Origin of the sequence: Nonomuraea sp. NPDC049750 (assembly GCF_040659625.1) — a bacterium.
Lineage (GTDB): Bacteria > Actinomycetota > Actinomycetes > Streptosporangiales > Streptosporangiaceae > Nonomuraea.
Genome location: NZ_JBFANB010000004.1, coordinates 1 through 57,671 on the forward strand (window position 1 = coordinate 1; position 57,671 = coordinate 57,671).

At 70.7% G+C, this 57,671-nt stretch carries 51 protein-coding genes (1 of these 51 running past the window's edge); 27 read left to right on the forward strand and 24 right to left on the reverse strand.

Annotation, left to right across the window (positions count from 1 at the left end):
- Window positions 1-46 precede the first annotated feature (46 nt).
- Window positions 47-1,405 (reverse strand): FAD-dependent oxidoreductase, encoded by a 1,359-nt coding sequence (locus AB0J16_RS11955; RefSeq protein WP_358537578.1) that lies wholly within the window; start codon window positions 1,403-1,405, stop codon window positions 47-49.
- A gap of 13 nt (window positions 1,406-1,418) precedes the next feature.
- Entirely contained in the window at window positions 1,419-1,928 is a 510-nt protein-coding gene (locus AB0J16_RS11960) for a helix-turn-helix domain-containing protein (RefSeq protein ID WP_357941113.1), read from the reverse strand.
- A 31-nt stretch (window positions 1,929-1,959) separates the two neighbouring features.
- On the opposite strand from AB0J16_RS11960, the gene AB0J16_RS11965 reads away from it, so the two are divergent.
- Window positions 1,960-3,552 carry an FAD-binding oxidoreductase gene (locus tag AB0J16_RS11965; RefSeq protein ID WP_358538826.1) on the forward strand — a complete coding sequence of 531 codons (1,593 nt, stop codon included), beginning with the start codon at window positions 1,960-1,962 and terminating at the stop codon, window positions 3,550-3,552.
- 6 nt (window positions 3,553-3,558) lie between these two features.
- Here AB0J16_RS11965 and AB0J16_RS11970 read toward each other — a convergent pair whose 3' ends face one another.
- Window positions 3,559-3,969 (reverse strand): hypothetical protein, encoded by a 411-nt coding sequence (locus AB0J16_RS11970; protein WP_358537581.1) that lies wholly within the window; start codon window positions 3,967-3,969, stop codon window positions 3,559-3,561.
- A 147-nt stretch (window positions 3,970-4,116) separates the two neighbouring features.
- On the opposite strand from AB0J16_RS11970, the gene AB0J16_RS11975 reads away from it, so the two are divergent.
- Window positions 4,117-5,604, forward strand: a complete 1,488-nt coding sequence (locus AB0J16_RS11975; RefSeq protein WP_358537583.1) for a metallophosphoesterase — start codon at window positions 4,117-4,119, stop codon at window positions 5,602-5,604.
- A 21-nt stretch (window positions 5,605-5,625) separates the two neighbouring features.
- Entirely contained in the window at window positions 5,626-7,191 is a 1,566-nt protein-coding gene (locus AB0J16_RS11980) for a bifunctional 3'-5' exonuclease/DNA polymerase (RefSeq protein ID WP_358537586.1), read from the forward strand.
- A gap of 11 nt (window positions 7,192-7,202) precedes the next feature.
- Here AB0J16_RS11980 and AB0J16_RS11985 read toward each other — a convergent pair whose 3' ends face one another.
- A complete protein-coding gene (locus AB0J16_RS11985) occupies window positions 7,203-8,492 on the reverse strand; it encodes an MFS transporter (protein WP_358537588.1) in 1,290 nt (429 codons plus the stop codon).
- A 161-nt stretch (window positions 8,493-8,653) separates the two neighbouring features.
- Window positions 8,654-9,469: an MOSC N-terminal beta barrel domain-containing protein gene (locus AB0J16_RS11990; protein ID WP_358537590.1), complete on the reverse strand. Its 816-nt coding sequence runs from the start codon at window positions 9,467-9,469 to the stop codon at window positions 8,654-8,656.
- Window positions 9,470-9,591: 122 nt separating this feature from the next.
- Between AB0J16_RS11990 and AB0J16_RS11995 the strand changes: the two genes are divergently transcribed.
- Window positions 9,592-10,374, forward strand: a complete 783-nt coding sequence (locus AB0J16_RS11995; protein WP_358537592.1) for an alpha/beta fold hydrolase — start codon at window positions 9,592-9,594, stop codon at window positions 10,372-10,374.
- 118 nt (window positions 10,375-10,492) lie between these two features.
- Here AB0J16_RS11995 and AB0J16_RS12000 read toward each other — a convergent pair whose 3' ends face one another.
- The 4 genes from AB0J16_RS12000 to AB0J16_RS12015 all read right to left on the reverse strand — a co-directional run bounded on the left by AB0J16_RS12000 (window position 10,493) and on the right by AB0J16_RS12015 (window position 16,716).
- On the reverse strand, window positions 10,493-12,823 hold the full coding sequence (locus tag AB0J16_RS12000; protein WP_358537595.1) for a protein kinase: 2,331 nt from the start codon (window positions 12,821-12,823) through the stop codon (window positions 10,493-10,495).
- Between the two features lie 250 nt (window positions 12,824-13,073).
- Entirely contained in the window at window positions 13,074-14,456 is a 1,383-nt protein-coding gene (locus AB0J16_RS12005) for a DUF1116 domain-containing protein (protein WP_358537597.1), read from the reverse strand.
- Window positions 14,453-15,802 carry an FdrA family protein gene (locus AB0J16_RS12010; RefSeq protein ID WP_358537599.1) on the reverse strand — a complete coding sequence of 450 codons (1,350 nt, stop codon included), beginning with the start codon at window positions 15,800-15,802 and terminating at the stop codon, window positions 14,453-14,455. The genes AB0J16_RS12005 and AB0J16_RS12010 overlap by 4 nt, the downstream gene beginning before the upstream one ends.
- Window positions 15,799-16,716, reverse strand: coding sequence for a DUF2877 domain-containing protein (locus AB0J16_RS12015; RefSeq protein ID WP_358537601.1), 918 nt, complete (start codon window positions 16,714-16,716; stop codon window positions 15,799-15,801). The genes AB0J16_RS12010 and AB0J16_RS12015 overlap by 4 nt, the downstream gene beginning before the upstream one ends.
- 131 nt (window positions 16,717-16,847) lie before the next feature.
- Between AB0J16_RS12015 and AB0J16_RS12020 the strand changes: the two genes are divergently transcribed.
- The 8 genes from AB0J16_RS12020 to AB0J16_RS12055 all read left to right on the forward strand — a co-directional run bounded on the left by AB0J16_RS12020 (window position 16,848) and on the right by AB0J16_RS12055 (window position 26,448).
- Entirely contained in the window at window positions 16,848-18,488 is a 1,641-nt protein-coding gene (locus AB0J16_RS12020; RefSeq protein ID WP_358537604.1) for a PucR family transcriptional regulator ligand-binding domain-containing protein, read from the forward strand.
- Window positions 18,489-18,499: 11 nt separating this feature from the next.
- The gene (locus AB0J16_RS12025; RefSeq protein ID WP_358537606.1) at window positions 18,500-18,703 is read left to right on the forward strand and encodes an RNA-binding S4 domain-containing protein; all 204 of its coding nucleotides are present in this window, start codon (window positions 18,500-18,502) and stop codon (window positions 18,701-18,703) included.
- Window positions 18,704-19,516: 813 nt separating this feature from the next.
- Window positions 19,517-20,881 (forward strand): solute carrier family 23 protein, encoded by a 1,365-nt coding sequence (locus AB0J16_RS12030; RefSeq protein WP_358537608.1) that lies wholly within the window; start codon window positions 19,517-19,519, stop codon window positions 20,879-20,881.
- Window positions 20,878-21,828, forward strand: coding sequence for an FAD binding domain-containing protein (locus AB0J16_RS12035; RefSeq protein ID WP_358537611.1), 951 nt, complete (start codon window positions 20,878-20,880; stop codon window positions 21,826-21,828). Before AB0J16_RS12030 ends, AB0J16_RS12035 begins: the two co-directional genes overlap by 4 nt.
- An 11-nt stretch (window positions 21,829-21,839) precedes the next feature.
- Window positions 21,840-22,322 (forward strand): (2Fe-2S)-binding protein, encoded by a 483-nt coding sequence (locus tag AB0J16_RS12040; RefSeq protein WP_357941142.1) that lies wholly within the window; start codon window positions 21,840-21,842, stop codon window positions 22,320-22,322.
- Window positions 22,323-22,324: 2 nt separating this feature from the next.
- Window positions 22,325-24,703, forward strand: coding sequence for an aerobic carbon-monoxide dehydrogenase large subunit (cutA, locus tag AB0J16_RS12045; protein ID WP_358537614.1), 2,379 nt, complete (start codon window positions 22,325-22,327; stop codon window positions 24,701-24,703).
- Between the two features lie 69 nt (window positions 24,704-24,772).
- A complete protein-coding gene (locus tag AB0J16_RS12050; protein WP_358537617.1) occupies window positions 24,773-25,825 on the forward strand; it encodes a leucine-rich repeat domain-containing protein in 1,053 nt (350 codons plus the stop codon).
- 167 nt (window positions 25,826-25,992) lie between these two features.
- Entirely contained in the window at window positions 25,993-26,448 is a 456-nt protein-coding gene (locus AB0J16_RS12055) for a hypothetical protein (protein ID WP_357941147.1), read from the forward strand.
- Window positions 26,449-26,492: 44 nt separating this feature from the next.
- Here the strand turns inward: AB0J16_RS12055 and AB0J16_RS12060 are convergent, their stop codons facing one another.
- The 6 genes from AB0J16_RS12060 to AB0J16_RS12085 all read right to left on the reverse strand — a co-directional run bounded on the left by AB0J16_RS12060 (window position 26,493) and on the right by AB0J16_RS12085 (window position 32,423).
- Window positions 26,493-27,431, reverse strand: a complete 939-nt coding sequence (locus AB0J16_RS12060) for a hypothetical protein (RefSeq protein WP_358537620.1) — start codon at window positions 27,429-27,431, stop codon at window positions 26,493-26,495.
- A complete protein-coding gene (locus AB0J16_RS12065) occupies window positions 27,428-28,882 on the reverse strand; it encodes a PQQ-dependent sugar dehydrogenase (RefSeq protein WP_358537622.1) in 1,455 nt (484 codons plus the stop codon). Before AB0J16_RS12065 ends, AB0J16_RS12060 begins: the two co-directional genes overlap by 4 nt.
- A 121-nt stretch (window positions 28,883-29,003) precedes the next feature.
- A complete protein-coding gene (locus tag AB0J16_RS12070; protein WP_358537625.1) occupies window positions 29,004-29,735 on the reverse strand; it encodes a hypothetical protein in 732 nt (243 codons plus the stop codon).
- A gap of 39 nt (window positions 29,736-29,774) precedes the next feature.
- Window positions 29,775-30,557 carry an ABC transporter ATP-binding protein gene (locus AB0J16_RS12075; RefSeq protein ID WP_358537627.1) on the reverse strand — a complete coding sequence of 261 codons (783 nt, stop codon included), beginning with the start codon at window positions 30,555-30,557 and terminating at the stop codon, window positions 29,775-29,777.
- Between the two features lie 2 nt (window positions 30,558-30,559).
- A complete protein-coding gene (locus tag AB0J16_RS12080) occupies window positions 30,560-31,582 on the reverse strand; it encodes an ABC transporter substrate-binding protein (RefSeq protein ID WP_358537629.1) in 1,023 nt (340 codons plus the stop codon).
- A 25-nt stretch (window positions 31,583-31,607) separates the two neighbouring features.
- Window positions 31,608-32,423 carry an ABC transporter permease gene (locus AB0J16_RS12085; protein ID WP_358537631.1) on the reverse strand — a complete coding sequence of 272 codons (816 nt, stop codon included), beginning with the start codon at window positions 32,421-32,423 and terminating at the stop codon, window positions 31,608-31,610.
- A 160-nt stretch (window positions 32,424-32,583) separates the two neighbouring features.
- Here AB0J16_RS12085 and AB0J16_RS12090 point away from each other — a divergent pair, with 160 nt between their 5' ends.
- Window positions 32,584-33,609 carry a LacI family DNA-binding transcriptional regulator gene (locus tag AB0J16_RS12090; protein ID WP_358537633.1) on the forward strand — a complete coding sequence of 342 codons (1,026 nt, stop codon included), beginning with the start codon at window positions 32,584-32,586 and terminating at the stop codon, window positions 33,607-33,609.
- Window positions 33,610-33,871: 262 nt separating this feature from the next.
- Here the strand turns inward: AB0J16_RS12090 and AB0J16_RS12095 are convergent, their stop codons facing one another.
- From AB0J16_RS12095 to AB0J16_RS12105, 3 genes are all read right to left on the reverse strand, one after another.
- Complete coding sequence (locus tag AB0J16_RS12095) at window positions 33,872-34,477, reverse strand: RloB family protein (RefSeq protein ID WP_358537636.1); 606 nt, start codon at window positions 34,475-34,477, stop codon at window positions 33,872-33,874.
- Between the two features lie 77 nt (window positions 34,478-34,554).
- The gene (locus AB0J16_RS12100) at window positions 34,555-35,799 is read right to left on the reverse strand and encodes an AAA family ATPase (protein WP_358537638.1); all 1,245 of its coding nucleotides are present in this window, start codon (window positions 35,797-35,799) and stop codon (window positions 34,555-34,557) included.
- Between the two features lie 128 nt (window positions 35,800-35,927).
- A complete protein-coding gene (locus AB0J16_RS12105) occupies window positions 35,928-36,962 on the reverse strand; it encodes a Gfo/Idh/MocA family oxidoreductase (RefSeq protein WP_358537640.1) in 1,035 nt (344 codons plus the stop codon).
- Between the two features lie 171 nt (window positions 36,963-37,133).
- Here AB0J16_RS12105 and AB0J16_RS12110 point away from each other — a divergent pair, with 171 nt between their 5' ends.
- Both AB0J16_RS12110 and AB0J16_RS12115 read left to right on the forward strand, forming a co-directional pair.
- Complete coding sequence (locus AB0J16_RS12110) at window positions 37,134-37,340, forward strand: hypothetical protein (RefSeq protein ID WP_358537643.1); 207 nt, start codon at window positions 37,134-37,136, stop codon at window positions 37,338-37,340.
- 226 nt (window positions 37,341-37,566) lie between these two features.
- The gene (locus AB0J16_RS12115) at window positions 37,567-38,475 is read left to right on the forward strand and encodes a MerR family transcriptional regulator (RefSeq protein ID WP_358537645.1); all 909 of its coding nucleotides are present in this window, start codon (window positions 37,567-37,569) and stop codon (window positions 38,473-38,475) included.
- A gap of 4 nt (window positions 38,476-38,479) precedes the next feature.
- Here the strand turns inward: AB0J16_RS12115 and cydB are convergent, their stop codons facing one another.
- The 3 genes from cydB to AB0J16_RS12130 form a co-directional block, all read right to left on the reverse strand.
- Entirely contained in the window at window positions 38,480-39,370 is an 891-nt protein-coding gene (gene cydB, locus AB0J16_RS12120) for a cytochrome d ubiquinol oxidase subunit II (RefSeq protein ID WP_358537647.1), read from the reverse strand.
- Window position 39,371: 1 nt separating this feature from the next.
- Entirely contained in the window at window positions 39,372-40,715 is a 1,344-nt protein-coding gene (locus AB0J16_RS12125; protein ID WP_358537650.1) for a cytochrome ubiquinol oxidase subunit I, read from the reverse strand.
- A gap of 144 nt (window positions 40,716-40,859) precedes the next feature.
- The gene (locus AB0J16_RS12130) at window positions 40,860-41,756 is read right to left on the reverse strand and encodes a polysaccharide deacetylase family protein (RefSeq protein WP_358537652.1); all 897 of its coding nucleotides are present in this window, start codon (window positions 41,754-41,756) and stop codon (window positions 40,860-40,862) included.
- A gap of 147 nt (window positions 41,757-41,903) precedes the next feature.
- On the opposite strand from AB0J16_RS12130, the gene AB0J16_RS12135 reads away from it, so the two are divergent.
- The 3 genes from AB0J16_RS12135 to AB0J16_RS12145 all read left to right on the forward strand — a co-directional run bounded on the left by AB0J16_RS12135 (window position 41,904) and on the right by AB0J16_RS12145 (window position 44,732).
- Window positions 41,904-42,617, forward strand: a complete 714-nt coding sequence (locus tag AB0J16_RS12135) for a carbon monoxide dehydrogenase subunit G (RefSeq protein WP_358537654.1) — start codon at window positions 41,904-41,906, stop codon at window positions 42,615-42,617.
- Window positions 42,618-43,015: 398 nt separating this feature from the next.
- Window positions 43,016-43,912 (forward strand): hypothetical protein, encoded by an 897-nt coding sequence (locus AB0J16_RS12140; RefSeq protein ID WP_358537657.1) that lies wholly within the window; start codon window positions 43,016-43,018, stop codon window positions 43,910-43,912.
- Between the two features lie 148 nt (window positions 43,913-44,060).
- Complete coding sequence (locus AB0J16_RS12145; RefSeq protein ID WP_358537659.1) at window positions 44,061-44,732, forward strand: DsbA family oxidoreductase; 672 nt, start codon at window positions 44,061-44,063, stop codon at window positions 44,730-44,732.
- Between the two features lie 71 nt (window positions 44,733-44,803).
- Here AB0J16_RS12145 and AB0J16_RS12150 read toward each other — a convergent pair whose 3' ends face one another.
- Entirely contained in the window at window positions 44,804-45,658 is an 855-nt protein-coding gene (locus AB0J16_RS12150; protein ID WP_358537661.1) for an LLM class flavin-dependent oxidoreductase, read from the reverse strand.
- Between the two features lie 74 nt (window positions 45,659-45,732).
- Between AB0J16_RS12150 and AB0J16_RS12155 the strand changes: the two genes are divergently transcribed.
- Window positions 45,733-46,137: a MarR family transcriptional regulator gene (locus tag AB0J16_RS12155; RefSeq protein ID WP_358537663.1), complete on the forward strand. Its 405-nt coding sequence runs from the start codon at window positions 45,733-45,735 to the stop codon at window positions 46,135-46,137.
- A gap of 116 nt (window positions 46,138-46,253) precedes the next feature.
- Here AB0J16_RS12155 and AB0J16_RS12160 read toward each other — a convergent pair whose 3' ends face one another.
- Entirely contained in the window at window positions 46,254-46,889 is a 636-nt protein-coding gene (locus AB0J16_RS12160) for a thymidine kinase (RefSeq protein WP_358537665.1), read from the reverse strand.
- A 76-nt stretch (window positions 46,890-46,965) separates the two neighbouring features.
- Here AB0J16_RS12160 and AB0J16_RS12165 point away from each other — a divergent pair, with 76 nt between their 5' ends.
- The 6 genes from AB0J16_RS12165 (at window position 46,966) to AB0J16_RS12190 (ending at window position 54,320) form a co-directional block, all read left to right on the forward strand.
- Window positions 46,966-47,337 (forward strand): hypothetical protein, encoded by a 372-nt coding sequence (locus AB0J16_RS12165; RefSeq protein ID WP_357642639.1) that lies wholly within the window; start codon window positions 46,966-46,968, stop codon window positions 47,335-47,337.
- 6 nt (window positions 47,338-47,343) lie between these two features.
- Complete coding sequence (locus tag AB0J16_RS12170) at window positions 47,344-49,350, forward strand: hydantoinase/oxoprolinase family protein (RefSeq protein ID WP_358537667.1); 2,007 nt, start codon at window positions 47,344-47,346, stop codon at window positions 49,348-49,350.
- Window positions 49,343-51,151, forward strand: coding sequence for a hydantoinase B/oxoprolinase family protein (locus AB0J16_RS12175; RefSeq protein ID WP_358537669.1), 1,809 nt, complete (start codon window positions 49,343-49,345; stop codon window positions 51,149-51,151). The genes AB0J16_RS12170 and AB0J16_RS12175 overlap by 8 nt, the downstream gene beginning before the upstream one ends.
- A 52-nt stretch (window positions 51,152-51,203) precedes the next feature.
- Window positions 51,204-52,091 carry a Gfo/Idh/MocA family oxidoreductase gene (locus AB0J16_RS12180; protein ID WP_358537671.1) on the forward strand — a complete coding sequence of 296 codons (888 nt, stop codon included), beginning with the start codon at window positions 51,204-51,206 and terminating at the stop codon, window positions 52,089-52,091.
- Window positions 52,092-52,222: 131 nt separating this feature from the next.
- Window positions 52,223-53,227, forward strand: a complete 1,005-nt coding sequence (locus AB0J16_RS12185) for an NAD(P)-dependent oxidoreductase (protein WP_358537673.1) — start codon at window positions 52,223-52,225, stop codon at window positions 53,225-53,227.
- A gap of 37 nt (window positions 53,228-53,264) precedes the next feature.
- The gene (locus tag AB0J16_RS12190) at window positions 53,265-54,320 is read left to right on the forward strand and encodes a dihydrodipicolinate synthase family protein (RefSeq protein WP_358537675.1); all 1,056 of its coding nucleotides are present in this window, start codon (window positions 53,265-53,267) and stop codon (window positions 54,318-54,320) included.
- A gap of 101 nt (window positions 54,321-54,421) precedes the next feature.
- On the opposite strand, the gene AB0J16_RS12195 is transcribed toward AB0J16_RS12190, so the two are convergent.
- Window positions 54,422-55,657, reverse strand: a complete 1,236-nt coding sequence (locus AB0J16_RS12195; protein WP_358537679.1) for a hypothetical protein — start codon at window positions 55,655-55,657, stop codon at window positions 54,422-54,424.
- Between the two features lie 30 nt (window positions 55,658-55,687).
- Between AB0J16_RS12195 and AB0J16_RS12200 the strand changes: the two genes are divergently transcribed.
- A complete protein-coding gene (locus AB0J16_RS12200) occupies window positions 55,688-56,836 on the forward strand; it encodes a DegT/DnrJ/EryC1/StrS family aminotransferase (RefSeq protein ID WP_358537681.1) in 1,149 nt (382 codons plus the stop codon).
- A gap of 102 nt (window positions 56,837-56,938) precedes the next feature.
- On the forward strand, window positions 56,939-57,671 hold the 5' portion of the coding sequence (locus AB0J16_RS12205; protein WP_358537683.1) for a sugar ABC transporter substrate-binding protein. The gene runs 509 nt beyond the window's last position; the window shows 733 of its 1,242 coding nt (coding positions 1-733); it begins with the start codon at window positions 56,939-56,941; its stop codon lies beyond the right edge, outside the window.

The window sequence follows — 57,671 nt, forward strand, 5'->3', positions numbered from 1 at the left end:
TTCATTATCTCTTTTTTTGCGTGGGGTGGTGGTGGTTTCCCCTTCGTTAGGCCCCCCGGGGGGGGGGGGCGCCCCCCCCCCCCCCGGGGGGGGGGGGCGCCCCCCCCCCCCCCCCCCCGACGGCTCCGACGAGCGGGATCGAGGCGGTACGACTCCGGCCCGCCGGGAGGTTCCCCACCGAGATCGCTCGATCCACCGCGTCCGCCGCCATCCGCCGGTATGTCGTGAGCTTGCCACCCACGACCGTGACGACCCCTCCGTCCACGGTCCCTCTGTGCGCGACCCCCTTCTTCGCGGTCTCTCCGTCCGTGAACACGGCGTGCCTGCGTGAGACGTCGGCCGTCCGCCCGTCCGCCGCCAGGAGCGGCCTGAGCCCCGCGTAGGCGCCCGCGACGGCCTCGCGGGCCACCGGTGCCGCCAGAACCGTGTTGAGCACGCTCAGGAGCGTCCTGATGTCCTCCTCAGGGGCCTCGGGTACGTCGGGGACGGGGCCGTCGAGGGGCTCGTCGGTCAGGCCCACGTGCACGCGGCCGTCGGCTTGGGGGAGTACGAGCGCGAATCGGTTGCTCTCTCCGGGAATCGGAATGTGCAGTCCGGACAGGAGACCCGGCAGGGTCCCGGGGCGGAGCACGAGGTGCGTGCCGCGTGACGGGCGCAGGCTCACCCGCGGGTCCAGCAGGCCCGCCCACACGCCCGCGGCGTTGATCACCGTCCTGGCCCGGACGGCGAACTCCGCGCCGGTCAGTTCGTCACGTACCTTGGCGCCCGCGCCGGTCAGCTCCAGGGCGCGGCACCGGGTCAGGATCCGGGCCCCGTACGCCGCCGCCGTCCTGGCTATGGCCACCACCAGCCGGGCGTCGTCGTACACGCGGCCGTCCCACGACAGCAGGCCGCCCCGCAGGCCGTCCTCGCTCAGCATGGGCGCGAGCGTGTGCGCCCGGGCGGCCGTCAGCCGGGACGGGCCGGGCAGCAGGCGGCGCGGCGTGCCGGCGGCGGCGCGCAGCCCGTCGCCGAGCCGGTAGCCGGTCATCAGCAGCTCCGCTCGTGACCTGGAGACCTCCGGCGTCAGCGGCAGCACGTACGGATGCGCCTTGACCAGGTGCGGAGCCGTCCGCCGCAGCAGGACGCCGCGCTCGACCGCGCTCTCGCGGGCGATGCCCACCTGCCCCTTGGCGAGGTAGCGGAGGCCGCCGTGGATGAGCTTGGAACTGAACCTCGACGTGCCGAAGGCCAGGTCGTGCGCGTCGATCGCCGCTACGCTGAGACCGCGCGAAGCGGCGTCGAGCGCCGCGCCCGCCCCTGTCGCGCCCAGGCCCACGACCAGCACGTCGACCGTCTCCTCCGCGACCACGGCCAGCTCGCGGGCCCGTCGCGCGGCGTTCAGCGAGCTGTCCATGGGTCGCATGGCGTTCGGCGGGCTATCCAAGGTAGGCCTCCAGCAGGGTGGCGAGTTCGGCGTCGAGTTCGTCGAGGGTCACGGGGTCGAGCATGGTGGGCGCCGACAGCAGGAACGACTGCGCCACGAGCAGCACCGCCCTGGCCTTGCGGCGGTCGCCGACGGCGGCTTCGAGCACGCCGAGCACCGCCTCGTGGGTGGCGCCGCGCCGATCCAGCAGGTACGGCAGCAGCAGCTCCGGGTCCGCTTCCACGATCTTGCGCCAGAGCGGATGGCCGCGCAGCCGCCGTACCCCTTCGACCACGGCGGCGACCGGGTCCGACAGGTCGAGCTCGGTGACGGCCAGCACCCACTCCCGCGTCATCAGGTCGGCGACCAGGCTCCGCACGTCGGGCCAGCGGCGATAGAGCGTCATCCGGGACACCCCCGCCCGCCGCGCCACGTCGGTGAGCGTGGTGCGCCGCACCCCGTAGGCGAGCACGCAGTCGCGGGCCGCGTCCAGCACGCCGTCATTGTGACGAATCGACGTCATATGTCACAGTGTAGACGTGCTGAACGAACCGATGCTGTGGTCGGGCTGGGGCGACCCCGCCAAGGCCCGCGAACTGCCCCCGCAGATCCGCGAGCTGCTCCACGACCTACTGGGCGTACGCGAGCCGGCCGCTCCCGCCGCCTCGTTCGAGTCCGTACGGCTGGCCCCCGTCGCGCTCTCGCCCGCGCACCTGGCCGCTCTGGCCGACGTCGTGGGCCACGAACAGGTGCGGACCTCGCGCGCGGCCCGGATCCGGCACACGCGCGGCAAGTCGACCCCCGACCTGCTGCGGATGCGCGCGGGAGACGGCTCGGCCGCGCCCGACGCCGTGCTGCTGCCCGGCTCGCACGACGAGGTCGCCGCGTTGCTGCGGTTGTGCGCGGCCGAGCGGATCGCGGTGGTGCCCTTCGGCGGCGGCACCTCCGTGGTGGGCGGGCTGGCGGCCTCCCGGTCCGGCTTCGCCGGGGTGGTGGCGCTGGACCTGGCCCGGCTCGACCGGCTCGTCTCGGTCGACACCGAGTCGATGGTCGTCACCGCCGAGCCGGGACTGCGGGCGCCCGAGGCCGAACGGCTGCTCGAACGGCACGGGCTGACGCTGGGGCATTTCCCGCAGTCGTACGAGTACGCCACGCTCGGCGGATTCGCGGCGGCCCGGTCCAGCGGCCAGGCTTCGGCCGGTTACGGGCGCTTCGACGACATGGTGGTGGGTCTGACCGTCGCCACTCCCTCCGGCGACCTGGACCTGGGGCGCGCGCCCAAGTCGGCGGCGGGGCCCGATCTGCGGCAGCTCCTGCTGGGGTCCGAGGGGGTGTTCGGGGTGATCACGGCGCTGCGGCTGCGGGTGCGGCGGGTGCCCGGGCGGCGGGTGTACGAAGGGTGGCGGTTCGGGTCGTTCCGGGAGGGGACGGCCGCGCTGCGGGTGCTGGCGCAGGAGGGGCCGCTGCCTACGGTGCTGCGGCTTTCGGACGAGACGGAGACCATGATCGGGCTGGCCCGGCCGGACGACATCGGGGGCGGCTCCAGCGGATGCCTGGTGATCGCGGGTTACGAGGGCCCGGCTGAAGAGGCTGAAGAGACCGAGAGTCCGGCGACGTCGGTCGAAGGGCGCAGGGCTGGGGCCGGGGCGGTGCTGGCGCGGATGGGCGGGGTGCCGCTCGGGACCGAGCCCGGACGGGCGTGGGAGCACGGCCGGTTCTCGGCTCCGTACCTGCGCGACTCGCTGCTGGCCGCCGGCGCGACGGTGGAGACCATCGAGACGGCCGGGTTCTGGTCCGCGCTGCCGCGCCTGTACGACGCGGTACGGCTGGCCCTGCTCGGGGCGCTGGAGTCGCCGCTGGTCATGTGCCACATCTCGCACGTGTACGAGACCGGGGCCTCGCTGTACTTCACCGTCGTCACCGCGCAGAAGGGGGACCCGGTGGCGCAGTGGGAGCGGGCCAAGGAGGCGGTCAACGCGGCCATCGTGGCGGCGGGCGGCACGATCTCGCACCATCACGGCGTGGGCCGCGACCATCGCGAGGCGTACGCGGCGGAGCTGGGACCCGTGGGCGTGGACATCCTGCGCGCCGTCAAGGCCCGCCTCGACCCCTCCGGCATCCTGAACCCGGGCATCCTGATCCCCTGACCGACCTCAGTCCGGTGGGTCGACCGACGCGGCCTCCGTCATGGCCGCCGCGGCTTCCCCAAAGCGTTGCTGGGCCTCGTACACGTCCGCCAGGCAGGCCAGCGCGAACACCAGCGGCGCGCCACCCGCCGGACGGCAGAGCTCGACGGCCTCCTCGGCGTGCGGCAGCGCCTCCGCGGCCCGGCCGCGCTTGAGCAGCAGCTTGGCGGCGGCCAGCAGGCAGCGGGCGAGCAGCACCGCGTGCCCGTCGGGGTCCGCGGCGGCCAGCTCCCGGCTGAGCCCGATCGCCTGGTGGACCCTGTCGAGCGCCCCACCACCCCAGCGCGACCGTCTGCCGGCGTACGCCAGCAGCCCCTCTACGGCGGCCACCCCCGCGGTGCCCCTCCGGGTGGCGTCGTCCGAACCGTTCCGGGCCATGGCAGCCCCCCATCGCGGCGACGAACCGCTTGCTTGGGGCGTGAGGCTACACCATCGCGAACCGATTGTGTTCCCAACGGCACGCTGCGTTCGGACGCGCTTCGGGAAGTGGGTGCGGCTTGGGGAAGATCGCGTAAAGATGGAGTCATGGTGGAAGTCGCGGCTGAGCGTGGAAAGCAGCTCTCCTCCCGGGTGTCGGAGGAAGGCGCGGGGTGGGCCTGTCAGCGGATCGGCACGTTCAACGACCTGAGACCCGACCACAAGGGGTTCACCTGGTTCAGCCCGCGCACGCTGTGGCACTCGCGCAACCAGATCGTCGCCGGGCTCTTCGGTGACCCGTCCGGGAAGGTGCGCCGCAGGTGGGTCGCCGAGCAGGAAGCCCGTGGCGCCGACCCGGACTTCCGCGTCAAGCCGGAGGTGGGGGAGAGCTTCAGCTTCCTGCTGCTCGGCGACACCGGCGAGGGCGACGCCTCCCAGTACGCGGTCGTGCCCGGCCTGCTCAAGGTGGGTGAAGGCACCTCCTTCGCGGTCATCGCCAGCGACGTGCTCTATCCGGCCGGGTCCGGCAACGAGTACGAGAACAAGTTCTTCCGCCCGTACAAGGACTATGACGCGCCGATCTACGCGATCCCCGGCAACCACGACTGGTACGACGGGCTCGGCGGTTTCATGCGCGTGTTCTGCGACGCCCCGGCGCTGCCGCCCAAGCGGGATTCCGGGTTACGCGGCCTGCTCTGGCGCCGGTCGGAGACGATCGACGAGCGGCTGCTGGCCGAGGCTCGCACGTTCAGGGACCGTCCGGCGCAGCGGGCCGCGCAGCCGGGACCATACTGGGCGATCGAGACCCCGAGCCTGCTCATCGTGGGCGTCGACACCGGCATCCAGGGAGAGATCGACGCCCAGCAGACCGAATGGCTGCGTCGCACCTCCCTGGACCCGCGCCCGAAGATCCTCGTCACCGGCAAGCCGATCTACACGCGCAACGACTACAAGCCGTCCCCGCTGGAGGGCGGCGGCACGATCGACGACATCATCCGCGCCCCCGAACACCGTTATGTGGCCGCCATCGGCGGCGACGTGCACAACTACCAGCGCTATCCCGTCAGGGTGGGCGACCGGGTGATCCAGTACATCGTCTCCGGGGGCGGGGGCGCGTTCATGCACGCCACCCACACCACCCGCCGGGTGGACGTGGCGGGCGTGCACGAGGACGACTTCAAGTGCTACCCCCTGCGCGGCGACTCGCTGTCCTTCTACAGCCAGCTGTACGCGAAACGGCTCCGGATGAAGTGGATCTACCTCACCCCGGCCGAGGCCGCCTGCATCATGGCGGACCAGATCAAGAACACCCCGGTGCGCCCCATCGAGAGCCCCGTCAAGATCACTCGGCGGATGAGGTGGGCGGCCCGGCTGCTCGGGGCCTGGCCGATGCCGCTCCGCCTGCCCGTGGGCACGGTCTTCCACCGCTACCTCTCCGAGCTGTCCGACTGGGACACACCACCGTTCTTCAAGCAGTTCCTGCACCTTTCGGTCACGCCCGACCTGCTCTCGGTGCGCTGCTTCGCCGCCACCGGCTGCCTGCCGCAAGAGGTGGATCCGCCGATGGAGGACGAGGTGCACATCAGTTTGTCGTAGTCACCTGGCACTCTGGACGGCGTGCACGTAGTGGTGACAGACGGGACGATCCTGCCGGTCGGTGGTCCGGCTCGCCGGGTCGACGACCTGCCGCGGGCCGTGCGTGAGCTCGAAGCCGAGCGGCCGCGCTGGGTCTGGGCGGACGCCCGCGAGATCTATCCGTCCCTGCTGGCCAAGGGTGTGCGGGTGGCACGCTGCCACGACCTGACGCTCACCGAGGGGCTGCTGCTCGCGTACGAGGGACGATACGGCCAGCCGCGCTCGGCCAAGGCCGCCCACGCCAGGCTGCACGGCCTGCCGGTGCCCGATGATCGGCCCAGTGTGCCCGACACGCTGTTCGCGCCCGAGCCGCTCGGCGCGGAGGCGGTGGCGGAGGTGCTGGCCGACCAGCTGCGCCGGATCGAGGCGCTGCCCGAGCCGGGCCGGTTCCGGCTGCTGGTGGCGGCCGAGTCGGCGGGCGCGCTGATCGCCGCCGAGATGGGCCACGACGGCATGCCGTGGCGCCGGGACGTACACGACGCCCTGCTCACCGAGCTGCTCGGCCCGCGCCCGGTGCACGGCATGCGGCCGGCCAAGCTCCAGGCGCTGGCCGACGAGGTGTCGGCGGCGTTCGGGCATCCGGTCAATCCCGACTCGGTGCAGCAGCTGGTCAAGGCGTTCAAGGGGGCGGGCGTCGCGCTCAAGACCACCCGGTCGTGGGAGCTCAAGCAGCTCGACCACCCGGCGGTCGCGCCGCTGCTCGCCTACAAGGAGCTGGCCAGGCTGTACAGCTTCCACGGGTGGGTCTGGGCCGACCAATGGGTGCGTGATGGGCGCTTCCGTGCCGAATACGTGGTCGCAGGGGTGGTGTCGGGGCGGTGGGCCACCGACGGCGGCGGCGCGCTGCAGATCCCCAAGGTGATGCGCCGCGTGGTGGTCGCCGACGACGGCTGGACGCTGATCGTGGCCGACGCCGCCCAGCTGGAGCCGCGGGTGCTGGCCGCGATGGCCGCCGACGGGGGGCTGGCGCGGGCGGCGGGGGAGATCGACCTGTACTCGGCGCTGGCCAAGTCGTTCGGGGGCGAGCGCGCCAACGCCAAGATCGCGATGCTGTCCGCCATGTACGGCGGCACCAGCGGTGACGCCTCCAAGCTGCTGGCGGTGATGCGGCAGCGCTTCCCCAAGGCCTACCAGTTCGTCGAGGACGCGGCCAAGGCGGGAGAGGAGGGCCGGCTGGTGCGCTCCTGGCTCGGCCGCACCAGCCCGCCGCCGTCGGAGGGGTGGAAGTCCCTCGTGTCGGGGCCCGAGGGGAGCCGGGCGATCCGGGATCGGGGGCGGTTCACCCGCAACTTCGTCGTGCAGGCCACCGCCGCCGAGTGGGCGCTGGTGCTGATGGCGGTGCTGCGGGGGCGGTTGTCCGGCCCGGCCAGGCTGGTGTTCTTCCAGCACGACGAGATCATGGTGCACTGCCCGCTCGACCAGGCCGAAGAGGTGATGGCCGCGGTGTCGGAGTCGGCCGCCGAGGCCAGCCGCCTGCTGTTCGGGGGGACGCCGGTGCGCTTCCCGATGGAGGCGGTCGCGGTCTCCTGCTACGCCGACGCGAAGTGACTCCGCGCACGTCACATGGCGGGTGTCAGCGGGCCGTTGTGCACGTGGCGCCAGGTGATCGCCAGCCAGACTCCGGCCAGGGTCACCATCACCCCCACCACCAGACCGAGCACCCCGTACGACAGCCCGCCCACGATCGCGCCCGCGACGATCGTGCCGGTGGCGCCGCACACGTTCATCAGCAGGTCGGACAGGCCCTGCACGGCGGGCCGGCTGCCGACCGGCACCGACTCGCTGACCAGCGCCGACCCCGCCACCAGGCCGCACGACCAGCCGAGGCCGAGCAGCACCAGCGCGGTGGTCACCTGCCAGACGCGGTGCCCGGCCGTACCCGCCAGGACGGCGGAGCTGAGCAGCAGCGCCATGCCGAGCAGCAGCACCGGCACCTTGCCCGCCTTGTCGGCCAGCCAGCCCACCACCGGTGACATGACGTACATCCCGGCGATGTGCAGGCTGATCACCAGGCCGATGATGTCGAGGTTCGAGCCGTCGTGGTGGAGTTTGACCGGGGTCATCGACATGACCGACACCATCGCGGTGTGGCTGACCGCGATCATGACCAGGGCCTTGCGGGCCATGGGGGTGGTGCGCAGGGTCGTCCAGGCGTTCCTGATCGTCCGGTTCTGACCGGCGGCGGGGGGTTGCGTGTCGTTCAGCCGGCGGGCCAGTTTGAGCGGGTCCGGGCGCAGGCCGACCAGGATGATGAGCATCGCCAGCGCGAACGCCAGCGCCGCGAACGCGAACGGCCCGGCCTTCTCCACGAGGCCCGCGCTCATGCCGATCTGGTCCGCGGGCTTGGCCAGGTTCGGGCCCGCGACGGAGCCGATGGTGGCCGCCCAGACGACCAGGGACAGGTGCCTGGCGGCGTGCCCCGGCGGGGACAGATCGGTCGCCGAATAGCGGGCCGCCAGGTTGCCCGCGCTGCCGCCGCCCACCAGGACCAGTCCGAGCAGCAGCAGCGGCCAGTTACCGAGGCTGATGGCGCCGACGGACAGCGCGCAGCCCGCCAGCGCGGCCACGTACGCCAGCGTCAGGCCCGTCCGCCGGCCGCCCCTGCCGGACGCCTTGGCGGTCGGCAGGGCGAGGAGGGCCGCGCCGAGTACGGTCGCGGTGCCCGCGAAGCCGCTGATCACGGTGGATCCGGAGAGCTCGTCGACGACGACGGAGCTCAGTGCCAGGCCGACTGCGACGCCTACGCCGCCTACTATTTGCGCGGCGGACAGGATCACGAGAGTGCGCCGCTGGACGGCCCGGATCCGGTCAGGGGATGAAATATCGGGCTTTATAGGGGCGCTGGTCACTTGTGAAGTCTCGCATAGACCATGAGATCCCCCCAAAGGCCCAAATCACCCCACGCAGCGTTATTCAACTACTTATGGCTGCTTTCGGATGTTTGGCAGGGTGGGATGGGGTTTCGCAGCCCGGCTCGGAGGTTCGGCCGCCTGGCTCCGAGGAACCCGGCTCAGAGGATCGTCACCGGATCCCCCTGCGCGATCCGGCCAGGGGCGTCCGGGATGAGGTTCACGCCGAACCAGACCTTGCCGTCCCACCTGCGGTGCCTGGCCAGGGTGCGGATGGGCTCCTTGCCCTTGGTGTAGGTGACGGCGTCCACGGTGGTCAGCACGCATCGGTCACAGCCCTTGACCACCCGGAACTCCGTGTCGCCGACGCGGACGCGCCTCCATCCGTCCTCGGCGAAGGCGTCCGGCACGCCGTCCACGACCACGTTCGGCCGGAACCTGCTCATGGGCAGCGGCGCGGGCAACTCCTCGCCGCTCTCGACCGCCGTCTCCGCGATCCAGTCGTTGAGCCGGGCCAGCGAAGCCGTGGAGGTGAGCAGCAGCGGATACGCGTCGGCCAGGCTGACCCGGTCGTCCGGCCGGCCGTACTCGGGATCGACGGGACGGCAGGTGGGGTCGTCCTGCCAGGCCAGCCGGACGGGGCGGTCGATCAGCGCGCTCAGCCACGCGGCCGCGTCGTCGCCGCAGTCGGTCAGCTCTATCGACGTCTTCCGCATGTTGATCACCGAACGGCCGGCGGTGGGACTGACCCGCAGCGGCGCGGCGTGCGGGCCGGTGAGCTTGAGCGTCTCGCCGTCCGGCTCCGGCACGCACATCAGCAGCCGGGGGAGCTCGCGGGCGGTCAGCATCTCGCCGTGCTCGTCGACGATGAGGTAGCGCCGGTCACCGGCCAGGCCCCAGGGCTGCACCTCGGCGTCAGATACCTCGTGCCCGGTCGTCGATTTGACGGGATAGATGTGGATGCTCGCCAGCTTCATGCGGCCGACGCTACATGACGCCCACATGCGGGGGATTCGGCGACCGGCCGAGGGCCGAGGCGCTGGGGAGCGGTCGTCGGGCGGCTGTTAGCGTACCGATCATTCCGAGCGAGGAGAGCCTTGTGAGAGCTGCCACACCTGCGGTGACCTTCGACAGTGACGGGGTCCCGTTGCTGGGAGTGCTGCACCTGCCGGCCGGCGAGGGGCCGCATCCGACCGTGGTGGTGCTGCACGGGTTTCCCGGCAATGAGCGCAACTTCGATCTGGCCCAGGCGCTGCGCCAGGCGGGGTACGCCAGCCTGGTCTTCCACTACCGGGGCTCCTGGGGCGTCGGTGGGGACTGGTCGTGGGGGAACGGCCTGGCGGACGCGGCGCGGGTGGTGGCGGCCGTCCGGGAGAAGCCGTTCGCGGCCGAGCACCGGCTCGACCCGGAGCGGGTCGCCCTTGTCGGACACAGCTTCGGGGGCTTCGTCGCGCTCATGACGGCCGCCGCGGATCCGGGCATCGCGGCCACCGTGTCGGTGTCCGCCTTCGACTTCGGTACGGTCTCGCGCGGGCTCGACGCCGAAGGGCGGCGGGAGTACGTCGAGGCGTTCGACGGTGAACTGCTTCCGCTCACCGGCACCAGCGGTGAAGCGCTGGTGGCCGAGATGGAGGCCGCGGGGGAGGCGTGGAGCCTGGCCTCGCTGGCACCCGCGTTCACCGGACGCCCGGTGATGCTCATCGGGACCGGACTCGACCCCGTGACGCCCGCCGCCGTACACCACCGGCCGCTGCTGCCCGCGTACGCGGGGGCGGCGCTCGAACACCACGAATGGGCCACCGACCACGCCCTGTCCGACCACCGCGCCGAACTGGCCACGACGGTCCGCGACTTCCTCGACCGCGCTCTCGGCGTGCGGTAACCGTTCGGATCCCGGCCGCGCGATCCGCCCATCCGCGCTCATAACGCGGTGGCTGGGTCTCACGTCTGGCCCCACCCATCCGCTCTCATGGCGCGGCTGGGTGGGTCTCCTCGGGAGGTCACGTCTGGCGGAAGGTGTCGAAGAAGACCTTGCGGGTTTCGGCCTGGTCGTCCCACTTGAGTTCGGGCATGTTGAAGGTGATCTTGTACGCGTTGGTGTCGTCGATCGTGACGAAACGGGTCAGCGCGTGCATGGGAACGCCGTTGGCCAGGGTGTAGGTGTACTCCCAGTCGGCGGCCTTCCAGTCGCGATACCGCGTCGCCTGGAGCTGTACCTGGATGTAGCCGTCGACGCGACCGGCCGCCTCCTCGCGGGTCAGTTCCGACAGGCCCCCGTCCTGCTGCGGGGTCGTCTGCTCGATGCGGGTCGTCATGCCGGAGTCCTTGGGCCCGGTGAAGGTGGCGTCGCCGCCTGACGCGGTCAGCTTCCAGCCGTCGGGGACGGCGGCGGAGAAGCCGGGCGGGGTCTGCTCGCTGAAGCCCTTGGGCACGGTCGCCGTCAGCGGATCGGTGGCGGGTGGCGACGACACCTCCTGGGTGATCGCCACGCTCGGCACCGGCGCGGGTGCGCTGCCCGTGCGGACGTACAGGACGACGGCCACGATCACGCCGACGGCCGCGATGCCCGTGACGATCAGGCGCGGGGTGGGGCGGCCGTCGCGGAGCCAGCCGCCCTCATCGTCGTCCTCGTGCCTGCGCCTGCTCTTGGTCAGGCGCTCCGAGGTGGCGCTGGGCAGCTTGGTGAGGCGGTCGTGGGTCAGGTCGCGCGACAGGTCGATGGCCTGGTCACGCAGGTGGTCCGGCGAGGCCAGCGGCCAGGGGGCGGCGCGGCTGTCGCTGGTCAGGGGCAGGATCGGCTGCGGGCCCGACGGGCTCGGGGCGTCCGCCCGCGATTCCGGGATCCGGCGCGGCCCCGAAGGGCTCCCGAACGCCCCGCTGTCAGAGGCGCGATGGGATCCCGACGGCCCGCCGAACGACGGCGGCGCACCGAGCGGCCCGCTGGGCGGGAAACCCGGCGACGACGGAGGCCCGCTGGAGGGGAAACCGGGCGACGACGGTGGCCCGCCTGCTGAGAAGCCCGGTGACGACGGCGGTCCACTCGCTGGAAAGCCTGGTGACGACGGCGGCCCGTCCAGCGGGGAGCCTGGCCCGGACGGGAAGCTGCCGGACGGGAAGCTGCCCGACGGGTAGCTGTCCGATGGGAAACTGCCTGATGGGTAGCTGCCCGGCAGAGGGCGCACCAGGGACGGTCCGGCCGGATCGCTCAGCGACGGGTGCGGCCCCGTCGGCGGGCGCTCCCCGGCCTCCGGTATCCGGTGCGACCCTGACTGGCTGGTGAACGCCTCGAACCCGTCCGCCGAAGGCAGCGACGGCAGCGCGTCCGTGCGGTGGCTGCCCGACGGGCTCGACATCCCCTCGTAGGGCATGGAGTAGCCGCCCGACGGGCTGTTCAGCGGGTCGTACGGAACGCGTACCGGCCCCGAGGGCGTCTCCACGATCCGCGACGGCATCGGCCCGGACAGCGAGTCGAACGGCGGCAGCAGCCCGGCGGGCGTCGAGTCCGCCTGCGTGGGCAGGGACCGCGAGGTCTCGGCGGGTCGCGGTCGGGTCGAGCCGTGGGCGTGCAGGATCCGCTCCAGCAGTTCGCCGACCTGCTCGGCGGTGAGACGTTCGGCCGGGTTCTTGCGCAGCAGGCCCTCGATCACCGGCGCCAGCGCGCCCGCCCGCTGCGGGGTGACGGGGTCCTGCGTGAGGACCGCGCCCAGCACCGCGATCGGGTCCGGCCCCTCGTACGGCGGGCGCCCCTCCACGGCCGCGTACATCGTCGCCCCGAACGACCACAGGTCGGCCGCCTGGGTGATCGACTGCCCGGACAGCCGCTCCGGCGGGATGTAGGCGGGCGAGCCCATGAGCAGCCCGGTCTGCGTGATCGTGACGTCGCCCTCGATCGCGGCGATGCCGAAGTCGGTCAGCACCACGCGGTCGGAGGTGAGCAGGACGTTGCCCGGCTTGATGTCACGGTGCAGGATGCCGGCCGCGTGCGCGTGCCGGACCGCGTCGAGCACCCGGATGCCGATCTCGGCGGCCTGGATCACCGGGAGGGGTCCGCTCTGCCGGACCGCCTGCTCCAGGGACCACGCCCGGACCAGCTCCATGACGATCCACGGCCGGCCGTCTTCTTCGACGACGTCGTGCACGGTCACGATGCCGGGGTGCGTCAGTCGCGCGGCGGACCGGGCCTCGCGCAGCATGCGCCGGTGGGCCACCTGCTTGCCCGCCTGGTCGAGCCCGTACGGCAGGATCAGCTCCTTGACCGCCACGTCACGGGCGAGCAGCACGTCATGCGCGTGCCACACCATCCCCATGCCGCCGCGGCCGACCGGTGACATCAACCGGTAGCGCCTGCCGATCAAACGACCCTGGCTCTGTGAAGCGTCTCCCTCCGCACCGGGTCCGCTGAGCAAGCGGTCGGCTGCCATGTTCCCGCCCCAATCTCCAGCCTCATCGGTCACAAGCGTCGCGCCGCCATACGTCAAGATTATGAGCGTTGGCCACGATATAGGCAGGTCATTCCCAAGGGAACCACAACTCGGTTCTTACAAATGCCTTGACGTACCGCAATATCGCCCATCAAATGGATCATTTACGGTCAGCGGCCAGGGCGAGCAATGCGGCGGTAAATGCCTCTACCGGGGGCTTCACCAGGCCCGCACCGACCTGGCCGGTGCCCGCCACGCGGCCCGCGATACCGGTGTTGACGACGGGCAACACGCCCGTCCTGGCCACCAGGGTGATGTCGATGCCGACCGGTGTGCCGCGGAAGCCGAGCCCCGGGATCTGGTAGGCGGGATGCTCGGCGAGCGTGATCTCGTACATGGACCGGGTCGCCGCCACCGCGTCCGCCACCTCGCCGCCGACGAAGCGCACGATGGCCGGGGACGCCGCCATCGCGAAGCCGCCCAGGCCCGACGTCTCGGTGATCGTGGAGTCGCCGATGTCCGGGTTGGCGTCCGCCGGGCCGTACGCGCCGAGGTAGAGCCCGTCCGGCACGCCGGCCGGCCCGGTGAACCACCGATCGCCCAGCCCGGAGACCTGTACTCCGAAATCGGTGCCGTTGCGGGCCATGGCGACGACCATCGAGGAGCCGGGTACGTTCCTGGCCGCGTCGGTGCTCACCTTGCCCGCGGCCATGGCGGCGTTCAGGAAGAAGTGGTCGTTGCCGTTGACGAAGCGCAGCACCTCGGCAGCGCTGCCGGCCGCGGCCTCGACCACCCAGGGGGCCAGCTCGCGCAGGAACAGCGAGGTGGCGGCGCGGTTGCGGTTGTGCAGCTCGTCGCCCATCTGCAGCGCCTGCGCGATCATCGCGCGCAGGTCGATGGGGCCGCCCAGCTCGATCGCGGCAGACAGGACGGGCCCGAGCACGCGATCCATCCACCGCAGCCGCTCCAGCACCTCGGGCCCGTACGCGCCGTAGCGCAGCACCTTGCCCAGGCCCTCGTTGAGCGAGCAGTACGCCGTGCCGCCGTGCTCGGCGTCGCGTACCTCCAGCATCCACATCGACGGGCTCACCACGCCCGCCATCGGGCCGACCGTGGCGTGCCGATGGCAGGGCTCCAGGCGTACCCGGCCGGCGGCCAGCGACTCCTCGGCCGCCGGCACGTCATGGGCGTACTCCTCGAACAGCATCGCGCCGATCAGCGCCCCGCGCATCGGGCCCGACGCGCGGGCCCAGTCGATGGGCGGCCCCGCGTGCAGGAACATCCGCTCCGGCAGGTCGAGCACCTCCGAGGCCCGCCGTACCCCGACGAGCTGGGGGCGGGCCGAGGTCAGGCGGCCGACGGCCCGTTCGTTGGCCGCGGGCAGGCGCGGGTCGGCGAGCACCCGCGCGAGCGCGTCCGCGGTGCCGGGCAGGGGCGGGCGCCACGCGACGGCGGTCGTCGGCACGGCCTGCGCGTCGAGCGACTCCTGGAGGAGGGCGGCGCCGACGGTGATCACGTGGGGCGGACCGGAGAGCAGAGTCAAAGGAGGTCCCTGGCGTGCCGGGCGGCTTGGGCGTTGGAGGTGAAGACGGTGGCGCCCGCCTCGCGGAACGCCGCGGCCTGCCGGTGCAGGCCCTGGGGGTCGCCCTCGGTGCCGATGAGCGCGACGACGACGGTGGCTCCGTGGTGGGTGGCGTGGGCGACGGCCGAGGCGAGGGAGGCGGCCGGGTCGGGGTCGGCGCCGTGCCCGAGCACGACGTCCATGAGGATCACGTCGCCCGGCTCCACCTGGGCCAGGGCCTCCAGGCGGAGCGTCGGGTCGATCATCGGATGGGCGCGGCCCCTGGTGTAGGCGTCCTCGCCGTAGTCGGTGAACTCGCCCGCCCCGGCGATCAGGCTCGCCTCGGCGCACAGCGTGCCGCCCGAGTAGACGCCCTTGAGCTTCGTGTACGCCGACGTGGGCGACCAGCCGGGCCACGACTCCCAGGCGGGGACGGGCCGGCCGAGGGCGCGCAGCGCCTCCTCCGCGGCCGCCGTCAGATCGCGCTCCCCGAGCAGCGCCGAGACGACCGGCGTGCCCAGCGTCTCCACCACCTCTTGTACGGCCCGCGCCACCGCCGGGTCGGGCCGCTTGGAGACCAGCACGATCAGCTCCGTGGCCGGGTCGTCGTCCAGCATGCGCAGCGCCCGCATCGCCGACAGCCCGCCCACCTCGGCCGACAGGTCCCTGCCGCCCACGCCGAGCACGTGGCTGACCCCGGCGCCCGCCTGGTCGAGCAGGGACGTCACCTGCTGGGCCCCGGTGCCGGAGGCCGCGACGACGCCGACCGGGCCCGGCCCGAGCACGTTGGCGAAGCCCAGCCCCACCCCGGCGATCACGGCGGTGCCGCAGTCGGGGCCCATGACCAGCACGTCCCGCTCCTCGGCCAGCGTCTTGAGCCGCTGCTCCTGGGCGACCGGCACGCCGTCGCTGAAGATCATCACGGGCAGTCCAGCGTGGACCGCGTCGAGCGCCTCGGCGAACGCGTGCTCCCCCGGAACCGACACGAGCACCAGGTCGGCCGGGCTTCTGGCCGCCGAGAGGGTGGTGAGCGGGGGTTGGTCGGCGGCCGCCCGGGTCCGGGAGGCGGACAGCCGGGCCAGGGCGTGGTCGAGCTCGCCGGTGGCGGTGTCCACGCTATCGCCGCGCAGGGCGACGAGCAGATCGCCCGGGTCGGCGGGGGGCAGGTCGAAGCCCAGGTCGCGGGCCAGGGCGAGGTTCAGTTCCGTGGCCATGGCGACGATGGCCACCCGCATGCCGGGCAGGTCCGACAGCGTGCGGCTGACACGCATGAGGGTGACGGAGTCGTGGTAGACGCCCTTGCGCAGCAGCACCGAGTCGCGGGTCATCCGGCCACCGTCAGGGCGTGGGCCGGACTCGGAGCCTCCGTCATGGCCTCCGTCATGGCCTCCGACATGGCCGCTGTCATGGCCAGGACGGTGTCGAGGCCGATGGAGATGCCCTGGAGCAGGTCGGACCCGGAGGTGTGGCCGAGCCGCCGCAGCTGCCGCCGCGCCGGTTCGAGCTCCTGCCGCCCGGCGATGCCGCGCAGCACGGCGATCACCTCGGGGCTGGCCTCGCCTCTGGCCGCGCAGTGCAGGAGGGTCGCCGAGATCGGCGTCGTACGGGTGCGGGCGTCGTACGTCACAGTCGCGGCCAGCCAGTCCGCCAGCCACACCGCCCGCCGCGCCCCGGCCGCCGCGCCGAGGTGCCTGAGTGTCACCAGCAGCCCGGCCAGCACGTCGTCCCCGCTCGGCGTCAGCCCCGGACCGAGGCCGACCAGCCGTTCGGCCGCCGTCACCGCGCCCAGCAACCGGCCGCTCGCGCAGCTGGCCGCCAGGAGCTCGATCGCCTCGTTGCCCGCCAATCCCGGCTCGCCGGGGGTCAGGCGAGGGGCGGCCTGCCGGAGCCGTACGGGATCGACCCGGCCAAGCGGCGGCGCGGGATCCCACCAGCGGCGCGCCCGCACGCTCAGCCGCCCCAGCTCGATGGCGCCGTCGCCCACGGCGGCCTCGTCACCCACGGTGACGCGCGGCAGCTCGGCGGCCAGCAGCACGGAGTTGGGCAGCCGCGTCGCCGCGCCCGTGATGACGGCCAGCACGGACGGCTCCAGCTCCGTCCTGACCTCCAGGTACACCCCGGCGGGGAAGACGGCCAGCACCCGCGCGGGGCTGCGCGGCGCCTCCAGCACAGGGCGTACCGCCGCGCTGGCCGCTCCTGTCACAGGGGTACGCGGGCGCCTCGCATGAATACCGACGGTCACCGAACCTCCCTACCGGCTCTGGACCTGACCGTAGAACGTGCCGCACAACCGTCCGTACGGAGAAATTTGCCAAGAGTCAGCGTGAAGGTTGGCTCTTCCTGACAGACCGCTTCTGGGGTCACAATCTCCACATGGAGCCCCCAGTCCGTCTCGCGAGCACGGGCACGATCACCCACGGCGTCTCGGTGGGGGAGGTGCTCGGCGTATCGACCCTCGCGGACGCCCGCCTCATCGCCGGGGAGAGCGGGCTGGGCCGCATCGTGCAGCGCCTCAACGTCATGGAGGTGCCGGACATCCTGGCCTGGGTCAAGCCGCACGAGTTGCTGCTGACCACCGGCTACCCGCTGCGCAACACCCCCCAGTCGCTCGGCCGCCTGGTGGCCGACCTCGACGAGCGCAAACTGGCGGCCCTGGCGATCAAACTCGGCAGGTATGTGGACAAACTGCCTGACGAAATGGTCGAGCAGGCCGACCGGCTCGGGTTCCCGCTCATCCTGCTGCCGAACGACGTCGGCTTCGACGACATCCTGAACCAGGTGCTGACCGACATCCTCAACCGCCAGGCCGCCGTGCTCGCCCGCGCCGAGGAGGCGCACCGGGCGCTGGTCCAGGTGGTGCTGGCCGGCGGCGGGCTGGACGAGGTGACCGCCGAGGTGGCCGCGCTGCTCGACGTGGCGGTGGCGGCGGTGGACGGCGGCGGCCGGGTGCTCGCCACCGCCGGGCCGCCCGACCACGTGACCCTCCTGTGGGAGTCGATCGCGCACGAGGGACCGCCGCTCGTCCCCGCCTCGGGCCGCACTCCTTCCGGCGGGCCCGCTTCCGGTACGGCGGGCCGCACACGCGCGTTCGCCTCCGTTCCCGTCCTCGCGGGCGGTCACCACCACGGCCGCATCGTCGCCTACAGCCCGGCCGGGACGCTCCGTGACAGCGATGTCGGCATATTGGAGCGCGCCGCGACCGTCGCCGCGCTCGTCGTCACCAGGCAGGAGGCGGTCAACGCCGTCGAGAGCAAGTACCGGGCCGACTTCCTGCGCGACGTGCTCACCGGCCGGGCGGGCACGGCCGAGCGCGTCACGGCGCGGGCCAGGGCGTTCGGCTGGGATCTGGAACGGCCCGTCACCGTGCTGGTCGCCGAACTCGACCCGGACGGCGACGAGCGCGCCACCCAGGACCGCCTGGTCGCGTGCTGGGTCGCGGCGATGCGCCGCCACGACCCTCAGGGCGCGGTCGCGGGCTTCTCGCACGAAGTGGTGGCGGTACTGGACGCCACGGTGGACGCCGCCAGGGTGGCCAAGGACGCCGCCTCCGCCTTCGCCGACGTGCCGCCCGCCACGTTCTCGACCGGCACCTCCCGCCCGTCACCCGGCGCCGACCTGCTGCCCGAGGCGTACTCGCAGGCCCTGAAGGCGGCCCGCGTCGGCCGTCAGCTCCACGGCCCCGGCGCGGTGGCCCACTTCGACCAGCTGGGCGTGTATCGGCTGCTGTCGCTGGTGAACGACACGGAGGAACTGCACGCCTTCGTCCGGGAGACGCTGGGCCCGCTGGCCCTGGACGACGACGCCGAGAACTCCGACCTGCGCAGGACCCTGCAGGTGCTGCTGGAGACCAACCTCAACGTGGCGGAGACGGCCAGGCGGCTGCACTTCCACTACAACACGCTGCGCTACCGCATCGGCAAGCTGGAGCGCCTGCTCGGCAACTTCACCGACGACCCCCATCTGCGCCTCAACCTGACCCTTGCCCTGCACGTGCTGCGCATGCGGGGCATCTAGGCTGAGTGCTCGTGGACTTCGAACTGCGCTCCGACTTCATCCCGCTGTGTGACCTGCTGAAGTACTGCGGGGTCACGGAGACGGGCGGCATGGCCAAACACCTGATCGCCGAGGGGATGGTGTCGGTGGACGGGGAAGTGGAGCTCCGGAAGACGTGCAAGATCCGGACGGGGCAGATGGTGACGGGGGAGGGGTTCTCGATCCGGGTGCACTGAGGTTTGGCGACCGAAAATAAACGGCCCCCGAATCGGAGGCCGTAGAGCCCGGGAACGTACCCCCGGGGGTGGTGACCCCATAGTACATTCGGATGCGCCGAAGTCGCGCAAAGTCATCACAGCATTACTCGCTGGTTACTATTCTCGAACATGAGAGCGAAAAGGAAACGACCCCCGTCGCCGGGGGCCGTAGAGCCCGGGAACGTAGCCCCAGGCGTTGAATGACTCCATGTTAGGGAAGGTAGCCGTGGGTGACAAGTCGAACGAGGAGATGCCGGCAGTGCGGCGCGACCTGGCGCTCCTACGAGGAGAAGAAGACCGACGTCGCCATCGCCAGCGCCATGATCGCTGACGTCGCGCTCGAGCAGGTCGAGTCGTCATGCTCGTGTCGGCCGATTCTGCGCGGCGGTCGAAAAGATCCGCGAGATCGACACGCTCCGTGGCGCCAAGACAAGGGTCGTCGCCGTCTTCCCGCCGGGCAAAGGCGCGGACGGCCTACGCCGGTGCAGCGACGCGTGGTTCCCCCTCGGTGCCGCCGTCGTGCGGCGTTCCCAGTTCCCCGACGTGGTGAGCGGGCCCGGTGGTGCCACCTACCACCGGCCGCCGCGCTGGAACTGACCGCTCACCGAACCCCCCGAAGGTAGTGCGCGATCACTCCTCTGGTCAGGAAAGCGAATTTGGCAGATCATGCCCGTGTACGAGCGCGCCCACGGGCCTAATGTGCCCGCAACGGCAGCACGAATCTGGAGCGGGATGCGGAAGGAGCCTGCGGGGCGGCACTGGAAGCGGCAGCCCGGGTGAAGAGGGGCTCACATGGTTTTCGGTTGGACCAAACACGGCGACGGCAAGCATCTGGCTCCCGGAGAGGTCGTCAAGCCCGACGAGCGGCTGACCTGGCCGCGCATGATCGGGTTCGGCGCGCAGCACGTGATCGCGATGTTCGGCGCGACGTTCGTGTTCCCGCTGGTGATGGGGCTGAGCCCCAATGTCGCGATCATGATGTCCGGCGTGGCCACGATCATGTTCCTGCTGATCGTGAAGGGCAAGATCCCCAGCTACCTGGGCACCAGCGCGTCGTTCGTGGGCGGTGTGCTGGCCATCAGGGCGGTGTTCGGCGGTGACACCCCTGGCGCCGATGCCATCGTGACCGGCGCGATCCTCATCGTCGGGTTCGTGCTCGCGCTGTGCGGGCTGGCCGTGCACTTCCTCGGGGTGCAGATCATCCACCGGATCTTCCCGCCGATCGTCACCGGCGCGGTGGTCATGCTGATCGGGTTCGGGCTGGCCTACGTGGTGGCGGACGTCTACTGGCCGCAGGACCAGTGGATGGCGCTGATCACGATGCTGGTGACGTTCGTGATCGTGGTGGCGTTCAAGGGCTTCATCGGGCGCATCGGCATCCTGCTCGGCCTGATCGTCGGCTACGCGCTGTCCTGGGTGGCCGACCAGCTCTTCGGCCAGGTCCCGGCCTACACCGACGGCGCGCTCAAGATCGCCCCGCATCTGCGTGTCGACTTCTCCAAGCTGGAGGCGGCGCCATGGTTCGGCCTGCCGCCGTTTCATCTGCCAGACTTCAAGTTCTCGGCCGTGCTGCTCGTGCTGCCCGCGGTGATCGCGCTGATCGCGGAGAACATCGGTCATGTCAAGGCCGTGGGAGAGATGACGCGTACCGACGTCGACCCGTACATCGGCCGCGCCATCGCCGCCGACGGCCTGGCCACCGTGGTGACCAGCGCCGTCGGCGGCTCGCCCACCACCACCTACGCCGAGAACATCGGCGTCATGGCCGCCACCAAGGTCTACTCCACCGCCGCCTACTACATCGCCGCCCTCATCGCCATCCTGTTCGGGCTGAGCCCGAAGTTCGGCGCGCTGGTCTCCGCCACTCCGGCAGGCGTGCTGGGCGGCGTGACGGTCATCCTGTACGGCATGATCGGCCTGCTCGGCGCCAAGATCTGGATCGAGAACCGGGTGAACTTCGCCGATCCGGTCAACATGGTCCCCATCGGCGCGGGCATCATCCTGGCGATCGGACCGGTGAAGCAATTGATCAGCGGCGACTTCCGGCTGGAGGGCATCGCGTTGGGCACGATCGTCGTGGTGGGCGGCTACCACCTGCTGCGCGTCATCGCCGGGCGGCCCGCCGACACAGCCGCCGCAGGGGGAGACACGGGGTGAAGCCGCCGCCCTTCGAACACCACGCGCCGCGCGACCTCGGCGAGGCCCTGGACGTCCTCGCCCAGGTGGGCCCGCGCGGCAAGGTGCTCGCGGGCGGCCAGAGCCTGATCCCCATGCTCAACATGCGGCTGGCGGCGCCCGAGCATCTGGTCGACATCAACCGCGTCGAGTCGCTGGCCACCCTCGACCTCGCCCCCGAAGGCGTCACCGTGGGCGCGCTGGCCAGGCACGCCCAGGTGGAGCGGCTGGCCGGGCATCCGCTGCTGCGGCAGGCGCTCCGGCTGGTCGCCCACCCGGTGATCCGCAACAGGGGCACGGTGGTGGGCAGCCTGGTGCACGCCGACCCGGCCGCCGAGCTGCCCGCCGTGCTGGCCCTGCTCGGCGGGTCGGTACGGCTGTCCCGGCTGGACGCCGCCGAGGGCGTGGTGAGCCGGGAGGTGACGGCCGCCGACTTCTTCGTCGGGCCGATGGAGTCGGCCGTCCAGCCGGGCGAACTCGCCGTTTCCGCATATTTCCCGGCACCGCCGGAACGGTCGGGTACGGCCTTCCGCGAGGTGGCCAGGAGGCACGGCGACTATGCCCTGGCCGGGGTGTGCGCGCTGGTCACGCTGGACGACGACCTGCGCGTCACCGCCGCTCGGGTGGCCTGCGTCAGCGTCGGCCCCGTGCCGGTGGTCGTGGACGTGGGCGGGCTGTGCGAGCGCCGTCCCGCCTCCAGCGTCGACTGGGCGGGCGTGGCGCGGGCCGTACGGGAAGCGACCGAGCCGGACGACGACATCCACGCGAGCGCCGCGTACCGGCTGCATCTGGTCGGCGTCCTCGCCGAGCAGGCGCTGAAGGACGCCGCCCGTGAGGCGGCGCTCAAGGACGTGGCCCGTGAGGCGGCGCTCAAGGACGTGGCCCGTGAGGCGGCGGGACCGTGGGGTAGCAGCCCAGCAGGTACGTGAGGGAGGCCGGATTGGAGCGCGAGCGCGAGATCACGCTGGTGGTGAACGGAGCCGCGCGGCGGGTGCGGGTGCCCGGCCGGCGGCTGCTGTCCGACTGCCTGCGCCACGACCTCGGGCTGACCGGTACGCACGTGGGGTGCGAGCACGGCGTGTGCGGCTGCTGCACGGTGCTGCTGGACGGCGAGCCGGTGCGCTCGTGCCTGACGTTCGCGGTGACCGTCGACGGCAGCGAGATCACCACGGTGGAGGGGCTGGCCGGGCCGGAGGGGATGTCGGCGGTGCAGCGGGCGTTCGCGGAGTGCCACGGGCTGCAGTGCGGCTTCTGCACGCCGGGCTTCCTGTGCACGGTGACCGCGCTGCTGCGTGACAACCCGGCGCCCACCGACGAGGAGGTGGTCGACGGCATCTCCGGCAACCTGTGCCGCTGCACCGGCTACCAGAACATCGTGAAGGCCGTCCACCGGGCGGCGGAGCTGATCGCCGAGGAGACCTAGGGATGACCACCAGGCTGTTCGGGGAGCCGGTCCAGCGCCGGGAGGACCCCAGGCTGCTCACCGGCGGCGGCCGCTACCTCGACGACCTGGGCTCCGGCGCGCTGGCCGCGGCGTTCGTGCGCTCGCCGCACGCCCACGCCCGCGTCCGCGACGTCGACGTGAGCGCCGCGCTCGACGTGGACGGCCTGGTCGCCATCTACACCTGGGAGGACCTGCCCGAGCGCGTGGGCCGCCCCCTGCCCCTGCTGATCCCGCATCCCGCCCTCACCCACGGCCGCACCGCCTACCCTCTGGCCAGGGACGTCGTCCGGCACGTGGGCGAGCCCGTGGTGATGGTCGTGGCCAGGGACCGCTACCTCGCCGAGGACGCCTGCGCGCTGATCGAGGTCGACTACGAGCCGCTCAAGCCGGTCGTGGGCATCGAGGAGGCGGTTCAGGGCGCGCAGCTGGTCCATGAGGACGTACCGGGCAACGTGGGCGCCCATCTGGTGCAGGAGGTGCCGAACCAGGCGGGCCGGAGCGCACGCGAGGCCATCGAGGCGTCGCCGCACACGCTGAGCTTCCGGCTCGACATCGAGCGCAGCGCGAGCATGCCGCTGGAGGGCCGCGGCGTGTACGCCCGCTGGGACGGCTGCGACCTGCGCGTCTACACCAGCACCCAGACCTCGACCAGCGTCCGCATGGCCGTCGCCGCGGCCCTGGGCCTGCCCCTGCCGCACGTCGAGGTGATCGCGCCCGACGTGGGCGGCGGGTTCGGGGTGAAGATCGTGCACCCGTGGCCGGAGGAGATCCTGGTGCCGTGGGCGGCGATGCGGCTCGGCCAGGAAGTCAAGTGGACCGAGGACCGGCGCGAGCACTTCATCTCCTCCGCCCACGAACGGGGCCAGGTGCAGCACGTCAGGGTCGGCTTCGACGACGACGGGGTGGTGCAAGGGCTGGATGTGACGATCCTGCACGATCACGGGGCCTACACGCCGTACGGGATCATCGTCCCGATCATCACCTCGACGCAGCTGCTCGGGCCGTACCGGATCGGGGCCTACCGGGTCGAGTTCTCCGCCGTCTACACCAACACCGTGCAGGTCACCCCGTACCGGGGCGCGGGGCGGCCGCAGGCGGTGTTCTGCATGGAGCGGACGATGGACAAGATCGCCCGTTACCTGGGCAGGGACCGCACCGAGGTGCGCGCGGCGAACTTCATCCGGCCCGACGAGTTCCCCTACGACCAGGGCCTGATCTTCCAGGACGGACGCCCGCTGATCTACGACAGCGGCGACTACCCGGAGATGCTCCGCATGCTCAAGGAGCTCATCGGCTGGGACGACTTCGAACCCGGCCGGCACCGGGGCATCGGCATCGGCTGCTACGTCGAGGGCACCGGCGTCGGCCCCTACGAGGGCGGCCACGTCCAGATCACCTCCGACGGTCGCGTACACGTCTCCACCGGCCTCACCTCACAGGGGCAGGGCCACGAGACCGTGTTCGCCCAGATCGCCGCCACCGAGCTGGGCGTGCCCATCGAGCGGATCTCGGTCGTCACCGGCGACACGCGCAGGTTCGGGTACGCGGTCGGCACGTTCGCCTCCCGCGCGGCGGTGATGAGCGGCAACGCCATCGCGCTGGCCTGCCGCAAGGTGCGGGAGAAGGCGCTGCGCATCGCCGCCGACGCGCTGGAGGCCGACCCGGCCGACCTGGAGATCGCCGACGGCCTGGTGCACGTCGTGGGCGCCCCGACCGCCTCGATCCCGCTGTCCACGGTCGCGGTCCTGGCCAACCCGCTGCGGTACGCCTTCGACGAGGAGGCGGCCAAGGCCACCCAGTTCTCCGGCACCTCCTCGCCCGACAAACCGCCGGTGGCCGAGGGCGACGAACCGGGGCTGGAGGGCCGCGACTACTACTCGCCGATCAGGTCCACGTTCGCGGCCGGGATGCACGCCGCCATCGTCGAGACCGACCCGCTGACCGCCGAGATCAAGGTCCTGCGGTACGCGGTCGTGCACGACTGCGGCCGGCTGATCAACCCGATGATCGTGGAGGGGCAGATCCACGGGGGAGTGGCCCAGGGCATCGGCGGCGCCCTGTACGAGCGGATGGTGTACGACGGGCACGGGCAGCTGCTCAACGCCTCGTTCATGGACTTCCTCATGCCGTACGTGACGGAGATCCCGCACATCGAGACCGCCCACCTGGAGACGCCGTCGCCGCTCAACCCGCTCGGCATCAAAGGGGCGGGGGAGGCCGGGGTGATCCCGGTCTCGGCGGTGATCGCGGGGGCGATCGAGGACGCGGAGGGCATCGAGATCGACCGCATGCCGATCTCACCGTCCGAGCTGTTCGACCTCAGGAACCTCGCCGAGCCGGACGCCCAGCCGGGCACTTAGCCGGGCTTCCCGCGGCGGCGGGTTTCCGGCGGCGGCCTGCTTCCGGCGCGGCGTGCGAGGATCGGCGCCGTGACGATCCATGATGAACTGCGCGCACCCGGCGCGGGCCTGACCACGTTCCCCGGCTCGGACCCCGCCGAACTCGGCGAGGTCCGGCTGATCGACCTGGCCTGGAACGAGCTCACCGAGCTCCCCGCGTGGCTGGGCGGCCTGACGTCGCTGGCCGAGCTCCGGCTCGACGGCAACCGCCTGCGCTCGCTGCCGGACCTGACGGGACTCACCGCGCTGCGGGCGCTGCACCTCGACGGCAACCGGCTGACCGAGGTGCCCGGCTGCCCGCCGTACCTGGAGACGCTGTACCTGTACGGCAACACCATCGAGAGGTTGCCCGAGCGGCTCGGTGGCGGGCTGCGGCACCTGGCGGCGGGCGGCAACCGGCTGACCGGCGTGCCCGACGCGCTGTGGAAGCTGACCCGGCTCGAATCACTCAACCTGGCCGAGAACGCACTCACCGAGGTGCCCGCGGCGATCGGTGGGCTGACCGGGCTGCGCATGCTCGACCTGGGGCACAACGACCTCGCCACGATCCCGCCGGAGATCGGCGACCTGGGCCTGACCGACTACCTCTACCTGAGCGACAACCGGTTCACCGAGGTGCCCGCCGCGATCGGCCGGCTCGACCGGCTCGCCTACCTCAACGTGACCGACAACCGGCTGACCGGCCTGCCCGAGGCGCTCGGCCGCATGGCGTCGCTGGTCGAGCTGCGGCTCTACAACAACCGGCTGGGAGCGCTGCCTGACTCGATCGGCGGGCTGGGCCGGCTGCGCGAGCTGCATCTGCAGGGCAACCGGCTGACCGCGCTGCCCGACTCGATCGGCGAGCTCGGCGAGTTGCGCGTGCTCGATCTGCGCAACAACCAGCTGCGCGCCCTGCCCGGCGCGGTCGCGGGGCTGGCCCGGCTCACGCACCTGGATCTGCGTAACAACCGGCTCAGGACCCTGCCCGAGAGCCTTGGCGAGCTGCCCGCGCTGGAGAAGCTCGACCTGCGCTGGAACAAGCTCGACGGCGAGCCCGACGCGCTGCGCCGCCTGGTGGAGCGCGGCTGCGTCGTCCTGCGCTGAGGCCCCCGGGTCGCTGAGATCGCGGCGGCTCTCGGGCAGAGATCGCGGTTCCCCGGCTGAGCGGCTCTCGGGCTGAGATCGCGGCTCTCGGGCTGAGGTCTCGGGTGAATCTCGGTTTAATCTCGGCCGGAGTGAACCCCACCTACGGGGGTTGCGTATCTCGGCACATGACGACATTTCCACGTCTGGCCGCTACTGCGCTGCTGGTCGGGCTCGTGGCCGGTTGTACGAACGCCAGCGGTTCCGTAGGAGCCGGCCAGAGCGCCGCGATGGCCGGGGGCGAGCCCATCGTGCAGAAGCCCGCCACGGTCGACAACAACGTCTACACCGTCGAGCAACTGGCCGAGAAGGTCGGGTGCAAGCCGAAGATCCAGGTCAACGCCAAGGACATTCGTACGGGCTTCTGCCAGACCGACGAGGGTCAGTTCTTCGTGTCGACCTTCGCCACCCAGGCCGGCAAGGACGCCTGGATGGACACCGCGCCCGAATACAACCCGCACCTGGTCGGCAACCGATGGACCGTGCTGTCCAGCCGCAAGGTGCTTGACGCTTTGAAGGAGCGTCTCCACGGTGAGCTCCATCTCAAGGACCACAGGACCAAACAGATGCAGACTAACGGCTGACGGAGGGCTGGGAAGGCGGTGGGAGTCCTCCCAGCCCCAGTCGTTCAGCCTCGGGTCGCCAGCTTGTACTGGGCCCAGATCTCCAGGGGGGCCGCGACCCTGTCGAGGAACATCAGATCGTCCATCCGGCAGTTACAGGGGTTGTTCTCTCTGGTGTTCTGCGGATAGCTACCGCCGATCTTGATGCCTCTGGGGTCGGTGGCCGAGGTGAGATCGGGCTCCGGCGCCCCCTCCACGCCCCACGGATCGCCCGTGAGGGTGTAGAAGCCGTCGAGCGGGCGGCCGTTCTTGTAGAGCTTCATCGCGGCGTTGTCGTAGTCGAACGTGGCCGCCAGGAAGACCCATTCGTCCTGAGGAAGCACGCTCTGCCACGGCTCGCTCGCGGCGAAGGTCTGGGAACTGCTGCCGTCGACGCGCCTGCCCAGCGCGACCACGCGCAACTCCCCGTTGACCGTGATGAGTTCGAGCAGCGCTCTGACGTCATGGCCCTGGGAGTTGCCGGTGAGCACCCCGGCCAGCCCGATCGCTCCGTAGCGGTCGGCCGGGTCCGCGGTGTTGGAGTTGAGGCTGGGGTTCTCGCCGGTCATCTTGAACCAGCCCATGACGGTGGCGCCCTTGACGGCGTTGAAGGCGTGGAGGGTGGGCACTCCGGTCTCGGAGTAGATCCCGGCCTTCCAGTCGTCGTTGCCCATCGTGGCGGGGTTCACCTGCTGGAGCTGGATCGAGTGGAGGCTGCCTCGATGCGCGCCGTCGTCGTTGCGCATGGCGTCACCGCCGTTGATCAGCGTGAGGTCCGTGCCCGATCTGCCCTGGTCGCGCTCCTGCGCGGGGTTTCCGGGGACCGGGTGTTCGAAGTCGTAGGCGGCGATGAGGTTGTGGCGCAGCGTGGGCAGCACTCCGGGCCGGTCGTGGGCGGCGGCCGGAGTGGCGAGCGTAGCCGTCAGGACGAGAGCCGCCACCGGGGCCAGATAGCGGTGCCTCATGGCGTCGCCGTCATGCAGGCGCCGGTGACCTTCCAGATCTTGCCGTTGGCCTTGGACAGCAGGTAGAGCTCGCCCGCGCCGTCGCGGCTCAGGCGCAGGTCCACCCGGGCGTCCCCGGCCAGGTCCTTCATGGTGACCGTGGCGCCGCTCGCGTTCACGAGCTTGGGCTGGTAGATCGTGGCCCGCGGGGCGCCCTGCCGCATCTGGTTGGCGATCGTGAAGAAGACCCGGCCGTCGACGATGTCGCCGAACAGGTACTTGCCGTACAGCAGCGGCAGCCGCGTGCCGCGATAGACGAACCCACCGGCCACCGCGTGACCGCTGTCGGCCGTGCAGGAGTGACCGGGCGGCGGGTCGTGGTCGTAGGCCGCGACCGGGTAGTTGTAGCCGAAGGACGCGTCGTTGTCGGGCAGCGTGTACAGGTGGCAGCGGTCGGCCTTGTTGAACACGAAGGAGCCCTCGCGCTCGCTCCAGCCCAGGTTGTCGCCGGCCTTGACCTCGTAGATGGCCTCGATGGCGTGCTCGCCGATGTGGCCGAGGAACAGCCGGTTGCCCTGCGGGTCCCAGCTGAAGCGGTGCGGGTCGCGCATGCCGTAGGCGTAGATCTCGCCGATCGCGCCGGCCTTGGTGACGAACGGGTTCTTGGCCGGGATGCCGTACTTGCCGTTGGCGGCGTTCGTGCCCAGGGGGTCGATGCGCAGAATCTTGCCCTGCGGGATGGCGAGGTTCTGCGGGTCGTCGCTCGACGCGCCCCGGCCGCCGTCGCCGGCGGCGACGTAGAGCAGGCCGTAGTCGGCGTCCCGGCGCTTCGCGTACGGGTTGAAGTCGATCTGCTGGATGCCGTGGATCTGGCCGCTGACGCCGAGCCTGAGCACCTCTCGGTGGGTGCCGCTGAAGGTGTCGGCCTTCGGGTTCGTGGCCGTCCACTCGGTGATCACGCCGTGGAACTTGGTGTCGGGCTGAGGCGTCAGGTCCGGCGTCTTGGTGGTGAGGGCCGCGCCCCACTCGGTGTGTACGGTGTAGAACTTGCCGTTACGGGCGAAGTCCGGATGGAAGGCGACGTACCCGAACCCGGATCCCAGACCGCGGCCGGAGAGGAAGTCCGGCGCGAACGTGGCACCGACGTCGAGGTACTCCTGCGGCTGGCCGTTCTTCAGCAGGTACAGCTTGCCGTTGAGGTCGTTGACGAACTGGCGCCGCGACCCGTCGGGGATCTCGCCGATGTTGTTGATCCTGGCCCAGCGCATCAGCCGCTGGTCGGTGGGCGTGGGGACCGGCTCGGTCTTGGGGAAGGTCGCGTACTCGGTCAGCGTCAGCGTGAGACCGGACGCGGTGGGATTCTCCGGAATGGGATCGTCGATCGGGGTCGAGTCCATCGCGGCTGCCGGCGGCGCCCAGAGCGCGGTCGCCAGCAGTGCGGCTAAGAGATACCGGAGGGGGGATTTCGGCATTCCTGTGCACCACCTGAGGGGTTGTTGGAAAGCGCTTACCGGGGACGGTAAAGGGAGAAGTGAGAGGAGTCAAGAAGGGTGACGTCAGGGGTTGTGAGTGTTCGGGTTGTGCCCGTGACGGTCAGGGTTGGGAGCGCTCGGCGCAGGCCGGTGTGCCGGTGACGGTCAGGTTGCGCACCCGCCCGATGTTGTCGAACGAGCCGAAGCCGACGCGGCCCGAGGGGAACGTCCGGTCCGTGGCCGTGATCAGCGGTGTCGTCGAGCCGTCCATGAAGACCGAGACGCGGCCGGTGTCCGCGCAGTAGCGGACGCGGACCTTGTGCCACGCCTCATCGGTGACCGCGGGCGGCGCGCCGACCTGGCCGTTCCACTGGTCGTCGATGCGCAGGCGGTCGGCGTTGTTCACCACGAAGATCCCGTTGTGGGGATAAATGGTGTTGTCCTGCGACAGGTGGGCGTAGTTGAACTGCAGGTCGGAGCGGTAGCCGAACACGATGATCACGTCACGGTTGCTGACGCTGGTCGGGGTGTCGAGCCGTACCTCGGCGTCGATCTGCACCGAGCCGAATTCCGGGCCCTTGGTCAGCACGGCGTACTCGAAGGGGCGGCGCGGGCCGGGGCGCGCTTCCCCGGCTTCGGCGAGGATCACCTGGTCGCCGGGGAACTGCCACTTGGCCGGGGTCACCGGGGCCCAGCTGGTGGCGGCGTTGGTCTTGCGGACGACCGTGCGGCCCACCGTACAGTCGGGAGCTTTCGCCCCTTGGTCGGCGGCAGCGGCGTGGGCGGTGGGCGCGATGAACTGGGCCAGGACCAGCACCAGTGCGAGCGCGCACAAGCGGACGAATGTGGGCATCGGAATCCTCTCAGTGGGGGAGGGGGCGGATCCGAGCGGTCAATCGTGGTGCGTGGCGGCCCCCAGCAGGTCGCGGATGTGGCTGGTCGCGGCGGCGAAGGCGGGCTGGGACATGGTCGCCGCGTAGTCACGTACCCGTGGCAGCGCCACGTCGATGACCTCGGCGATCGTGCCGGGCCGCGGCGTCATGACGATCACCCGGTTGCCCAGGTAGACCGCCTCGGCGATGGAGTGCGTGACGAGCAGGACCGTGGTCTCGGTCTCGTGCCAGATGCGGTGCAGCTCGACGTTCATCTGCTCGCGGGTCAGGGCGTCCAGTGCGCCGAACGGCTCGTCCATGAGCAGCACCGGCGGCCGGTGCAGCAGCGCGCGGCACAGCGCCACCCGCTGCTGCATCCCGCCGGACAGCTCATGCGGCAACGCGTCCTCGAAGCCCGTCAGCCCGGTCATCTCGATCAGCTCGTCGGCCCTGGCGGCGGCCTCCTTCTGCGGCATGTCGCGCATCTCGGCCTGCAGCAGGATGTTCTTGCGCGCCGAACGCCACTCCAGCAGGGCGGCGCGCTGGAAGACGTACCCGACGTCGTGGCGCGGGCCGCCGACCGTGCCGCCGAGCAGCCGCACCGCGCCCGCCGACGGCTTGAGCAGCCCGGAGACCAGCTTGAGCAGCGTCGACTTGCCGCATCCCGACGGGCCCACGATGGACACGAACTCGCCGGGGCGGACGTCCATCGACACGTTCTCCAGCGCGACCACGTCGCGCTTCTTCGATCGGAACCGCACCGCCACCTTGTCGATCTCGACGGCGGGTGCCTGTTGCGTCACGGTCATCCCTTCGGCGCCACGCTGGCGTCCCAGTAGGCGCTGGGCGCCTGCGGGTTGGAGACCATCCCGGCCTTGGCGAAGGTGTCGATCGTCTTCTGCCAGTCGGCCTCGGTGTTGACCCCCGGCGCCTGTCCCTGGGTGGCGTCGGTGTGCAGCAGCGTGGTCGTGGTCTTGAACTGGTCGAGCAGCACCTGGGCCGGCGGCAGCTGCTCCGAGGCGCCCTTCATGGCGTCCACCGCGGTCTGCTGGTCCTTCTCGGCCGCCGCCCACGCCTCGCTGGTGGCCGCGACCATCCGCTTGACCAGGTCGGCCTTGCTCTGCAGGAAGGAGGAGGAGGTGAGCAGGCCGTTGCTGTAGTAGTTCAGGCCGAACTCGGAGAAGCGCAGGTACGCGACCGGCTTGCCGGCCTTGTTCTGCATGGTCGGGCCCTGGTCGGAGGCGTAGCCGAGCAGCGCGTCCGTCTGCCCCGACATGACCGCCGCGATCTTGCCGGCCGGGTCGGTGTTCTGCAGTTTGACGTCGGCGTCGCTCATCCCGTTGGCCTTGAGGAACACCGGGAAGGTCTTGGTGAGCGCGTCACCGGCCGTCGAGGCGATCGTCTTGCCCTTCAGGTCAGCCGGCTTGGTGATGTTCTTCTCCTGGAAGAACTGCACCGAGGCCGGGGTCGTCTGCAGGAAGACGCCCAGGCTCTTCACCGGCACGCCCGAGCTCACTCCACCGAGCAGCGCGGGGGTGTCGGCCCAGCCGAAGTCCGTCTGGCCGGCTCCGGTGGCCTGGACGGTCTTCTGCGAGCCCTGCCCGGCCTGGATGGTCAGGTCGATACCGTGTTTTTCGAAGATGCCCTTCGTCTTGCCGTAGTAGAAGGGCGCGTGCTCGCCGTACGGATACCAGTTGAGGGTGAGCGTGGCCTTGTCGAGCTGCTTGCCCGACGAGCTGGTGGTCTTCTCGCCGCCGCCGGAGCCGCACGCGGTGGCGAACAGGAGCAGAGCCGGAGCTATGGCGGCGATCAGCGTGCGTGTCTTCATGGCGTCCTCAGTGGGGGTGGCGTCCTCAGTACGTGACGGTGACGGCGTCGCCGCGGCGGCTGGCGTGCCAGGGCAGCAGCAGCCGCTCGGCGAACTCGACGGCGACGAAGAGCACGACGCCGAGCAGGGACATGACGAGGAGTCCCGCGAAGAGCATGGGCGTGTCGATGTTGCCGTTGGCCTGCAGGATGACCGAGCCGAGCCCATCGTTGCCGCCGACGAACTCGCCCACGACCGCCCCGGTGACGGCGAGCGTCACGGCGACCTTCAACCCGGAGAACAGGAACGGCAGGGAGGCGGGAAACCTGATCTTGGCGAAGGTCTTCGCCGGGCTCGCGCCCATGGTCGAAGCCAGCTGGAGCATCTCCGGATCCACCGACTTCAGGCCGGTGACCATGGAGATGACGACGGGGAAGAACGCGATCAGCACGGCCACCACGATCCTGGGCGTCAGCCCGAACCCGAGCCAGACCACGAACAGCGGGGCGATCGCGATCTTCGGGACGACCTGCGCGAACAGCAGCAGCGGATAGAGGGTCTTCTCGACCTCCGCCGAGGCCACCATCAGCACGGCCGCGGCGACGCCGACGACCACGGCGATCGCGAAGCCGAGCACCGTCTCGTAGCCGGTCACCAAGGTGTGGTGGGCGAGGTAGCCGGCCTTGTCGGCCATCACCTGAAGCGTGACTCCGGGCGAGGGTACGAGGAACCTGGGCACGATCTCGAACTCGGTGATCGCCCACCAGATCGCGTAGCAGGCGGCGAGCAGGGCGAACGGCCGCCAGGACCGGTCCGCCAGTTCTAAAACGCGGTCGCGCGAGCTCGGACTCTCGCGCCGCACGATTCCATCAGCGGTCTGTACCACGATCGAAGGTATCCCTCCATCGCGTGCCATCAGGCCAAATGCGAGAAAGCGCTATCTGAAAGCGCTTTCCTGCGGTACGCTAACCCGGCATGGTCCAGGGGTCAATGGTCGTTAACTTCCTGTTACAGGAGGGCGAGTGGCCGAGCGCGTTCACGTCACTCTCCGGGATGTGGCCATGGCCGCCGGAGTCTCCCTAGCCACCGCCTCACGTGTCCTCAACGGCACCGCCAAGGTCCGCGAAGACCTGCGCGACCGGGTCGAGGCCGCCGCCTCCGAGCTCGCGTACACGCCGAACGCCCACGCCCAGGCCCTCGTCCGGGCCTCCAACGAGACCGTCGGCGTCATCTGCCACGACGTCAGCGACCCCTACTTCTCCGGCATCGCCAGAGGCGTCATGCGCGCCGCCGCGCAGCGCGACCTGCTGGTGATGCTGGCCAGCACCTTCCGCGACAGCAGGCGCGAGGTGGCCTACGTCTCCATGCTGCGCGCCCAGCGGGCCCGCGCGATCCTGCTGATCGGCTCCGGCTTCGAGGACCGCGGCTGGGAACGGGCCATGGACGTCGAACTGCGCCCCTACCTGAACGCCGGCGGCCGGGTCGCCGTGGTCAGCCGGCACCGCAGCCTGCGCGTCGACACCGTACTTCCGGAGAACCGCGAGGGCGCCGCCGCCCTGGCCCGCGCCCTGCTCGCCCTCGGCCACCGCCGCTTCGCCATCCTGTCGGGCCCGCCCGGCCTCAGCACCGTCGTGGACCGGGTCGCCGGCTTCCGCGACGCCCTGGCGGCGGCCGGGGTGACGGTCGACCAGATCGAGGAGGGCCCGTTCAACCGCGAGGGCGGCCACGCCGGCGCGTCCGCCCTCCTGGACCGGGGGCTCGACGCCACCTGCCTGTTCGCCGCCACCGACGTGATGGCGGTGGGAGCGCTGGCCGCCTTGCGGGAACGCGGGCTGCGGGTGCCGGAGGACGTGTCGCTGGCGGGCTTCGACGACATCCCGGTGGTACGGGACCTGACACCACCGTTGACGACGGTGTCGCTGCCGTTGGAGGAGATGGGGGAGCGGGTGATCGCTCTGGCCCTGCGGGACGGGAGCCGGGGACGACGGCGCATCGAACGGGTGCCAGGCACGGTCATCTTGCGCGCCAGCACCAGCGGGCCGCCATAAAGGACCTCCGCTTCGGACGTTCTTTCCTGCCCACCCGCCCGCAGAGGGCCTCCGCTTCGCTCCGGGCGTTCTTCTTTCCCACCCTTACCCGATTCGGTGGTTGGCCGTCTGCTGCCCACCCACCCAAAAGGGCCTCCGCTTCGCTCCGGACGTCCCCCCAGGCGGGCTCACGCTCGCCCCCTGGCGGGCCTCGCTTCGCTCGGACTGCTTTCCCAGCGCTTCGCCGGAAGAGTAAGGCGGCATACCAGGGATCATTCGCAGTTCAGCAAGGCACGATGCCGAGTTCTCCGAGAAGCTTCCATACCTCTGTAGAGGGAACTCGATCGACCACCTTGCACTCTTGCGCGTGGCCCTTCCTCGCTGTGCATTCCAAACTCGGGCAGTTGGTGATCAGCGTCTTCGCCCGACCGACCGCAATGGCTTCCTGGCCCTCCAGCGCTCGTCGATGTGCGGTTTCAAGGCTCTTGCCGAAATCACGGAAGGCCGGATGAACCGCTCGAAGCTGATCCTGGACGCCTTTCGACGTCCGTGCTCCCGACACCCCGGACGCGAAGTGGAGCAGAAGCCAGAGTTCGAAGCACGGATGGGAGAAGGCAACCTTCACCCCCGCCGACTCGGCCTGAGCATGTGCTTCCTCGACACCGCAGTGCTCGTCTCTGTCAAAGAACGCCCACACCTGTTCGCGCTGCGGATCGTCCAATTCGCCGAGCTTTTCCAGCGCGCGGTTCACCACTTCGTGAGGCTTCAGACCATTGCGCTTCCAAAGGACCTTGATCTCGAAAGTGCGTGGGTCGCCGGCGAACCTCCTTTCCAAGTAATCCAGATAGTCCCGCTCGGTGGTCTCACCCTCGACCACCGCGTAGATCACCTGGCGTTTGCGCCCCTCAGAGACCGCACGAGGCGCTCGGGCAGCACCGGTCGGCGGGCCCTTTCTTTTTACTCGGCTCACGCATCGGCTCCGGCGGTCTGCTTCTCGACCTCCACAGCCATTCCGCTGAGCCCAATACGTGGCACGCCGCCGTATCGTCCGCGCAGGTATCCGCGCTCCAGACTCTCGTCAACGCGTACACCGACATCGGTGAGCGGGTAGAGCTCCGATTCGCCGGTGCTCCGTTTCTCGGTGATCCACACTTGCTCGCGATCCAGCGGCCGCTCGACATGCGCCTTGCTCAACAACGTCGCGTCGTGCCCGGTGAATACGAGTTGCGCTCCTCGTGAGTTCGCTACGGGGTCTTCGAAGAGCCGGACGACCTCGGCCACCAGGACCGGATGCAAGCTGGAATCCAGCTCGTCAGCCAGCAGCACCGCGCCATGGTCGAGCGCCTTGAGTAGCGGTCCGAGGAAGGCGAACCAGGCGAGTGTGCCGAAGGATTCCTGGTGGATGTCGAATGCCGTGGATCCGTCCTTGCCCTGGTGGACCAGGGAGACCTCCGGCATCTCCTCTCCGCGATCCTCGACCACCACTCCAGCCACGCCCAGGTCGGCGACCGCTAGAAGGCCCTCGACGCGCTCGCGGAACTCAGGCTTCAGAAGCCCCCAGCGGGTGTAGGCATTTCGCTGCCGCAGATCGTCATCCGGGCTGACCAGCCACAGATTCTCCTTGAACCAGTCATACAAGGGCACCAGCTGTTTGAGCTGAAGTGATCCTGCGGCCGTGAGGAAGAGCGCGTTGGGTCTGGTGTAGTCGATCACGGGCTTCTTCGCGCCCTTGAGGCGATCGCTGGGGAACCGATACTCATCCTCCCCCCGCTCCACTCGCTCGGCGTCCCGATCGAACCAGACCTGTCGTCGGCGGCTCCCCCTGGGGAAGACATGCAGCCATTCCGTCTCCACCCGTTCGTCGGACACCTCGAAGCCGTAGACGTACCGGTCTCCCCGAATGACGACGTCGACCTCGAACAGAGACGCTTCCTGCATCGCCTCGCGATCGAGCGCGAATGGCCGTCTGGGCACCCCTTTGACGCGTGCCCAGTCCGCGACCGAATCGAGTACGGCGTGACGCATCCAACGCATGGCCGCCAGCACGTTGGTCTTCCCCGACGCGTTGGCGCCGAAGATCGCGGCCACGGGTGAGACGTGCAGGCCATCGAGGGCTCGCGCGGCCCGGTCGGCTCCCTCCGGAGCAAGCAGCGACAACTCGAACTCATCGCGAAACGACAGGATGTTCGCGGCTCGAAATCCCACCAGCACAGCTGCGCCTCCACCTGTAGATGAGGCATGTACCGGCATTCTATGCCCTCACACGGTAAAAACCCGCGCGCAGAGGCTCGAAATCCGGTTCCTTCCTATCGCAGGCTAGCCAGGCGGGCCTGTCTCGGTCAGCTGAGAGCCGCCTCGATGATCCGCATTACCGCGATACTGTCGCGCGGATCGACCGGTGGCCGCGACCCCGCGCGCAGCGCCGCGGCGAGCTCGGGGTAGTACGACTCGTAAGAGCCGCGCCGTGTCGGTACCTCGCGTAGGTCGGCACCGGCACCGATCCGTCCCCAGCTTTCGCGGGCCTTGGCGCCGAAGTCGGCGTCGTCGGGGCGCCTGCCCGCCTGGAGCTGGGACTCCTGCGGGTCGAGGCCGAATGTCACGTAGGCGCCGCGCGTACCGCGCAGGACGAATCGCGGGCGTTCTTGGGCCGCCAGGCTGCTCATCCAGAGCCGGCTCCGGACGCCGTTCTCGTGCTCCAGGCTGATGAGTACGTCGTCGTCGTTCACCGCGTGCGGGCGGCGCGTGTCCACCTCGGCATACACCTCGCGGACCGGGCCGAAGAGGATGAGCGCCTGGTCGATGAGGTGGGGCGCGAGGTCGTAGAGGATGCACCCGCCGTCCGCCACGGTCGTTTGGTCCTTGCGGCCGGTGGTGACCTCGGGCGGCCACCACTCGAAGGCTGATTCGAACCCGCAGACGTCGCCGAGCTCACCCGACGCGAGTACGTCGCGCACGGTGAGGAAGTCTCCGTCCCAGCGCCGGTTCTGGAAGACCGTGAGAGTGCGGCCGGCGGCGTCCGCCGCCTCGATGAGTCCTTCCGCCTCTTGTACGGTCAGGGCGAGTGGCTTGTCGACGACGACGTGCAGCCCCGCGTCGAGGGCGCGGCGGGCCAGCTCGACGTGGGTGTCGTTCGGCGTGCACACCACGGCGAGGTCGCAGTCACCGGCGAGCGCGAACGCCGCGTCAGCGTCGGCCACGACCTGGGCGCCGGGATGGGCGGCGCGGGCCGCCGCGGAACGGGCAGGGTCGGACGTCACGATGACGTCGATCGTGTAGTCGCCGCCGGCGGTGAGCAGCGGGGCGTGGAACACCTGGCCCGCCAGGCCGTAGCCGAAGAGCAGGACGCGCAGCGGCTGCGCGGGGGCATGGGACATGGGAGTTTCCTCGTCGTCGGTACTGATCGTCGGAGAACGAACGTCAGGCGGGCAGGGTGGCCAGGGCTCGGAGTTCGTCAGGTGGCCGGTGTGGCCGGGCCTTGGAGCGCTGCGGCGCTCGATTCCGGCGAGAAAGAGGGAGAGGTGGCAGGCTCCTGCGATGTCTCTGGAGTGGACGACGAGACAGGCTCGGCGGCTTCCGCGAGTCGAATCCGCTCACCAGAAGAGGCGCCCGACGGTTCGCGGGCCGTCCCTGTCGCGGTGGTGGTCACGATGGCCACGCTGACCACCGCGCTCACCAAGAGGACGAGCATGGCCACGGCGCCGAACGCGACGACTCCGGCACGCTGCCTGTTCTTCCACGGGTGTGCCACATGAGCTCCTGGTGCGACCGGCGACGACAACCACGAGAGCCGTGCGCCTCCACTCTTGGCAAGCGATGCCCACTGAGCAAGGCAGTATGACCGGACATATTCCGGACATAGGTGAAGGCGCCCTCTTTCGGTGCGGCTGCCTACCATCGGATCAGGCCGCCGCCAACTCAGGCGAGAATGTCCGTCGCATCGCTTGAGGTTCCAGTGGGTGGAAGGTGCAGAGTCGAGCCATGAGCGATGCGACCGATCTCTACACGATTGGGCAGCTGGCCCAGCGCACCGGGCTGCAGGCGCGCACGATCCGCTTCTGGTCCGACAGCGGCGTTGTCCCACCAGCCCACAGGTCGAGCGGGGGATACCGGCTTTATGACGCGGAGGCGGTCGCACGGCTGGACCTGGTCCGGACCCTTCGCGATCTCGGGCTCGGCCTTGATGCCATCCAGCAGATCGTGGAAAAGCGGGTCGCACTGCGGGAACTGGCGCAGACCCACGTCAAAGCCCTCGACGCGGAGATCCGCACCTTGAAGGTACGGCGTGCCGTCCTGCATGTTCTCGCCCAACGTGACAGCACCACAGAGGAGATCACCTTGATGCACGCGCTAGCCCGATTGTCGGCGCGGGAACGCCAGCAGATCATCGACGAGTTCGTTGATGCGGCATTCGCCGACATCCTCGACGAGGACGCCGCTCTCGTCGCGGACTGGATGCGTGACATCCCCGCAGACCTTCCCGAGGACCCGACGGCCGAGCAGGTGAACGCCTGGATAGAGCTGGCCGAGCTGGTCGCCGACGAGAGCTTCCAGCGGACGGTACGGCAGCTGGTCCTGAGCGGACGGCAGGACAATCGCCTCGAGTTCGGCCTCAACCTCCGGCCCCTGGTCCTTGAGCACGCGGCCGCCGCCCTGGAGAAGGGGACCCCGCCGGAGTCGCCAGGCGCGCGGGTGATTCTTGACCGGATCATCCCCTTGGACCTTCCCGCCGAGGAGACCGTCTCCCTGACAGACTGGCTGGGACTGGTCGCCGAGCCCAGGGTCGAGCGGTATTGGCAGCTTCTGCGGCTCCTCCAGGGCCTGCCGCCGGATCCGCCGGCGGTCCCGGCCTTCCAATGGCTGCTCACCGCGCTGCGCACCCACCGCTGATCCTTCAGTGCGTCGTCAGGGTCACCCGCTTGCGGAACACCCAGTAGGTCCAGCCCTGGTAGACCAGTACGAACGGCAGCGTGATCAGCCCGATCCAGCTGAGCATCGTCAGCGTGTAGGGTCCCGAGGCCGCGTCCGTCAGCGTGATGCCGGGGAGCGGGGCCCATCGGAGCTCGGCGAAGACCGCCACCGAGGCCAGGGCGATGGCGCCGGCGGTGGCGGTGAAGGCCCAGCCTTCCCTGCGGCGGTACGTCAGCGCCGCCCCGGCGGCCAGCGCCGCCATGGCCATTAGGGCGGAGATCGAGCCCAGGCTGGACAGGGCCGCCACGGCCAGCGGCAGGACCACGGCGCTCGCGGCCAGGGCAACCGCGCGGGCGCGGCGTCGTACGGGGCCTTCGGTCTTGAGGGACAGGAAGACGGCGCCGTGGAGTACGCAGGTCGCCAGGGTGAACAGGCCGCCCACGAGCGCCGCGAGAGCGCTGTCGAAGAGCACGTCGGCGAAGATCGCGCCCCACAGGAACGCCGGGAGGGCGCTGCCCACCACGATGCCCAGATCGCACCAGAACGTATTGGTCACCTTGCCGCGCCACTCCAGGCCGACACCGCGCACGATCAGGCCCACCAGGATGAGCACGACCGGGAGGTAGAAGGCGCTGAACATTCCGGCGTACCAGGCGGGGAAGGCCGCGAACATGGCGCCGACCGCGGTGATCAGCCACACCTCGTTGCCGTCCCAGACCGGGCCGATCGTCTCCAGGCTCTGCCGGTGCTGCTCCGGGCCCCTGCTCACGAACGGTGCCAGCAGGCCCACACCGAAGTCGAAGCCCTCCAGCACGAAGTAGCCGGTCCAGAGGAAGGCGATGATGACGAACCACAGGTTGACCACTGTCTCCACCTCAGTACATCAGCGACGGCTGGAGTCGCTCGGTCGCGGGGACGGGCTCCGTCTGCTCGGGGCCCTTGCGTACGTGCCTGGTCAGGAGTACGGCCTCGGCCACCGCGAGCCCGCCGTACAGGAGTGTGAAGATCGTGAGCGAGGTGGCCACCTCGGCGAGACTCACGCCGGGTGACACGCTCGCGGCCGTGAGCAGTTCGCCCGTCACCGTCCACGGCTGGCGGCCTATCTCGCTCAGCAGCCAGCCGGAGATCATCGCGAGGAACGGCAGCGGCAGGGCCAGCACCATGATCCGGGCCAGCCAGGGGGGCAGGTCGCGCCTGCGGCGGGTGAGCCAGAGGCCGAGCACCGACAGCCCCACCGTGGTCAGGCCGAAGACGATCATCACCCGGAACGACCAGAACACCACGGTCTGGTTGGGCCGGTAGTCGCCGGGGCCGAACTGCTGCTCGAGCCGGGCCTGCAGGTCCTCGGTGCCCTGGACGGTGGCGGTGGGGTCGTGGCTGGCGAGGAGGCTGAGGAGGCTGGGGATCTCGACACCGGGGACGATGGAGAACGGGGCTCCGGCGGTGTCGTGCTGGAGGCCCTCGGCGGCGGCGAGCTTCATCGGCTGCTGCTCGTACAGCAGCCGGGCCGAGGTGTCGCCGGTGCCCGCTACGACGGCGCCGGCCAGTGCGGTCATGACCAGTGCGGCCCGGGCGGCGCTGCGCCACATGGGGGCCTTCGTCTTGAGCAGCCAGTAGCCGCAGACCGCCAGTACGAACCCGCCCGCCACGATGAAGGCGGCGCCGACGACGTGCGGCACCTGGGCGATCGCGGTGGGGTTGGTGAGGACCGCCCACAGATCGGTCATCCTGGCCCGGCCGTCGACCACCTCGTAGCCGACCGGGTGCTTCATCCAGGCGTTGGCCGCGAGGATGAAATACGCGGACAAGTTAGATCCGATGGCGGCGGCCCAGATGCACGCCAGGTGGACCTTCTTCGGCAGCCGCTCCCAGCCGAAGATCCACAGCCCCAGGAACGTGGACTCCATGAAGAAGGCCAGCAATGCCTCCATGGCCAGGGGCGCCCCGAACACGTCGCCGACGAAGGTCGAGTATTCGCTCCAGTTCATGCCGAACTGGAACTCCTGCACGATGCCGGTGACCACTCCCATGGCGAAGTTGATCAGGAACAGCTTGCCGAAGAACTTCGTCAGCCGGAGATACTGCTCCTTCCCCGTCCGGTGCCAGGCGGTCTGGAGACCGGCCACGAAGACGCCCAGGCCGATCGTCAACGGCACGAACAGAAAGTGGTAAACGGTGGTCACCCCGAACTGCCACCGCGCGAGATCGAGCGCGTCCATCTTCCCCCCACCGGGTGTTTAGCTCTACAAGCTGTAGTGCATCTACTTAAAGTAGTACTACAGCTCGTAGAGCACGGCTATGCGATCTTTGTCACAAGCCCGCGGATCGGTGGTCCCACGATGGCGTACGGGTGCAGGCGGGGCTCAGCGGGCGGTGGCGGCGTCCAGGTACGCCTGGAGGTTGCCCAGCTCGAAGCCCCGGCGCTTGATCTTGTCGACCAGGATGCGGAAGTCCCTGGCCAGGTTCGGGCGGAAGTGCAGCAGCAGGATGTCGCCGGGGCGCAGGCGCTTGTCGGGCACCTGGTAGGCGATCTTGCCGCCCGGTTGCACCGTGGCCGTCCAGAGCAGTACCGACTTCAGGCCGCAGTTCTTGGCGGCCCTGAGCGTGTCGGTGTTGTAGTTGCCGAACGGCGGCCTGAACAGCGTCGGCCTGGTCCCCAGCTGCCTTCTGATAATGGTGGAGGAGCCGCAGATCTCCCGTCGCTGGGCGTCGTAGCCGAGGAGGCGGAGGTTCGGGTGGGTGAGGGTGTGGTTCTCGACGGGTACGTGGGCGTCACGCAGCGAGCGGAAATATCCCCATTTCCCGGCCCCTACGAACCGGCCGGGCCCACCGGCGGGGTCGGGTGTGCCCTTGGCCTCCACCGCGTCCCGCATGGCGAACGCCGTGATCGGGATGCGCTGGTCACGTACCTGCGCCAGGAAGCCGGGGTCCTGCTCCCACCCGTCGTCGATGGTCAGGAAGACGACCTTGCGGTTGGTGGGGATGGAGCTGATCACCGGAGGTAAGGAGCCCGTGGCCTGGATCTCTTTCACCTCGCCGCGCCGGGGCAGAGCGCCGGGCGGGCCGTCGAGCGGCCGGGTGGTCGCGGCGTCAGGGCCTTGTTCGGGGGTGCGGGTGACCGTGCCCTTTGTCGCGTTTTCTGGGCCGTCTGTCGTACGGCCTGGTCCGCCGTTGGCCGCGCAACCGGCCAGGAGCAGCGCGACCGCCGCCACGTGAGCCACGGTCGTCGTCTTTCGCCCCGGGGCTCGCTCGTCGCACACCGGTCCCATCCTGCCAGGCATGATCGGCGGGCGAGTACATCCGATAAGAGTGATTAGCGATAGGGAGGGATTGGCGATAAGGAGGGATCGTCCCTCTGGCGAGTGTTGCCCTTATCGCGAAACGCGCTTCGTCCCTAGAGTGGCGGTGTGAAGGTCGCAGGTAGCGCCATGATCGGCGTCGAGAGGCATCGCGTGTGGGACGCGCTTCAGGATCCGGAGGTGCTGGTACGCACCATCCCCGGCTGTGAGCGCCTGGAGGAGACGGGGCCGGACACGTACCGGATGACGGTGACGGCGGGGGTCGCCTCCATCAAGGGCGTCTACCAGGGCGAGGTGTCGCTGTCCGAACCGTCGGCGCCGGAGAGCTTCGTGCTGCGGGCGCGCGGCCAGGGCGCGCCGGGGACGGTGGAGGCCACGGTGCACGTACGGCTCAGCGAGGTCGACGAGGGGACCCGCGTCGACTACGACGCCGACGCGGTCGTCGGCGGGATGATCGGCGGGGTGGGGCAGCGCATGCTCGGCTCGGTGGCCAAGAGGACGGCGGGGGAGTTCTTCGCGGCCGTCGAGGACCATTTGCGCCTCCCGGAGGGTCCGTTGCTCGCCCCGGACGGTACGGGGGTGGACGAGTTGGCCGCCCGGCGAGCCGCGATGGCGCGTACGGCCGACGAGGTCGCGGAGGGGCGTCGGGCGCCCGCCGTGTACGAACGGCCGTCCGGCGTGTACGAGCGCCCGCCCAAGAGCCACACCGAGACGAGGCCTTGGGTGATGCTGGCGTCGTTCGGCATGGGAGCGGGCATCGCGCTGACCGGCGTCGCCGTGGGCTGGCTGTTCGGCCGGGCAGGCCGCCGTCCACGCCACTGACCATCGCCCGGAGTCGTTGTCGTTGGCGTCACTGACGGTTGCGCGCTCAGGCCGCTGCCGACATCGCTGACGGTTGCCCGACCGGGCCGTCGTCCACGCCCACTGACTGTTGCCCGATCGGGCCACTGACGGATTGTTCGACCAGGCCATGGGCCGTTGCCCTAGAGAACCGGCGCCATCCCGCTGGTCGCCGGGCGACCCACGCCCCGGGTGGCGGCGCGGTCCTCCAAGGCCGCACCGTCAGGTCGGCTGGTGTCCGGGAGTGGGCTCAGGGATCGAGGGCGGGCGCGCCGTCGGACCGCCCGCTGCCCGAGGGCGGTCGATGTCGTCAAACGGGCTGCTCATGAGCGCAGGACTAGGCTCTCGCGGAAAAGGATCTCCAGGCGTAGCGTGGCTATATGCGGCAGGCACACGCTGAAGACGCACGAACCGAGGCCCGGCGAGTCATACGCAACCTACTTGGAGAGGAGCGCCCGACCGCCGAGGCGCTGATCGGCGACGCGCGCTCCGTGCTCGGTGACGACCGGGTCGGCCGCTGCCTGAGCCTGGCGCTCGGCGCGTCTCTCACCAGGCGGTCCGCCGAGCTGGCCGCCATCGCCGCGTTGCTGGTCGGTGCGCGGGAGCTGGGTGAGGAGTGGTGGACGCGGCCCAGGGGCGGCAAGCTGCCCGCGCCCGACGAGGTGCTGCGTACGGCCGTCGCGATCGAGCCGTGGACCGACCTGACCGCCCTGGAGATGCTCGCCGCCTGGATCTCCGACGACGCGGCCGACCAGCTGTGGGGCCAGCCCGTCGCCCAGGTGGACCTCAACTCGTGGCAGGCCGAGGACCGCTTCGACCTGCCGGACGGGGCGAAGCCGGGGCAGCGGCTCGTCGTACACTTCGACGCCGGAGGGCGGCTCGACGCGGTGGTCACCCGGCGGCCCGACGAGGACCTGGGGTCGAACCTCGACTTCCACTCGCTGCGCTACTCGCGTCCCGCCGAGGCCCAGTGGAGCTGGGGAGTGGCGGCCGGGCTCGGACCGCACCGGCTGCCGGACGAGGATCCCGACCCGTACGCCCGTGAGGTACCCGGCACCGCCGTCGGCATCCTGCGCGCCTGGGCGCTACGGCACGGCGCCACCCGCGAGCAACTGGGCGAGCGGTGGCAGACGGTCGGCGACGTGGTGGCGGCCATCGAGCGGGTCGACTGGATGTGGCGCAGCGGGGAGTGGTTCGGCTGGTGGCGCGGCGCCTCCGCCCTGGTGGACGACTCGGCGTACCTCCCGTACCGGCTGGAGGAACTGGCGGCCGGGTGACCGGCCCGGCGGGGAGCGGGCCAGCGGGGGAGCGGCCGGAAGGCCGCGCGCATCCGGCCAAGGCCGTGCGGGAGTACGGACAAGGCCGCGCACACATACGGCTCAGGCCGGCGGAATGGGGTCGGGGTCGTAGAGGTTGTGGTCGAGCGTGAAAGTCGAGATATTTTCGGACATCGTCTGCCCCTGGTGCTACATCGGCCACACCCGCTTCGGCCGAGCGGCAGACCGCTTCCGCGCCAAGGGCGGCACCGTGGACATCACCATGCGCCCGTTCCAGCTGAACCCGGACGCCCCCGCCGAAGGCGAACCGCTGCTTCCGTCCCTGGAGCGGAAGTTCGGCGGGAACGTCGCGCAGATGACCTCCCATGTCACCACCGTCGCCGCGGAAGAGGGACTGGACCTGCGCTTCTCGCAGGCGATCAGCGCGAACACGTTCGAGGCGCACCGGCTGGTCGAACTCGCCACCCGGCAGGGGCGCGGGCTGGAGGCGGTCGATCGGCTGTTCCACGCGCACTTCACCGACGGGCTCAACGTCGGTGACCAGGACGTGCTCACGAAGCTGGCCGCCGAACTGGGCGTGGATCACCCGCCGGGTGAGGGCGCGCAGGAGGTACGCGAGCAGCTCGGCCGGGCGCGGGCGCTGGGGATAACGGGTGTGCCGCTGTTCCTGTTCGAGGGGCAGTTCGCGGTGTCGGGAGCGCAGCCGGCGGAGACGTTCGACGCCGCCCTCGACGAGGTGGCGGCCCGCACCGGCCAGACTCCGGTGACCATCCTCGCGCCCCCGGCCGACGGCTGTGACGACGGCTATTGCGCCGTTTGAGAGGTTATGGCGGCTACTGCGCCGCCTTGGCGGGGATGGCGGCTACTGCGTCGTGTGCGCGATGGCGACGGCTACCGTGTCGTGTGAGCGATGATCTCCTCGGCCAGCCATTCGGCCACGTTCGCGGGGCCGGGCAGGCGGACGCCGAGGACGAAGTGGGTCAGGCCGGCGTCCGCGAGCTCCCGGATCGAGGACCGGGCGGCGGCGGGGTCTTCGGTGGAGACGACGAGTTGCGTCGAGCGGGTGATCTCCGCCGGTTCGCGGCCGATGGCGGCGCACCTCTCGTCGAGCACCTTGTTCCGTTCCCGGATGAACTCGATCGTGTTGTGCGGCGGCCCCGGCACGTTCCAGATGTCGGCGTGCTCGGCCACCACCCCGAGTGTCCTGTCGCCCCACCCGCCGATCAGCAGCGGCGGCGGGACGGCCGGTTTCGGTGAGCAGACCGCCTCGCGCAGCTGGTAGTAGCGGCCGTCGAAGTCGAATCGGTCCTCGGTCCACATCCGCTTGATGATCGCGCACGACTCGGCCAGCCGGGCCACGCCCTCACCGGGTGAGGCGATGTGCAGGCCGTACGCGTTGTACTCCCTGGGTACGAGCGTGTCGCCCGGCTGGTGCGTGCCGCCGACGCCGAGGCCGAGGACCAGCCGGCCGGGCGCGATGGCGTCCACGGTCGCCGCGATCTTGGCGAGTACGGCCGGCGGCCGGGTGAGGTTGCTCGTCACCATGAGCCCCAGTTGGAGCCGGGAGGTCCGCGCGGCCAGGGCGGCGAGCATCGTCCAGCCCTCGTGGATCGGCGCGTCCACCGGCCCGAACAGCGGCAGCATGTGGTCCCAGAGCCACGCGTGCTCGATGGCGGGGACCGCGTCGGCCTGCTGCCAGGTTCGCAGCAGCGTGTCGTACGTGACGCCGACAGGGACGGTCTTCATTCCGAAGCTCAGCATATGACAGCTCCACTGATTGTCAGCTCTACTGACGATTAGGCTAGTGCGAGAATCGGGAGGTGTCGAGACGCCGCCTTGGATACCTGCTGAAGCACGCCAACCTGCGCCTGGCCCAGCACACCGGCCCGGCCCTGGAGCCGTACGGCGTCGACGGCCGCGAGCTCGCGGTGCTCAACGTGCTCGACTCGGCCGACCCGCTGTCCCAGCAGGAGGCCGCGACGCGGCTGCGGATCGACAGGACGACGATGGTCGCGATGATCGACACGCTGGAGGGCAAGAAGCTGGTCAGCCGTCGGCCGCATCCGGCCGACCGGCGCAAGAACATGGTCGAGCTGACCCCGCGTGGCCGTGACACGCTGCGCGACGGGGGTCAGGCTGTGGACGAGGCGGAGCGGACGTTCCTGGCGAAGCTGACGCCTGAGGACGCGGCCCGCCTCAGGGAGCTGCTCGACAAGCTGATCTAGGCTCGGGCCGAGGGACTGCTCGACGATGGTTCCCCGGGGGATTCGTCACATAGACGGCCTGTGATGGCTGGGGTCCTTAGAAGGGACTACCCCCTCCGGGGGAGTGAGGAAGAGGCTCAGACAGTGCCCTCGCCCAGGAGGCCCGCGCGGTGGTGGCGGCGGCAGAGGACCTGGTAGCGGACCGGGGACGCGTCCGTGTCGCCGATCACGACCTGCTCGCCCGTACGGACCAGCTCCCCGCCCACGATCCGCCCATTGAGCTGGCCGGGGCGCCCGCACCAGCACAGCACCTCCACCTGCAACCGGCACACCTCGTCCGCCAGCTCGAACAGCCGCTGCGCCGCCGGGAACATCACGGACCTGAAGTCCGAGGCCAGCCCGAAGGCGTAGACGTCGATGCCGTGCTCGTCGACCAGGTCGGCGAGCTGCTCGATCTGGTCGACGGTGTAGAAGCAGACCTCGTCGCAGATCAGGTAGTCGATCCTGTCGTGGCCGGTCACGAGCGTCACCAGATCGAGGGAGTCCACGACCTCGATGGCGTCCAGGCCGAGCCCTATCCTGCTGGTGACCTGGGGTCCGCCCGAGCGGTCGTGCTTGGTCAGGACCAGCCCGCGCCGGCCCTGGCGGCCGTGGTTGTAGTTCATCTGGAGCGCGAGCGTGGACTTCCCGCAGTCCATGGGACCGAAGTAGAACTTCAGTACGGCATCACGGGCGCCGGACGGGACGGCGGACAGGGCAAACGTGTCGGTCACAGGGGGCCACCTTAGCGGCTTGGCTTGTTACCTGACCTCGTGGGAGATTTCTCCCCTGGAGTTATCAGGAGGAACCGTGGTCACAGAGAAGCCCCCCTCGCTCGACGCGATGATGACGACCGACGACCTCACGGCGGCGCAGGCCGACGCCACGAGGTGGCGGTACGGCTTCCTTGTGGTCGTGGCGGGGATCGTCGCGGTGCTGGTGGCCTTCGGGGCCGCCGTGTTCGCCACGAAGGAGTTCGCGGCGTTGTTCGCGGGCGTGGCCGGGGTGGTGGGCACGATCATCGGCGCCTACTTCGGCGTGCAGGCGGGGCAGTCGGGTAAGGCCAGGGTTGAGGCCGAACTCGCCAGGTCACAGGAGCTAGTGGTGCGCTTGGCCGCCTATGTTGGCACTGAGAACGCGCCCCGGGTCATCGATGAAGTGCTCGGCCGGCGCCGAAGCTGAGGAGCCATGCGTAGCGTCCGTATTGGAGTCGACACCGGGGGCACGTTCACCGACGTGGTGGCCGTGGACGACCAGACCGGTGAGATCGTCACCACCAAAACCCCCTCGACCCCCGCGAACCCGGCCGACGGGTTCGTCAGGGGCATCGAGAAGCTGGGGCCGCTCGACGCGAGTTCCGTCGTGCACGGCACCACTGTTGCCACCAATCAACTGCTCGAGGACCGGATCGCGAACCTGGGGTTCATCACGACCGAGGGCTTCGAGTTCATCCTGGAGATAGCCCGGCAGAGCGTGCCCGACGGCTATGGCAACTCCTACTTCTGGGTCAAACCGCCGCGGATCGTCCCGATCCACCTGGTCAAGACCGTCGGGGGACGGCTGGACCACACCGGCGCCGAGGTACGCCCGTTCGCCGAGGAGCAGGCCGCCGAGGTGGCCCGCTGGCTCAAGGCCAAGGGCGTCACCGCGATCGGCGTGTGCTTCCTGCACTCCTACGCCAATCCGGACCACGAGCGGCGCATGCGGGACGTGCTGGCCCGTGAGCACCCCGAGGCGGTCGTCTCGCTGTCGAGCGACGTGCTGCGCGAATACCGCGAGTACGAGCGGTCGGTCACCACGCTCGTGGACGCGGCGGTCAAGCCGACGATGCGCCGCTACCTGGCCAACCTGTCGGCCCGGCTCGGCATGCCGTTCTCGGTGATGAAGTCCAACGGCGGCGTGCTGTCGGCCCGCGAGGTCGTCAACCAGCCGATCACCACGGTGCTGTCGGGGCCCGCTGCCGGGGCGCTGGGCGCGGCGCTCATCGCCTCCACGGCGGGGCACCCGTCTGTGATCACCCTGGACGGCGGCGGCACGTCCACCGACGTCGCCGTGGTGATCGACGGTGAGCCGTCCATCACCACCGAGGGCGTCATCGGCCGCTACCCGTGCAAGATCCCGATGATCGACATCGTCACCGTCGGCGCGGGCGGCGGCTCGATCGCCTGGATCTCGCCCGAGGGCACGCTGAAGGTCGGCCCCAAGTCGGCCGGGGCCGATCCCGGACCGCTCTGTTACGGCAGGGGCGGCACCGAGGTGACGGTCACCGACGCGCACGTCTTCCTCGGCCGCATCCCGCCGCACCTGCTCGGCGGGGAGATCCCGCTCGACGTGGCGGCCGCGCGCACTGGCATCCAGGCGCTGGCCGACAAGCTCGGGCTCAGCGCCGAGCGGACCGCGACGGGCATCCTGGAGATCAGCGCGTTCAACCAGAGCAACGCCATCCGTCAGCTCACCGTCAAGCGCGGGCTGGATGTGCGGGACTTCCCGCTGGTGACGTTCGGCGGCTCGGGGCCGCTGCTGGCCTGCCGGCTGATCGACATCCTGGGGCTGCCCGCGGTGGTCGTCCCGCCCGATCCGGGCAACGTCTCGGCGTTCGGCCTGCTCACGGTGGACGTCAAGAACGACTATGTGCGTACGTACGTCACCCGCGACCTGTCCTTGGAGACGGCCGGAACCATCTTCCGCGACCTGGAGGAGCAGGCGGCGCAGGCGCTCGACCGGGAGGGCTTCGACGAGCCGGTCTACGCCCGCAGCGCCGACCTGCGTTACTACGGCCAGGCGTACGAGGTGCGCGTGGCCGCCCCGGCGGGCGAGGTGGATGAGGAGTGGCGCCGGGAGGTGCTGGACCGCTTCCATCAGGCGCACGAGAAGCTCTACGGCTATGGCTATCGCGACGACGAGCGGCACGGCGTCGAATGGGTCAACCTGCGCGTCTCCGGCATCGGTCCCATCACCCGCCCGGCCATCCGCCGCAGGGAGCCCCGCGACGGCGAGACGCCCGCGGCGGTGACCAGGAGCGTGCACTTCGACTCGGCCGCCGACACACCGATCCACCAGCGGTCCGACCTGGACCCGGGCACGGTGGTCGAGGGTCCGGCGGTCATCGAGGAGTACGGCTCGACGATCCCCATCCATCCCGGCTTCACCGCTCAGGTGGACGACTACGGCAACGTGGAGGTGCGGCGTGGCTGACCCGATTCTCGTCGAGATCGTCGAAGGCACCCTGGCCTCCGTGGAGAAGGAGGTCGAGACCGCGATCGCGCGTACGGCCCGCTCGCCGATGATCCGCGACGCGCACGACTTCCGCGCGGGCATCCACGACGCCCGGCTGCGCAAGCTGACCGGCCGCTCCTACAGCGCGCTCGTCCAGCCGATCGTCCGCGACTTCCCGATCGAGGAGATGAACCCCGGCGACGTCTTCTTCCACAACGACGTCTACCTGTCGGAAGGCGGGATCGGCCACCTGCCCGACCTGTGCGTCACCGTCCCGGTCTTCCACGAGGGCTCTGTGGTGGCCTTCGTGCAGGCGTTCGGGCACCACGACGACATCGGCGGCTCCGTGCCCGGCTCGATGCCCTCGCACGCGCGCAGCGTGTACGAGGAGGGGCTGATGGTCCCGCCGATCAAGCTGTGGGACGCGGGCGTGCCCAACGAGGCCGCGCTGCGCATCATGACCCGCAACTCGCGCATGCCCGACTCCCTCGCGGGCGACCTCGACGCCGAGTGCTCGGCCTGCCTCATGGGGGCGCGCCGCCTGGGCGAGCTGTTCGACAGGTACGGCCGGACCGAGGTCGAGGAGTGCTTCGACGCGATCATCGGCAAGACGACGGAGACGTTCCGGCGCGAGCTGCTGGCCAAGATCCCCGAGGGCACCTACGCCTGGGAAGACTATGCCGAGCACGACGGCGTGGACGAGCCGCGGCTGCACGCCCAGCGGATCACGCTCACCGTCGACCACGCGGCGGACGCCCCGCTGAAGATCGACTTCACCGGCACGTCACCGCAGGCCAAGGGGCCTATCAACCACGCGGGCGACTACGCCGACGGCGTGTTCCTGAAGAAGTGGCTGGCCCCCATCCTGCGCAACCTCGCCGACACCCCGGAGCGCATGGCCGAGCTGGACGTCAACGAGGGTGTCGTCCCCCTGATCGAGATGGTCTTCCCGGAGAAGGGGACGCTGCTCACCCCGATCTTCCCCGCGCCCACCAACGCCCGGACGTTCGTGATCCTGCGCCTGCTCGGCGTGCTCGCGGGCGTGCTGGCCAAGGCCACCGGCGGCCGCATGCCGGCCGACCAGGAGACGATCCGCTACACCGGCGTCCACGGCGCCGACGCCGACGGCGTGCCGTACCTGATGAGGGAGGTCCTCGGCGGCGGCTCCGGCGGGCGCTGGTACGCCGACGGCGAGGACACCATCCACGTGGTGCCCGACTCGCGCAACATCCCGGTGGAGTTCGCCGAGGCGCGCTGGCCGTTCCGGGTCGAGCGCCTGGCGCTGGCCTGCGACTCGGGCGGGCCGGGCATGTTCAGGGGTGGGCTCGGCTACGACAAGCACATCAGGATGCTCAGGGACGCCTCGTACATGTCGATCGCCGACCGGTCGATCCTGTCGTGCTGGGGCGTCAACGGCGGGCTGGCCGGGCGGCCGTTCCGGGTCGAGATTGCGGGCAAGGAGATGGAGGGCCTGGTGGACGACCACCAGGTGCAGGCGGGCGAGACCATCCGCATCCGCACCACCGGGGGCGGCGGCTGGGGCTCACCGTACGACCGGGACCCGCGCGCCGTGGCGGCGGACGTCCGCGACGGCAAGGTGTCGATCGCCGGCGCCCTGGGCGACTACGGCGTGGTGCTGGACGGCGACCGCATCGACGAGCAGGGCACCGCCGAGCTCCGCGCCAACCTGCGCCCGCCGGCGGGCCGCTTCTTCGACCGCGGCCCCGGCTACCCGAAGCTGTCGGGCGGCCGCTCCCACGCGGAGGTGGACGAGCTCTAGCTGATGCCATGATGGGCTCCATTTCCTGACATGTCGCGAAATGGAGTCCGTCATGCGTGTCGCCCTCGCCGGTCTCGCCACCAGCCATCCCTTCACCGACGCCCGTACCCTGGCCCGCCACGCGGACCTGCTGGTGTGGGAGGAGGACCCGGAGCGGCTGAGCCGCTTCGCCGAAGAGCATCCCGGCGCCAAGGTGCTGCCGAGCCTGGCCGCGCTGCTGGCCGCCGAACCCGACGGCGTGGTGCTGACCGTGCCGAGCCCGCGCGTGCCCGGGGCGCTGGCGGCCGTGCTCGACACCGGCGCGGCCTGCTTCGTGAACAAGCCCGCCGTCGCCACCCGCGCCCAGCTGAACGAGCTGGACCGGCTGCGGATCCACGACCGCGTGCTGTCCAGCTCGGTGCTCCGCTTCGCTCCGGCCTTCGCGGGGCTGCGGGTGGACCCCGCCGACGTGCTCGCGGTCCGGGCCACCGTACGGCATGACGTCGGCCTCTGGGCCGATGGCTACAACGCCTGGCAGGACACCCCCGGCGAGGGCGGCGGGACGATGGTGACCATGGGGATCCACGGCGTGGAGCTGCTGGTCGCGTTGTTCGGCCCGGACGTACGGCTGGCCGGCGCGGCCTCGGCCACCAGGCACTACGCGGGCCTGCGCTCGGAGGACACCGGCGTCATGGCCCTGCGCTGGGACAGCGGCGTCACGGGCACGGTCGAGATCCTCGGCGTCTCGGATGAGGAGTCCTACTCCGTCACCGTTCACCGGCGCGGCGGCACCGACACCGTGGTGATCGAGGGCGGTGACGACCACGTCAAGGGCCTGGGCTACGAGGGGACGATCGAGGCGTTCCTGGCCATGGTCGGGGGCGCGCCGAGCCCGGTCCCGTGGGCGCAGACCCGGGCCATTCTGGAGGTACTGGTCGCTGCCCGCGAAACCACCCAATGACCGGCGCGCGAACCACCCGTTGAGCGGCGCCCGAGGACGCCCGCCAACAGGCGTCCGAGGGCGCCCATTGACAGCCGAACTCCGCCGCAGTTACGGTCTGGACCGTAAATGACGTAACGGAGGTAGACCGCGTGCGGACGACAGCGGAACTCGAGGAACGGCTGGCGCGGCCGAGCGCCGCCCTCGTCGACGACCTGAGCAGGCTCGACGGCGACATCCTGATCCTCGGCGCGGGCGGCAAGCTCGGCCCGAGCCTGGTCCGGCTGGCGCTCAACGCCACGCGTGGCGACCGGCGGATCATCGCGGTGTCCCGGTTCTCCGAACCCGGGCTGGCCCAGGCGCTCCAGGACGACGGCGCCACCGTGGTGGCCGCCGACGTGGCCGACGAGGGGGCGCTGCGCGAGCTGCCCGACGCGCCGAACGTGGTGTTCCTGGTCGGCGCCAAGTTCGGCACCGAGGGCCGGGAGCACGCCACCTGGTTCACCAACGCGTACCTGCCGGGCAGGGTCGCCGACAGGTTCAGGGACGCCAGGATCGCCGCCCTGTCCACCGGCAACGTCTACCCGCTGGTTCCCGTCGGCGGCGGCAGCACCGAGGGCTCGCCGACCGGGCCGGTCGGCGACTACGCGATGAGCTGCCTGGGCAGGGAGCGGGTGCTGTCGCACTTCGCGGAGGCGTACGGCACCCGCATGTCGCTGCTGCGGCTCAACTACGCCGTCGAACTGCGCTACGGCGTGCTCGTCGACCTGGCCGGGAAGATCCTGGCCGGGGCGCCGATCGATCTGGCCACCGGCCAGGTCAACGTGGTGTGGCAGGGCTACGCCAACGAGGTCGTGCTCCGCTCGCTGCTGCTCGCCGAGTCGCCGCCGTACGTGCTCAACGTGACCGGACCCGAGCTGGTCTCGGTCCGGCAGGCGGCGCTGGACCTCGGCGCGGCGCTGGGCAAGGAGCCGATGTTCAGCGGCGAGGAGGCGCCCACGGCGCTGCTGTCGAACGCCGGCAAGTGCCACCGCCTGTTCGGCTACCCCGAGCTCACGCCCGCCGAGCTGATCGAGCACACGGCGCGCTGGGTGGCCGACGGCGGCCCGTTGCTCGGCAAGCCCACCAAGTTCGAACGCCGTGACGGCCGCTTCTAACCGCGTGCCCGGCCCATTGACCCGAGGGGGATCCGACGTGCTCAGCACGATTCCAGAGGCGCAGACGTCCGTGCGCGAGCTGTTCCGGCGCGGCCTGGTGATTCCGGCGCACCCGCTGGCCTTGACCGAGGACCGCAAGCTGGACGAGCGGCGGCAGCGGGCGCTGACCCGCTATTACGTCGAGGCGGGCGCGGGCGGGCTGGCGGTGGGCGTGCACACCACGCAGTTCGCCATCCACGGCACCGACCTGCTGCCGCCGGTGCTGGAGCTGGCCGCGCGGACCGCGGGGGAGTACGAGCGCGAGGTGGTCCTCGTCGCGGGCGCGACCGGGACCACGCGGCAGGCCGTGGCGGAGGCCGAGCTGGCCAGGTCGCTCGGCTACCACATGGTGCTGCTGAGCCCGTGCCGGGAGCTGGACGAGGACGGGCTGATCGAGCGGGCGCGGGCGGTGGGCGAGGTGCTGCCGGTCATCGGCTTCTACCTGCAGACCGCGGTCGGCGGACGCCCTTTGTCGCGGAATTTCTGGACCCGGTTGGCGGCGATCGAGTCCGTGGTGGGCATCAAGGTCGCCCCCTTCGACCGCTACCGCACGCTCGACGTGCTCCACGGCGTGGTCCGGGCCGGTCGCGCGGCCGAGGTCGCCCTCTACACCGGCAATGACGACCACATCCTGGCCGATCTCGTCACCACCCACCGGGTGGTCGTGGACGGGCACGAGGTGGAGATCGAGTTCGTCGGCGGGCTGCTCGGTCAGTGGGCGGTCTGGGTACGGCGGGCGGTCGAACTGCTGGAGGAGGCCAAGCTGGCCCGCGCGGGCGATGATGCGGCCATGCGGCGGCTGCTCACCCTCGACGGTCACCTCACCGACGCCAACGCCGCCATCTTCGACTCGGCCAACGCCTTTCACGGCTGCATCCCCGGCATCCACGAGGTGCTGCGCCGTCAGGGGCTGCTGGCGGGGCGCTGGTGCCTGGACCCGGCGGAGGAGCTCTCCCCGGGGCAGCTCGCGGAGCTTGACCGGATCTGGGCCGCCTACCCGTGGCTGCGGGACGACGACTTCGTCAGCGCCGGCCTGTCGCGCTGGCTCGCCTGACCCTCATGCGAGCCAGCGGCACCGTCCCCGAGCCGGCCGTCCCCGAGCCGGCCGTCCCCAAAACGGCCGTCCCCGAGTCAGCCGTCCCCGAGCCCGCCGCCTCAGAGAGTGAGGCGGTACAGGGTCAGGGGGCGGCCGCTGGAGCCGCTGGTGAGGTTGCCCGTGCGCTCGGCCAGCCCGGCCAGCTCCAGCCGGTGCAGCATGCGCCGGGCCGTGCGCTGCTGGACGTCGAGGCGGTCGGCGATCTCCCTGGTGGTGAGCGGCTCGTCGCCCGCCGCCGATCGCGCCTCCAGCAGCCGCTCGATAGTCGCCACCGACAGCCCCACGCGGCGGGCGATCACCGAGAGGTTGCGCTCCGACTCCGGGACGCCGGCGACCGACTCCAGGACGATGTCGGTGTCGGCGCGCAGCGACAGCACCGCCGCGATGTCGCCGATGCGCCGGGCGCGGGCCAGGGCCCGGCGGGCCAGGCTCTCCGCCTCCGCCGCGCTGCGGCCCAGCCCGAAACCCACGCGTACCACCTGATTCTGCGCCGCGAGGCGGCCCAGCATGGGCAGGCCGGTGAAGCCGCCCGTGGCGTCGTGCAGCGGGCCCCGGGTGGTGACCAGGAGATGGGTGCCGCCCCGGAAGGCGGCCAGCGTGCCGCCGAGCGCGGTGGCCTCGCGCAGCAGCCCCTCCTCGTTCTCGACCTCGATCAGCCCGAGCGCGATCTGCGCGTCCTCCTGCGCCTGCCCCTCGGCGGTCAGCAGCAGCTGGCGCAGCGCCACCCGGACCGAGTGGACGGACGGCGCCAGGCGCAGCACGTGCATCTCGCCGCGCAGCGCCTCGTGCACCGAGCTCAGGCAGGTGATCACCGGATGGGCGGGGCCGCGCTTGTGGAAGGCGATCGCCTTCTTGGAGGTCATCTCCGGCCGGTAGGGCAGCGTCCTGAGCGTGTCGGCGGGCAGCCCGGCCTCGGCGAAGGTGGCCACCACGTCGGCCGCGGGCAGCGTGTCGATCGACAGCCCGGTGACGTCCTGGCCCTCGTGCTGCAGGCGTACCAGGGCGCTGAGCAGCGTCGCGCCCGAGTAGTCGACGAACGCGGCGGCCCGGCTCAGCACCTCGGCGTCGCGGGAGAGCATGTACGGGACGATGCCGGTGAACAGCCACCCCTCCACGGCGGCGGCGTGCGCCTCGACGATCGCGGGCGCCTGCGACTCGTGGTCGTAGTCGAGGCGCAGCGCGGTGACGCCGGGCTGCTCCTCGCAGGTGGCCGCGACGTCGTCGACCAGATCATGCGGGCCGACGACCCCGATGACGATTCCCACCCACGCCTCCCTCTCGCTGTTTTCGGTCAAGACCGCAATTATATCTTGTGAGGTGCCCCTGTGAAGTTCCCGTCCATGGCCGAGGCCGCCGGCCGTACGCTCGGCGACGAGGAGGTGGCCGCCGCGGCGCGGGTGATCCGCTCGGGCATGCTCAGCTCCGTCTGGGGGACCGAGACCAGAGCGCTCGAACGCGAGGTCGCCGCGTTGTACGGCGTGCGCCACGCGGTCGCGTGCGGCTCCGGCACCGCGGCCCTCCATCTGTCGGTCGTGGCGGCTGCGCCGGACCCCGGAGACGAGATCATCACGACGCCGATCACCGACTTCGGGACCGTGGCCCCCATCCTGGCGCAGAACGCGGTCCCTGTCTTCGCGGATGTGGATCCCTCGGACGGCAATCTCGACCCCGGCGCGGTGGCCAAGCTGATCGGCCCGCGGACTCGGGCGATCATGGCCGTGCACCTGTTCGGCGCGCCCGCCCGCGTGGCCGAGCTGCGGGCGCTGGCCGACGAGCACGGCCTGGCGCTGATCGAGGACTGCGCCCAGGCGTGGCTCGCCGAGCTGCCGGACGGCCGGCCGGCCGGCACGGTGGGCGACGTCGCCACCCTCAGCCTGCAGCAGTGGAAGCACATCACCTGCGGCGACGGCGGCCTGGCGCTCACCGAGGACGACGAGCTGGCGCGCCGGATGCGGCTGTTCGCCGACAAGGGCTGGGACCGGGCGGCCGGGCGCTCACACGCCGGTTTCGGCCTGAACTACCGCATGACCGAGCTGCAGGCCGCCGTGGCGCGGGCCCAGCTCGCCAAGCTGCCCGGCGTGGTCGCGGCCCGCCGCCGCACGGCCGTACGGCTGCTCGACGCCCTTCAGGGCCTGCCAGGGGTACGGCTGCCGCGCCCGGAGGGGCACGCCTGGTGGCTGTTCCCCATCGTGCGGCCCGAGGGTGACGCCCGGGAGCTGGCCGCGCACCTGGCCGCGGCCGGGATACCCGCGCGGGCCGGTTACCTGGAGGAGCCGCTGAACCGCGCCCCGCTGTGGGATCGGCCCATCTACGGCTCCTCGCGCTACCCGCTCGACGGCTACGTCCCGAACCCGTGCCCCGAGGCCGAGCGGCTGGTCGCCGAGACGCTGCTGATCATCGACTGGAACGAGAACTACACGGCCGAGCACGCCGACGCCGTCGCCCGCGAGATCACCCGATTCACCGCGCGTTGACGGCGGAGGCCGTAGTTACGTTCAGGTATCGCCCATTGACCGCACGAGGTCCTCGTTACTAGGTTTCGGTCAGGACCGGTATTACTCGAAAGGAATCCGCCGATGAGGAAGACAGCGGCACTCGGCCTGACGGCCGCCCTGGCCCTCGCCGCCGCCGGGTGCGGATCCAGCGGCTCGGACAAGAGCACCGTGACCCTCTGGATGTACCCCGTCATCGGGGACCAGGCCAAGAGCCAGGCGTTCTGGGCCAAGGTCGAGAAGGACTTCGAGGCCAAGAACGCGACGATCGACATCAAGATCGACCAGCAGCCGTGGGAGGGCCGTCAGGAGAAGGTCACGACGGCACTGGTCTCGAAGAAGGGCTTCGACCTCGTCGTCCTGGGTCCCGACCAGATCCCCCAGTACGCCCAGCAGGGCACCATCGACGCCGTCGACGACGTGGTGGGCAAGGACAAGGCGACCTACCTGCCCAGCGCGCTCACCGCGCTGACCGTGAACGGCAAGCTGTACGGCGTGCCGATCTACCAGACGATCACCGCGCCCATCTACAACAAGAAGCTGTTCGCCGAGGCGGGCGTCGAGAAGGTGCCCGAGACGCTGGCCGAGCTCAAGGCGGCGGCGCCCAAGCTGGCCGCCAAGAAGGTCGCCGTGCTCGACTACCCCGGCAAGCCCGAGGTCAGCCTCAACCAGAGCTTCTATCCCATCCTGTGGGCCAACGGCGGCAGCGTCTTCGCCCCCGACGGCAAGAAGGTGGCCTTCAACAGCCAGCAGGGCGTCGACAGCCTGCAACTGCTGCTGGACCTGAAGGCCGCGGGCGGCCTGCCCGAGGACACCG

What these genes read in the sequence shown, in the direction of transcription:
- AB0J16_RS12170 (WP_358537667.1), top strand. Translation starts at nt 47,344, where the DNA reads ATGCGTAGCGTCCGTATTGGAGTCGACACCGGGGGCACGTTCACCGAC.
- AB0J16_RS12010 (WP_358537599.1), bottom strand. Translation starts at nt 15,802, where the DNA reads ATGACCCGCGACTCGGTGCTGCTGCGCAAGGGCGTCTACCACGACTCC.
- AB0J16_RS11975 (WP_358537583.1), top strand. Translation starts at nt 4,117, where the DNA reads ATGGTGGAAGTCGCGGCTGAGCGTGGAAAGCAGCTCTCCTCCCGGGTG.
- AB0J16_RS12000 (WP_358537595.1), bottom strand. Translation starts at nt 12,823, where the DNA reads ATGTCACCGGTCGGCCGCGGCGGCATGGGGATGGTGTGGCACGCGCAT.
- AB0J16_RS12065 (WP_358537622.1), bottom strand. Translation starts at nt 28,882, where the DNA reads ATGCCGAAATCCCCCCTCCGGTATCTCTTAGCCGCACTGCTGGCGACC.
- AB0J16_RS12060 (WP_358537620.1), bottom strand. Translation starts at nt 27,431, where the DNA reads ATGAGGCACCGCTATCTGGCCCCGGTGGCGGCTCTCGTCCTGACGGCT.
- AB0J16_RS12150 (WP_358537661.1), bottom strand. Translation starts at nt 45,658, where the DNA reads ATGAAGACCGTCCCTGTCGGCGTCACGTACGACACGCTGCTGCGAACC.
- AB0J16_RS12055 (WP_357941147.1), top strand. Translation starts at nt 25,993, where the DNA reads ATGACGACATTTCCACGTCTGGCCGCTACTGCGCTGCTGGTCGGGCTC.
- AB0J16_RS11965 (WP_358538826.1), top strand. Translation starts at nt 1,960, where the DNA reads ATGCTGTGGTCGGGCTGGGGCGACCCCGCCAAGGCCCGCGAACTGCCC.
- AB0J16_RS11990 (WP_358537590.1), bottom strand. Translation starts at nt 9,469, where the DNA reads ATGAAGCTGGCGAGCATCCACATCTATCCCGTCAAATCGACGACCGGG.
- cutA (WP_358537614.1), top strand. Translation starts at nt 22,325, where the DNA reads ATGACCACCAGGCTGTTCGGGGAGCCGGTCCAGCGCCGGGAGGACCCC.
- AB0J16_RS11960 (WP_357941113.1), bottom strand. Translation starts at nt 1,928, where the DNA reads ATGACGTCGATTCGTCACAATGACGGCGTGCTGGACGCGGCCCGCGAC.
- AB0J16_RS12105 (WP_358537640.1), bottom strand. Translation starts at nt 36,962, where the DNA reads ATGTCCCATGCCCCCGCGCAGCCGCTGCGCGTCCTGCTCTTCGGCTAC.
- AB0J16_RS12020 (WP_358537604.1), top strand. Translation starts at nt 16,848, where the DNA reads ATGGAGCCCCCAGTCCGTCTCGCGAGCACGGGCACGATCACCCACGGC.
- AB0J16_RS12140 (WP_358537657.1), top strand. Translation starts at nt 43,016, where the DNA reads ATGCGGCAGGCACACGCTGAAGACGCACGAACCGAGGCCCGGCGAGTC.
- AB0J16_RS11955 (WP_358537578.1), bottom strand. Translation starts at nt 1,405, where the DNA reads ATGCGACCCATGGACAGCTCGCTGAACGCCGCGCGACGGGCCCGCGAG.
- AB0J16_RS12030 (WP_358537608.1), top strand. Translation starts at nt 19,517, where the DNA reads ATGGTTTTCGGTTGGACCAAACACGGCGACGGCAAGCATCTGGCTCCC.
- AB0J16_RS12070 (WP_358537625.1), bottom strand. Translation starts at nt 29,735, where the DNA reads ATGCCCACATTCGTCCGCTTGTGCGCGCTCGCACTGGTGCTGGTCCTG.
- AB0J16_RS12125 (WP_358537650.1), bottom strand. Translation starts at nt 40,715, where the DNA reads ATGGACGCGCTCGATCTCGCGCGGTGGCAGTTCGGGGTGACCACCGTT.
- AB0J16_RS12115 (WP_358537645.1), top strand. Translation starts at nt 37,567, where the DNA reads ATGAGCGATGCGACCGATCTCTACACGATTGGGCAGCTGGCCCAGCGC.
- AB0J16_RS12080 (WP_358537629.1), bottom strand. Translation starts at nt 31,582, where the DNA reads ATGAAGACACGCACGCTGATCGCCGCCATAGCTCCGGCTCTGCTCCTG.
- AB0J16_RS11970 (WP_358537581.1), bottom strand. Translation starts at nt 3,969, where the DNA reads ATGGCCCGGAACGGTTCGGACGACGCCACCCGGAGGGGCACCGCGGGG.
- AB0J16_RS12180 (WP_358537671.1), top strand. Translation starts at nt 51,204, where the DNA reads ATGCGTGTCGCCCTCGCCGGTCTCGCCACCAGCCATCCCTTCACCGAC.